The 48,773-nt window shown below is 69.4% G+C and carries 45 protein-coding genes; 31 read left to right on the top strand and 14 right to left on the bottom strand.

The genetic code is table 11. The features are described 5' to 3' along the window. The 3 genes from dcp to lepB form a co-directional block, all read left to right on the top strand. The coding region (gene dcp, locus CEK66_RS01550; RefSeq protein ID WP_148830008.1) for a peptidyl-dipeptidase Dcp at positions 1-1,987 on the top strand (1,987 nt) is incomplete at its 5' end. A gap of 188 nt (positions 1,988-2,175) precedes the next feature. Further along, positions 2,176-3,696, top strand: a complete 1,521-nt coding sequence (locus tag CEK66_RS01545) for a glycosyl hydrolase family 28-related protein (protein WP_152235726.1) — start codon at positions 2,176-2,178, stop codon at positions 3,694-3,696. A 401-nt stretch (positions 3,697-4,097) separates the two neighbouring features. Next, the gene (lepB, locus tag CEK66_RS01540; protein ID WP_152235725.1) at positions 4,098-4,727 is read left to right on the top strand and encodes a signal peptidase I; all 630 of its coding nucleotides are present in this window, start codon (positions 4,098-4,100) and stop codon (positions 4,725-4,727) included. A 125-nt stretch (positions 4,728-4,852) separates the two neighbouring features. On the opposite strand, the gene CEK66_RS01535 is transcribed toward lepB, so the two are convergent. From CEK66_RS01535 to CEK66_RS01520, 4 genes are all read right to left on the bottom strand, one after another. Next, the gene (locus CEK66_RS01535) at positions 4,853-5,206 is read right to left on the bottom strand and encodes a VOC family protein (RefSeq protein ID WP_152235724.1); all 354 of its coding nucleotides are present in this window, start codon (positions 5,204-5,206) and stop codon (positions 4,853-4,855) included. Between the two features lie 188 nt (positions 5,207-5,394). Then, a complete protein-coding gene (locus CEK66_RS01530) occupies positions 5,395-5,697 on the bottom strand; it encodes a TfoX/Sxy family protein (protein WP_226978459.1) in 303 nt (100 codons plus the stop codon). Between the two features lie 139 nt (positions 5,698-5,836). Next, on the bottom strand, positions 5,837-6,559 hold the full coding sequence (locus tag CEK66_RS01525) for a helix-turn-helix domain-containing protein (protein ID WP_152235723.1): 723 nt from the start codon (positions 6,557-6,559) through the stop codon (positions 5,837-5,839). Between the two features lie 74 nt (positions 6,560-6,633). Then, positions 6,634-7,602: a LysR family transcriptional regulator gene (locus tag CEK66_RS01520; protein ID WP_152235722.1), complete on the bottom strand. Its 969-nt coding sequence runs from the start codon at positions 7,600-7,602 to the stop codon at positions 6,634-6,636. A 108-nt stretch (positions 7,603-7,710) separates the two neighbouring features. On the opposite strand from CEK66_RS01520, the gene aceB reads away from it, so the two are divergent. From aceB to CEK66_RS01500, 4 genes are all read left to right on the top strand, one after another. Further along, positions 7,711-9,351, top strand: coding sequence for a malate synthase A (gene aceB / locus CEK66_RS01515; protein WP_152235721.1), 1,641 nt, complete (start codon positions 7,711-7,713; stop codon positions 9,349-9,351). Positions 9,352-9,490: 139 nt separating this feature from the next. Further along, the gene (gene aceA, locus CEK66_RS01510) at positions 9,491-10,786 is read left to right on the top strand and encodes an isocitrate lyase (protein WP_152235720.1); all 1,296 of its coding nucleotides are present in this window, start codon (positions 9,491-9,493) and stop codon (positions 10,784-10,786) included. Positions 10,787-11,031: 245 nt separating this feature from the next. Then, positions 11,032-12,075 carry a GGDEF domain-containing protein gene (locus CEK66_RS01505; protein WP_017908068.1) on the top strand — a complete coding sequence of 348 codons (1,044 nt, stop codon included), beginning with the start codon at positions 11,032-11,034 and terminating at the stop codon, positions 12,073-12,075. A 27-nt stretch (positions 12,076-12,102) separates the two neighbouring features. Further along, positions 12,103-14,730, top strand: a complete 2,628-nt coding sequence (locus CEK66_RS01500) for a putative peptide modification system cyclase (protein ID WP_152235719.1) — start codon at positions 12,103-12,105, stop codon at positions 14,728-14,730. On the opposite strand, the gene CEK66_RS01495 is transcribed toward CEK66_RS01500, so the two are convergent. Beyond that, positions 14,682-15,005: an NHLP-related RiPP peptide gene (locus CEK66_RS01495; protein WP_026144210.1), complete on the bottom strand. Its 324-nt coding sequence runs from the start codon at positions 15,003-15,005 to the stop codon at positions 14,682-14,684. The two genes, CEK66_RS01500 and CEK66_RS01495, sit on opposite strands and share 49 nt — an antisense overlap. A 125-nt stretch (positions 15,006-15,130) precedes the next feature. Between CEK66_RS01495 and CEK66_RS01490 the strand changes: the two genes are divergently transcribed. Beyond that, on the top strand, positions 15,131-16,366 hold the full coding sequence (locus CEK66_RS01490; RefSeq protein ID WP_226978458.1) for a putative peptide maturation dehydrogenase: 1,236 nt from the start codon (positions 15,131-15,133) through the stop codon (positions 16,364-16,366). An 18-nt stretch (positions 16,367-16,384) separates the two neighbouring features. On the opposite strand, the gene CEK66_RS01485 is transcribed toward CEK66_RS01490, so the two are convergent. After that, entirely contained in the window at positions 16,385-16,891 is a 507-nt protein-coding gene (locus CEK66_RS01485) for a cupin (protein ID WP_152235717.1), read from the bottom strand. A gap of 132 nt (positions 16,892-17,023) precedes the next feature. Beyond that, positions 17,024-18,646, bottom strand: coding sequence for a SulP family inorganic anion transporter (locus tag CEK66_RS01480; RefSeq protein ID WP_152235716.1), 1,623 nt, complete (start codon positions 18,644-18,646; stop codon positions 17,024-17,026). 299 nt (positions 18,647-18,945) lie between these two features. Between CEK66_RS01480 and CEK66_RS01475 the strand changes: the two genes are divergently transcribed. The 4 genes from CEK66_RS01475 to CEK66_RS01460 all read left to right on the top strand — a co-directional run bounded on the left by CEK66_RS01475 (position 18,946) and on the right by CEK66_RS01460 (position 21,853). Next, the gene (locus CEK66_RS01475) at positions 18,946-19,377 is read left to right on the top strand and encodes a hypothetical protein (protein ID WP_017911874.1); all 432 of its coding nucleotides are present in this window, start codon (positions 18,946-18,948) and stop codon (positions 19,375-19,377) included. A gap of 241 nt (positions 19,378-19,618) precedes the next feature. After that, a complete protein-coding gene (locus CEK66_RS01470; protein ID WP_152182346.1) occupies positions 19,619-19,822 on the top strand; it encodes a hypothetical protein in 204 nt (67 codons plus the stop codon). A gap of 37 nt (positions 19,823-19,859) precedes the next feature. Next, the gene (locus tag CEK66_RS01465; RefSeq protein ID WP_152235715.1) at positions 19,860-20,960 is read left to right on the top strand and encodes a DUF3182 family protein; all 1,101 of its coding nucleotides are present in this window, start codon (positions 19,860-19,862) and stop codon (positions 20,958-20,960) included. A gap of 2 nt (positions 20,961-20,962) precedes the next feature. Beyond that, positions 20,963-21,853 (top strand): alpha/beta fold hydrolase, encoded by an 891-nt coding sequence (locus tag CEK66_RS01460; protein WP_152235714.1) that lies wholly within the window; start codon positions 20,963-20,965, stop codon positions 21,851-21,853. A gap of 252 nt (positions 21,854-22,105) precedes the next feature. Here the strand turns inward: CEK66_RS01460 and CEK66_RS01455 are convergent, their stop codons facing one another. Next, entirely contained in the window at positions 22,106-22,423 is a 318-nt protein-coding gene (locus CEK66_RS01455; protein WP_152235713.1) for a hypothetical protein, read from the bottom strand. A gap of 326 nt (positions 22,424-22,749) precedes the next feature. On the opposite strand from CEK66_RS01455, the gene CEK66_RS01450 reads away from it, so the two are divergent. From CEK66_RS01450 to CEK66_RS01415, 8 genes are all read left to right on the top strand, one after another. Further along, entirely contained in the window at positions 22,750-23,580 is an 831-nt protein-coding gene (locus tag CEK66_RS01450) for a p-hydroxycinnamoyl CoA hydratase/lyase (RefSeq protein ID WP_152235712.1), read from the top strand. A gap of 81 nt (positions 23,581-23,661) precedes the next feature. Further along, positions 23,662-25,527: a feruloyl-CoA synthase gene (locus CEK66_RS01445; RefSeq protein WP_152235711.1), complete on the top strand. Its 1,866-nt coding sequence runs from the start codon at positions 23,662-23,664 to the stop codon at positions 25,525-25,527. Positions 25,528-25,659: 132 nt separating this feature from the next. Beyond that, the gene (locus tag CEK66_RS01440; RefSeq protein WP_152235710.1) at positions 25,660-27,012 is read left to right on the top strand and encodes an alginate export family protein; all 1,353 of its coding nucleotides are present in this window, start codon (positions 25,660-25,662) and stop codon (positions 27,010-27,012) included. A gap of 14 nt (positions 27,013-27,026) precedes the next feature. Then, on the top strand, positions 27,027-28,349 hold the full coding sequence (locus CEK66_RS01435) for an MFS transporter (RefSeq protein WP_152235709.1): 1,323 nt from the start codon (positions 27,027-27,029) through the stop codon (positions 28,347-28,349). Between the two features lie 138 nt (positions 28,350-28,487). Continuing rightward, entirely contained in the window at positions 28,488-28,964 is a 477-nt protein-coding gene (locus tag CEK66_RS01430; protein WP_148828161.1) for a MarR family transcriptional regulator, read from the top strand. A gap of 232 nt (positions 28,965-29,196) precedes the next feature. Next, positions 29,197-30,159, top strand: a complete 963-nt coding sequence (locus tag CEK66_RS01425) for a transporter (RefSeq protein ID WP_152235727.1) — start codon at positions 29,197-29,199, stop codon at positions 30,157-30,159. 27 nt (positions 30,160-30,186) lie between these two features. Next, positions 30,187-30,954: a coniferyl-alcohol dehydrogenase gene (locus CEK66_RS01420; RefSeq protein WP_152235708.1), complete on the top strand. Its 768-nt coding sequence runs from the start codon at positions 30,187-30,189 to the stop codon at positions 30,952-30,954. A 37-nt stretch (positions 30,955-30,991) separates the two neighbouring features. Further along, a complete protein-coding gene (locus CEK66_RS01415) occupies positions 30,992-32,461 on the top strand; it encodes a benzaldehyde dehydrogenase (protein WP_148828155.1) in 1,470 nt (489 codons plus the stop codon). A 303-nt stretch (positions 32,462-32,764) separates the two neighbouring features. On the opposite strand, the gene CEK66_RS01410 is transcribed toward CEK66_RS01415, so the two are convergent. Further along, complete coding sequence (locus CEK66_RS01410) at positions 32,765-33,664, bottom strand: helix-turn-helix domain-containing protein (RefSeq protein ID WP_152235707.1); 900 nt, start codon at positions 33,662-33,664, stop codon at positions 32,765-32,767. 93 nt (positions 33,665-33,757) lie between these two features. Between CEK66_RS01410 and pobA the strand changes: the two genes are divergently transcribed. Both pobA and CEK66_RS01400 read left to right on the top strand, forming a co-directional pair. Continuing rightward, positions 33,758-34,936, top strand: coding sequence for a 4-hydroxybenzoate 3-monooxygenase (pobA, locus tag CEK66_RS01405; protein WP_152235706.1), 1,179 nt, complete (start codon positions 33,758-33,760; stop codon positions 34,934-34,936). 449 nt (positions 34,937-35,385) lie between these two features. Next, complete coding sequence (locus CEK66_RS01400) at positions 35,386-35,874, top strand: nuclear transport factor 2 family protein (protein WP_152235705.1); 489 nt, start codon at positions 35,386-35,388, stop codon at positions 35,872-35,874. 87 nt (positions 35,875-35,961) lie between these two features. On the opposite strand, the gene CEK66_RS01395 is transcribed toward CEK66_RS01400, so the two are convergent. From CEK66_RS01395 to CEK66_RS01385, 3 genes are read right to left on the bottom strand one after another with little or no spacing between them, the layout of a single operon-like run. Continuing rightward, positions 35,962-36,945 carry a PDR/VanB family oxidoreductase gene (locus tag CEK66_RS01395; RefSeq protein WP_152235704.1) on the bottom strand — a complete coding sequence of 328 codons (984 nt, stop codon included), beginning with the start codon at positions 36,943-36,945 and terminating at the stop codon, positions 35,962-35,964. A gap of 49 nt (positions 36,946-36,994) precedes the next feature. Further along, positions 36,995-37,744, bottom strand: a complete 750-nt coding sequence (locus CEK66_RS01390) for a GntR family transcriptional regulator (protein ID WP_152235703.1) — start codon at positions 37,742-37,744, stop codon at positions 36,995-36,997. A 29-nt stretch (positions 37,745-37,773) separates the two neighbouring features. Continuing rightward, on the bottom strand, positions 37,774-38,850 hold the full coding sequence (locus CEK66_RS01385; protein ID WP_152235702.1) for an aromatic ring-hydroxylating dioxygenase subunit alpha: 1,077 nt from the start codon (positions 38,848-38,850) through the stop codon (positions 37,774-37,776). Positions 38,851-39,177: 327 nt separating this feature from the next. Here CEK66_RS01385 and CEK66_RS01380 point away from each other — a divergent pair, with 327 nt between their 5' ends. The 8 genes from CEK66_RS01380 to pcaC all read left to right on the top strand — a co-directional run bounded on the left by CEK66_RS01380 (position 39,178) and on the right by pcaC (position 45,842). Continuing rightward, a complete protein-coding gene (locus tag CEK66_RS01380; protein ID WP_017908144.1) occupies positions 39,178-39,867 on the top strand; it encodes a 3-oxoacid CoA-transferase subunit A in 690 nt (229 codons plus the stop codon). Next, complete coding sequence (locus CEK66_RS01375; protein WP_017908145.1) at positions 39,855-40,526, top strand: 3-oxoacid CoA-transferase subunit B; 672 nt, start codon at positions 39,855-39,857, stop codon at positions 40,524-40,526. Before CEK66_RS01380 ends, CEK66_RS01375 begins: the two co-directional genes overlap by 13 nt. Beyond that, on the top strand, positions 40,523-41,731 hold the full coding sequence (gene pcaF, locus CEK66_RS01370) for a 3-oxoadipyl-CoA thiolase (protein WP_152235701.1): 1,209 nt from the start codon (positions 40,523-40,525) through the stop codon (positions 41,729-41,731). Before CEK66_RS01375 ends, pcaF begins: the two co-directional genes overlap by 4 nt. Positions 41,732-41,817: 86 nt before the next feature. Beyond that, a complete protein-coding gene (pcaH, locus tag CEK66_RS01365) occupies positions 41,818-42,537 on the top strand; it encodes a protocatechuate 3,4-dioxygenase subunit beta (protein WP_017908147.1) in 720 nt (239 codons plus the stop codon). A gap of 4 nt (positions 42,538-42,541) precedes the next feature. Then, complete coding sequence (gene pcaG / locus CEK66_RS01360; protein ID WP_152235700.1) at positions 42,542-43,099, top strand: protocatechuate 3,4-dioxygenase subunit alpha; 558 nt, start codon at positions 42,542-42,544, stop codon at positions 43,097-43,099. 66 nt (positions 43,100-43,165) lie between these two features. Continuing rightward, a complete protein-coding gene (locus CEK66_RS01355) occupies positions 43,166-44,518 on the top strand; it encodes a 3-carboxy-cis,cis-muconate cycloisomerase (protein ID WP_152235699.1) in 1,353 nt (450 codons plus the stop codon). A gap of 112 nt (positions 44,519-44,630) precedes the next feature. Further along, positions 44,631-45,410: a 3-oxoadipate enol-lactonase gene (gene pcaD / locus CEK66_RS01350; protein WP_152235698.1), complete on the top strand. Its 780-nt coding sequence runs from the start codon at positions 44,631-44,633 to the stop codon at positions 45,408-45,410. Positions 45,411-45,449: 39 nt separating this feature from the next. Next, complete coding sequence (gene pcaC, locus CEK66_RS01345) at positions 45,450-45,842, top strand: 4-carboxymuconolactone decarboxylase (protein ID WP_152235697.1); 393 nt, start codon at positions 45,450-45,452, stop codon at positions 45,840-45,842. Positions 45,843-45,858: 16 nt separating this feature from the next. Here pcaC and CEK66_RS01340 read toward each other — a convergent pair whose 3' ends face one another. Continuing rightward, positions 45,859-46,305: a helix-turn-helix domain-containing protein gene (locus CEK66_RS01340; RefSeq protein WP_152235696.1), complete on the bottom strand. Its 447-nt coding sequence runs from the start codon at positions 46,303-46,305 to the stop codon at positions 45,859-45,861. Between the two features lie 105 nt (positions 46,306-46,410). Between CEK66_RS01340 and CEK66_RS01335 the strand changes: the two genes are divergently transcribed. Continuing rightward, positions 46,411-47,715: an MFS transporter gene (locus tag CEK66_RS01335; RefSeq protein ID WP_226978457.1), complete on the top strand. Its 1,305-nt coding sequence runs from the start codon at positions 46,411-46,413 to the stop codon at positions 47,713-47,715. Here CEK66_RS01335 and CEK66_RS01330 read toward each other — a convergent pair. Continuing rightward, positions 47,609-48,478, bottom strand: coding sequence for an IclR family transcriptional regulator C-terminal domain-containing protein (locus CEK66_RS01330; RefSeq protein ID WP_152235694.1), 870 nt, complete (start codon positions 48,476-48,478; stop codon positions 47,609-47,611). The two genes, CEK66_RS01335 and CEK66_RS01330, sit on opposite strands and share 107 nt — an antisense overlap. Between the last annotated feature and the right edge of the window lie 295 nt (positions 48,479-48,773).

Here is a 48,773-nt window from a genome sequence, read left to right as displayed (position 1 = left end):
CGACAAGATCAAGGACAGCGACTACCTGCCGGCGTTCGAAGAAGGCATGAAGCAGCACCTGGCCGAGATCCGCAAGATCGCCGACAACCCGGAACCGGCCACCTTCGCCAACACCCTGGAAGCGATGGAGCGCAGCGGCGAGACCCTGACCCGCGTGTCGCGCATCTTCTTCGGTCTGGTCCAGGCCGACACCAACGATGCCCGCCAGAAGATCCAGGAAGAGATCGCGCCCAAGCTGGCCGCGCACCAGGACGAGATCAGCCTGGACCCGAAGCTGTTCGCGCGCATCAAGAGCCTGTACGACCAGCGCGACACGCTGACCCTCGACCCGGAGCAGAAGCGCCTGGTCGAGTACGAATACCAGGAGTTCGTGCGCGCCGGCGCGCAACTGTCCGACGCCGACAAGGCCACCCTGCGCAAGCTCAACGTCGAAGAGACCACCCTGGCCACGCAGTTCCACACCAAGCTGGTCGCGGCCACCGCCGCCGGTGCGGTGGTGGTGGACGACAAGGCCAAGCTCGACGGCCTGTCCGACGGCGACATCGCCTCGGCCGCGCAGGACGCCACCGCGCGCAAGCTCGACGGCAAGTACCTGCTGGCCCTGCAGAACACCACCCAGCAGCCGGTGCTGGCCTCGCTGAAGGACCGCGACCTGCGTCAGCAGGTGATGGCCGCCTCGCAGTCGCGCGCCGAGAAGGGCGATGCCAACGACACCCGCCAGACCGTGCAGCGCCTGGCGCAGCTGCGCGCGCAGAAGGCCAAGCTGCTCGGCTTCGACAGCTACGCCGCCTACAGCCTCAGCGACCAGATGGCCAAGACCCCGGACGCGGCGCTGAAGCTGCTCACCGACACCGTGCCCGCCGCCACCGCCAAGGCGCGCAGCGAAGCGGCCGAGATGCAGAAGGTGATCGACGCCCAGAAGGGCGGCTTCAAGCTCACCGCCGCCGACTGGGACTTCTACGCCGAGCAGGTGCGCAAGGCCAAGTACGACCTCGACGAAGCGCAGATCAAGCCGTACTTCGAACTGGACAATGTGCTGCAGAACGGCGTCTTCTACGCCGCCAACCAGCTGTACGGCCTCACCTTCAAGGAACGCACCGACATCCCCACCTACCACGACGGGATGAAGGTCTATGAAGTGTTCGACAAGGACGGCAAGTCGCTGGCGCTGTTCTACACCGACTACTTCAAGCGCGACAGCAAGTCCGGCGGCGCCTGGATGGACGAGTTCGTCGGCCAGAACGGCCTGACCGGCACCAAGCCGGTGGTCTACAACGTCTGCAACTTCACCAAGCCCGCCCCGGGCCAGCCGGCGCTGCTGAGCTTCGACGACGTCACCACCATGTTCCACGAGTTCGGCCATGCGTTGCACGGCATGTTCTCCAACGTGAAGTACCCGACCCTGGCCGGCACCGCCACCTCGCGCGACTTCGTCGAGTTCCCCTCGCAGTTCAACGAGCACTGGGCGTCGGATCCGAAGGTGTTCGCGCACTACGCCAAGCACTACCAGACCGGCGAAGCGATGCCGGCCGACCTGGTGGAGAAGATCAAGAAGTCGCGCACCTTCAACCAGGGCTACGCCACCACCGAGTACCTGTCGGCGGCGCTGCTCGACCTGTCCTGGCACACCCTGCCGGCCGACGCGCCGCTGCAGGACGTGGACAAGTACGAGGCCGACTCGCTGAAGAAGTACAAGGTGGACCTGCCGGAAGTGCCGCCGCGCTACCGCACCACCTATTTCGACCACATCTGGGGCGGCGGCTACTCGGCCGGCTACTACGCCTACTTCTGGTCGGAAGTGCTCGACGACGACGCGTTCCAGTGGTTCAAGGAGCATGGCGGCCTGACCCGCGCCAACGGCGACATCTTCCGCGCCAAGATCCTCTCGCGCGGCAACACCGTCGACCTGGCCACCCTGTACCGCGACTTCCGCGGCAAGGACCCCAGCGTCGAGCCGCTGCTGGAAAACCGCGGTCTGAAGAACTGATCGGCGCTGCGCCGATCGAGTGTGTCGAGAACGGGATGGCCTTGCGGCCATCCCGTTTTTTGGTATTGGGTGGCGCCTGTCTGCTGCGGAACCGATGAGCCAACCCGTACAGCGACGAACGTGCCGAAGCATCGGACTTGGCCGGCGAAGAAGAACGCAATGTAACCCACGCGAGACGAGGAGCCGACATGAACCTTCCAGAACACGATCAAGCTCAAACCGCGGAGCAAACGAGTGCGCCTGCAGCGCAACAGGACCCGGCGGGTACCGCGAGTCTTCGCGACTTCTACGAACAAGGCGACGGGCAGGATTGGCTTCCCGCCTTCAATCGTGCCATTGCCCACTTCTCCGATCTTGGCGGCGGCAAGCTGTACGTGCCTAGCGGCAAGTACGATGTCAGCGGTCCCATCGACATCTCCGGTGTCGATAACCTGTGGATCGATGGTTTCGGGCAGGACAACACGCTCGTACGAACGACATCGGCTACGGCAGATCTGTTCTATTCGAATGCCGATCGCAAGTACAGGAAATTCTCCAACTTCACGGTTGGGTCGACGGTGTCCAAGACCGCGGGAGCGATGTTCCGATTTTCGATGGAGCGCCGCTCGATCATCATGGATGTGAAAGTTGCGAACTGGTTCAATGGCCTGAACTTCCTGGGGTTCGAGGAAGTCGAACTGCAACGGGTCAAGATCGTGAACCCCTCCGGCGCTGGTACCGCACTGCTGCTTGGCACGAAGGGGACCTCCGGATCCGGCGCGAACATGCATGTGATCGGGTGCTTCCTCCGTGGCAACGACGACATCGCCCAATCCGCTCCCGTCGCGTTGTGGGGCATACAGGCGCACGACATCGACGCGCTTTACATGCTGGACGCCGATGTGGGCGGGTTCGTCAATGGCGACCTGCTGGTGGATGCCGAGGTGCGGGCGGCGAATTTCTACCTGACCAGTTGCTTCTTCGATGCAACGCGAAACTCCAATTGCGTCACGCTCACCGGCGCTGGCACGAAGCAGCAATGGAGCTTCGTGGGGTGTTGGTTCGCGTCGGCAGGAAAGCTGCAGGGCGGCAGCCAGGATGCGTGCGGCCTGTTCATGGACGACATGGGATCGTATTCGGGCATCCAGTTCACCGGTTGCCGGTTCTTTTCCAATGCGGCCGCTGGTGTCTACCAGGCGTGCACCGGCAGCGTGCAGTTCGTGGGTTGCAGCTTCCAGAGCAACGGCGCGCCAACCGCAAACTACCGCTATGGCTACATGTACTCACCTTCCGCTGCCGCATCTCCAGGCCCGCTGCTGACCGGCTGCCGCTTCGATGGCAATTCCCCCAAGGCAGTTTTTCTGGGTGGACTTGCACGCGAAGTGTCGATGAGCGGAAACGTGATCGACAACGGCATGGATTTCACTTCTGGCACGCTGTCCTACGCACACGGATTCGATGCGACGTCGCATACGGTCGCATCGGCGACGACCATCACGGTCCAACCGTTTCACTGCTACGTGGTGGTGACCGGAACGAGCAATATCGGCGGCATCACCGCGACCTTCGCCGGGCATCAGCTGACACTGAAGTTCAACGACGTCCTTACCGTCATCGATAACAGTCAGAACCTCAGGTTGGCATCCAATTTCACCGTCGCGGCCAATTCTACGTTGACGCTGGTGTGCGACGGCGCGGAATGGCAGGAGGTTTCGCGCTCGAACAATTGACGATGCGGCCTACATGGCAGTTAAAATGCTGCGCAGTGTCAATGCAAACTCCGATCATTTCTTAGCTACTTATACGGAGGTGAATCGGAGGGGGCTGTTCGGCCTGCGATTGCGCTGCGTTTCTGAGTCTCCGTGTAGGGAACTCAGAAAAATGTGAGGGTTTCCTTTCCGCCGAGGCGTCCGTGCCTCACGCAACAATGTCTGGCTCAATGCAGTTGACCGCTTTTTCTCGGGTGGCATGACGCTCACCATTGGGTCTTCGCCTGCACATAGCCTCTCTCGGCGCGCGGCGTCCCCCAGCGCACTATCGCCATACCTTTCGTCACTGGCCCTCCGAGCCGCCAAGCGCGCACTGTCGCGATGGCACGACCCGTGCCACCCTCGCTCATCCCAGGTGCCCCATGACCCACGCCGATCCGCATGCCACCCGCCTGCAGCGCGCCGCGCGCTGGAGCCGCAAGGAACTGCTGCCGATGGTGGTGATGCTGTTGCTGCTCACCGCCGCGCGGTCGTCCTTCGCCAATCACTATGTGGTGCCCTCCGGTTCGATGCAGCCGACCCTGCAGCCCGGCGATCGCGTCGCCGTGGACATGAGCGCTTACGGGCTGCGCGTGCCGTTCACCGAATACCGCGTGCTCGAACGCGGTCGGCCGCAGCGCGGCGATGTGGCGGTGTTCGATTCGCCGCACGACGGCACCCGCCTGATCAAGCGCGTGGTGGCGGTGGCGGGCGACCGTGTGGATGTGCGCGATGGCCATCTCTCCATCAACGGCCAGCCGTTGCAGGTGGGCGCCGCAGACGATGCCGAGCGGTTCGGCGCGCGCACTGCGCGGCTGGACCTCGATGCGGGTGGTGGCCCGGATCTGCACGACGTGGGGGTGCCGCCCGGTAAGCTGCTGGTCATGGGCGATCATCGCGGCGACAGTTTCGATGGCCGCTATTTCGGCTTCGTCGATGCCGACAGCGTCTACGGCAAGGCGCTGGCGGTGTTCTACCGCCGCGGCGAGGGATTCGAGTGGGCGCGGCTGTAGGGCACCGCGCGCAATGACGCGACCTGATCCGTAGGAACGGTTTCAGCCGCGACAGGCGTTACCGGGAGTGCCCGTCACGACTGAAGCCGCTCCTGCGGAGGCAACCTGCTGGTGCCGCGGTGCCGTCAGAAGCCCTCGCACCACACCGCCAGTTCGTAGCCGTCGCGGTCGGCGAAGTGGAAGCGGCGCCCGCCTGGGAAGTCGAACAGCGGGCGCACGATGCGGCCGCCGGCGGCTTCGATGCGCGCCTGGGTGGCGGCGAGGTCGTTGGAGTACAGCACCCACAGGGCGCCGCCGGGTTGCGGTGTGCCGTGGAAGAAGCCGCCGCTCAGGCGGCCGTCGCGGAATTCGCAGTAGTCCGGGCCGTAGTCCTGGAAGGTCCAGTCGAAGGCCTGACCGTAGAAGGCCTTGGCCGCGGCGATCGAGGCGACGGCGAATTCCAGATAGTCGATGCGGTGATGCTGCTCGGCGCGGGACATGGGCGGCTCCTGTGGAAGAGCCGCCAGTATCCATCGCCGGGGCGGCGCCGGCTTGGCGAAAACGGCCAGCATGCGTGCCGCCGTTGGCGAGCGGCGGCGTCCTGCTTCGGTCGAGCGACACGCCGGTTTCCTGCAGCGACGTCGCGCCGACGCCGCGCGCGGCCGGCCTGGGAAGGCCGGCACTGCGCTCACTTCGGCGGCAGCGTGCGCACGAAGGCGGTTGCCTCGCGCAGCAGGCGCGCGGCGAGCGCGTCGTCGGCGAAGGTCTCTGGCGCGACCCTGATCCAGCCCGCCATGGCCCGGCCGCGCGACAGCATCGGCACGATGCCGGGGATCGCCAACGCCCATCCGTCGTTACCCTTGCCGAGCCGCACTAGCACGCCGTCGTCGCGTGCGCCGCACAGCAGGTGGCCGTGCACCAGCCAGGCCCAGCCGCCGAACATCGCTTTCTCGGTCAGGCCCGGCCGCGCTTGGAGCACGTCGCGCAGCATGTGTTCCAAGCCTGGATCTCTGGCCATGTATCACCTCGGGTCCGCGTCTGTCGGCACGGTAACAAATGGTGCCACACGAGGCTTCAGGGACGATGCCGTGGCGGCGCCGTCGCGCTGCGTGGCGACGTCGCAGGCCAAATCAGCGCGCGTGCCGCTGCACCAGCTCGCGCGGGCTCAGGCCGGTCAGTTGCCGGCTGTCGCGCACCAGGTGCGGGGCGTCGCCGTAGCCGGCCTCCAGCGCCGCCGCGGTCAGGCTGGGATGCTGGCGCGCCAGACCCAGGAAGCGCTGCAGGCGCAGGATGCGCTCCAGGGTCTTGGCGCCGTAGCCGAACGCCTCGTGGCTGCGCCGGCGCAGCGTGCGTTCGCTGACGCCCAGCGCGGCTGTCAATGCGGCCAGCCGCGGCGGCGTCGCGCCGGCGAGTTGCGCGAACAGCCAGGCCATCGCGCTGTCGGCCTGCAGCGGGCGGCTGGCGCACAGCGTGTGCAAAGTCGTCAGCGGATCGGCGGTGTCTTCCATCCGTGCCTGCCAGTCGCGGCCGCGGACGCCCCACAGCGCCTCCAGCGGCACACGCTGGTCTGCAATGGCGTGTAGCGGCATGCCGAGCAGGCTGGCGCCGGCACCGGCGGCCAGGCGCACGCCGGTGAGCACGCTGCCTGGCGCCAATCTGGCATCGGTGGCGCGGCGGTCCGGCCCGGCGACGAACAGGGCGCGGCCGTCCCAGATCAGGTCGACGCAGCCATCCGGCAGCACCTGCGTCGCGGCGGTCTCGGCTTCGCCCTGGCGGAATCGCCAACTGCAGCGCAGGCGGTCGCGCAGCGCCGGGGGTGCGTCGGCTTCGGCGTAGCGGGAGGGCAGGGACACGGCGGTCGGTGTGCAGCGGGCGTGCCGCCACGGTAGCAGAGCCCAAGGGCGGCGCTGACGCGCGGCGTGCGCGGCTACCGCTCCGAGGGCCCGCTCTCGTCGTAGCCGCGCGGGGTGAACAGGTCCGGCTGGATCAGCTCGATGAAGGCGCGCGCCTGCGGCGACAGGTACTTGCCCTTGCGCACCACCACGCCGTAGCTGCGCGCCGGGAAGTAATCGCCCAGGGCGCGGGTGGCCAGGCGCGCGCGGTCGGCGTCGGTGAGGCAGATCGAACTGACGATGGACACGCCCATGCCCATCGCCACGTACTGCTTGATCACTTCCCAGCCGCCGACCTCCAGCGCCACGGTGTAGGGCACGCGCGCCTGCTGGAACACCAGGTCGACCAGGCGATAGGTGACCTGGCGCCGCGGCGGCAGGATCAGCGGGTACGGCGACAGGTCCTCCAGGGTCAGCTTCGGCTTGCGTGCCAGCGGATGGTCGTGCGGGGCGATCAGCAACTGCTCGAAGCGGTACACCGGGGCGTAGCTGAGGTCGGCCGGCACGTCGAGCATCGAGCCGACCGCCAGGTCCACCGCGTCCTCGCGCAGCAGGTCGGTGCCGTCGGCGCTGATCGCGTTGTGCAGGGTCAGCCGCACCTGCGGGTGGCGGGCGCGGAAGGCCTCCACGATCTTGGGCAGCAGGTAGAGGATGGTGGAACTGTTGGCGGCGACGTTGAGTTCGCCGGCGTCCAGCCCGCGCGCCTTCTCGCGGAAGTCGGCCTCCAGCCGATCCAGGCTCTCCACCAGCGGCTGCGCCATCTCGTACAGCAACTGGCCCTCGCGGCTGGGCACCAGGCGCCGGCCGCTGCGCTCGAACAACACCACGCCCAGTTCGCGTTCCAGCGCCTGCAACTGCAGGGTCACCGCCGGCTGGCTGACGAACAAGGCCTCCGCGGCCCGCGACACCGCGCCCAGGCGCACCGTCTGGCAGAACGCGCGCAGCGGCTTGAGCCGGTCGGATTTGTAGGGAAATCGAGGGGTTGCGGTGCTTCCCGTGGCCATGGTGTGACAGATATAAGGCTTCCTTATATAAGGCATTGACAAAACTGCTTTGTCAAATACATGTCCTGGAAGCACGGTGGAGCCCCGGAAACATCGAGGAATCCCCACATGTCCGCCCCCGCTTTCGCTGTCGCTCCAGACCCCACGCGTTCCACGCCGGGGATCGCCCTGACCACCTCGCTGGCCGGCCAGGACGCCCTGCTGCCGCCGCCGCTGCTGGCCCTGCTGGTGTCGCTGCACCGGGCGATCGAGCCGGAGCGGCAGGCGCGGCTGGCGGCGCGGCGCGAGCGCCAGGCCTTCTTCGACGCCGGCGGCCTGCCGGACTTCCGCGACGACACCCGCGCGATCCGCGAGGGCGACTGGCAGGTGGCGCCGCTGCCCGAGGCGCTGCAGGACCGCCGGGTCGAGATCACCGGCCCGACCGATCCGAAGATGGTCATCAACGCGCTGAACTCCGGCGCCAAGGTGTACATGGCCGACTTCGAGGACTCGACCGCGCCGACCTGGCGCAACCTGGTCGCCGGCCAGCGCGCGCTGGCCGAGGCGGTCGCCGGGACCCTGACCTTCACCGCGCCGGCCGCGCGCGACGGCAGCCCGGGCAAGCGCTATGCGCTGCGTCCCTACGAGGAACAGGCAGTGCTGATCGTGCGCCCGCGCGGCTGGCACCTGGACGAGAAGCACGTGCTGGTCGATGGCCAGCCGCTGGCCGGCGGTCTGTTCGATGCGGCGCTGTTCGCCTTCCACAACGGCCGCGCGCTGCAGGCCAAGGACCGCGGCCCGTATCTGTACCTGCCCAAGCTGCAGTCGATGGAGGAAGCGGCGCTGTGGGAGACCGCGCTGGCGCACATCGAGGACATGCTCGGCCTGCCGCAGGGCCAGATCAAGGTCACCGTGCTGATCGAGACGCTGCCGGCGGTGTTCGAGATGGACGAGATCCTGCACGCGCTGCGCGGGCGCATCGTCGGCCTGAACTGCGGCCGCTGGGACTACATCTTTTCCTACCTGAAGACCTTCCGCCGGCATCCGGACCGGGTGCTGCCCGAGCGCGGCCAGGTGACCATGACCCAGCCGTTCCTGAAGGCCTATTCGGAACTGCTGATCCGCACCTGTCATCGTCGTGGCGCGCATGCGATGGGCGGCATGGCCGCGCAGATCCCGATCAGCCACGACGAGGCGGCCAACGAACAGGCGATGGCGCGGGTGCGCGCGGACAAGCTGCGCGAGGTCACCGCCGGCCACGACGGCACCTGGGTGGCGCACCCGGCGCTGATCCCGATCGCCCGTGCGGTGTTCGACGAGCACATGCGCACGCCGAACCAGCATGCGGTGCGCCGCGAGGACGTGCAGGCCGACCGCGACACGCTGATCGCCCCGTCCACCGGCACCATCACCCGCGCCGGCTTCGAGGGCAACATCGAAGTGTGCGTGCGCTACCTGGCGGCGTGGCTGGACGGCAACGGCTGCGTGCCGATCCACCACCTGATGGAGGACGCCGCCACCGCCGAGATCAGCCGCAGCCAGTTGTGGCAGTGGCTGCACGTGGGCGGCCTGCACCTGGACGACGGCACCGCCATCGACTTCGCCCTGTTCGACGCCTGCCTGCGGCAGTTGCCGGCACGGCTGGGCGAGCGCGCGCTGCTGCCGGGCGGGGCGCGGGTGGACGAGGCCATCGCGCTGCTGGGCAGCCTGACCCGCGACGAGGAACTGGCCGACTTCCTGACCTTGCCGGCCTATCAGTTGATTGATTGAAGCCGGGAGTGGGGAGTCGGGAATGGGGAATCGTGGAAGCGATGTCCCTGCGTCTGATCCCTGCCGAGCCTTCCAAGCTCTTTATCCGGCACACCCCCACCGTTTCATCGCTGCATCCATTTTTCGAGGAGAACGCCAGATGAGCACCACGTTGCAGACCGCCGAACAGATCCAGCGCGACTGGGACACCGATCCGCGTTGGGCCGGGATCACCCGCAACTACACCGCCGCCGACGTGGTGCGCCTGCGCGGCACGGTGCACGTGGAGCATTCGCTGGCCCGGCTCGGTGCCGAGAAGCTGTGGAAGTACCTGCATGAGAAGGATTTCGTCAACGCGCTGGGCGCGCTGACCGGCAACCAGGCGATGCAGCAGGTCAAGGCCGGGCTCAACGCCATCTACCTGTCCGGCTGGCAGGTGGCCGCCGACGCCAACCTGGCCGGGCAGATGTACCCGGACCAGTCGCTGTACCCGGCCGACTCGGTGCCGGCGGTGGTCAAGCGCATCAACAACACCCTGCTGCGTGCGGACCAGTTGCACCACGCCGAGGGCAAGGACGAGATCGACTTCCTGCAGCCGATCGTGGCCGACGCCGAGGCCGGCTTCGGCGGCGTGCTCAACGCCTTCGAACTGATGAAGGCGATGATCGAGGCCGGCGCGGCCGGCGTGCACTTCGAGGACCAGTTGGCCTCGGTGAAGAAGTGCGGGCACATGGGCGGCAAGGTGCTGGTGCCGACCCGCGAGGCGATCGAGAAGTTGAACGCCGCGCGCCTGGCCGCCGACGTGATGGGCGTGCCGACCCTGCTGGTGGCGCGTACCGACGCCGAGGCCGCCGACCTGGTGACCAGCGACATCGACCCCAACGACCGCCCGTTCACCACCGGCGAGCGCACCGTCGAAGGCTTCTTCCGTACCCGCAAGGGCCTGGACCAGGCGATCAGCCGCGGCCTGGCCTACGCGCCCTTCGCCGACCTGATCTGGTGCGAGACCGGCAAGCCGGACCTGGAGTTCGCGCGCAAGTTCGCCGAGGCCATCCACGCCAAGTTCCCCGGCAAGCTGCTGGCCTACAACTGCTCGCCCAGCTTCAACTGGAAGAAGAACCTGGACGACGCCACCATCGCCAAGTTCCAGCGCGAGATCGCCAGCTACGGCTACAAGTTCCAGTTCATCACCCTGGCCGGCTTCCATGCGCTGAACTACTCGATGTTCAACCTGGCGCACGGCTACGCGCGCCGGCAGATGAGCGCCTTCGTCGAACTGCAGGAGGCCGAGTTCGCCGCCGCCGACCGCGGCTTCACCGCGGTCAAGCACCAGCGCGAGGTCGGCACTGGCTACTTCGATGCGGTGACCCAGGCAATCCAGCAGGGCCAGTCCTCGACCACCGCGCTGAAGGGCTCGACCGAGGAAGAGCAGTTCCATGGCGAGAAAGCGGCCTGACCTGCAGCCAGGCGCGCCGATCGATCGCCCCTCCCTGGCAGGAGGTGGGAAGCCCGGGTTCGCCCGGGCTTTTTTTGCGCTGCCGTCGGCGGAACGGCGCTGTCTACCGCGTGCGACAGATCGTCGCAGCGGCGGCTTGCGATGTCTCTTGCAGGGGCGAGATTGCCTGTGAAACGTATCGTGAGCGCGGCGTGTAGGTGCTATGCTCCGCGGACAGGGCCAGCGACGTCACATTAGGGGGCCGGATGAGCTGCGACAGCGCCGCATCCACCGCACGCGGCACAATTTCCAACGCTGCGGTCGCTCCGAAGCCGAACGAGCTGGCGGTGCTGACCGCTGCAGAATTGCGTCTGTTTTCCGAGTTCGGTCGCGCCCGGACGGTGCGCGCCGGCGATGTGCTGTTCCGCCGTGGCGACGGCGGCAGCGCGATGTTCGTGATCACCAGCGGCGTGATCGATCTGGATTTCGGCGAGGACCTGGTGGTCAAGCACCTCGGCCATGGCGAGTTCTTCGGTGAGCTGGGCCTGCTGATCGGCAACCACATGCGCAGCGCCGACGCGCTCGCCGCCAGCGACGGCGCCCTGGTGGAACTGGACCACGACGACTTCCAGCGCCTGGTCGAGCGCGACCCGGGCGTGGTCGCCTACTTCCTGCGCCGCACGATCATGCGCGTGGTGATGAACGAGCAGACCCTGATCCGTCAGCTGCGCCGGCGCAACCGCGACCTGGAAGCGGCGCTGGACAACCTCTACGCCACCACCCACCAGCTCAGCCAGACCGAGGAACTGGTGCGGACCGACGAACTGACCGGCCTGCACAACCGCCGCGGACTGATCCTGCGCCTGCAGGAGTGTCGCCGCGATGGCCGCTCGCCCGGCCCGGGCCTGCTGCTGATCGACTGCGACCGCTTCAAGCACATCAACGACGCCCACGGTCACCTGGTCGGCGATCGCGTGCTGCAGAACGTCGCCAACATCCTGCGCTCGGTGGCCGGGCCGGACGACACGGCGTGCCGCCTGGGCGGCGACGAGTTCTGCCTGCTGGTGGCCGCCGGCACGGTCGAGGACCTGCGCCGCATCGGCGAGTTCGTGCTCGCCACCGTGCAGAATCTGCTGGGCGTGCCGCACCCGGCGCCGCACATCTGCCCGGTCAGCATCGGCATCAGCCGGGTGGATCCGCATTCGGACTGGAACGACTGGTACGCCAACGCCGACGCGGCGCTGTACGAAGCGAAGCGCCAGGGCGGCAACCGCCTGTACTGGCACGACCTCGCCTCTGCCCCCTGCTGAGTCACCGCGTCCCGCCGAGCCGCCGCCATGACCGATGCCACCGCACCGCAACCCGAGGTCCCGCAGCTTCGTACCCTGCTGCTGACCGACCTGTGCGATTCGGTGGCGCTGGTGGAAAAGCTCGGCGACGCCAATGCGGCCGACCTGTTCAAGCGGCACGACTCGCTGGTGCTGGAGTTGCAGCAGCGTTGGCGCGGCCGTCTGATCGACCGTTCCGACGGGCTGCTGCTGTTGTTCGAACGGCCGATCGACGGCCTCGGCTTCGCCCTGGACTACAGCCGCGGCCTGCGCGAGCTGGGCACGCAGCGCAAGCTCGACCTGAAGGTGCGCGCCGGCCTGCATGTGGGCGAAGTGCTGACCTGGCGCAACAGCGACGCCGCCGTGCAGGTGGGCGCCAAGCCGCTGGAGGTGGAAGGCCTGGCCAAGCCGACCGCGGCGCGGCTGATGACCCTGGCCCGGCCCGGGCAGATCCTGCTGTCGGCGGTGGCCGAGTCCTTGACCCACCGCGCCGCCCGCGAGCTGGGCGAACGCGGCGAGCGCCTGCTGTGGAAATCGCACGGTCGCTGGCGCTTCAAGGGTGTGCCGACCCCGCTGGAGATCTACGAAGTCGGCGAGATCGGCCACACCCCGCTGCGCGCGCCCAAGCCCACGCCCAAGGCCTGGCGCGACATCCCGCTGTGGCGGCGGCCGGCAGCGCTGGCGGCGGAAGCGGCGCTGATCGCCGCGTTCGCCGTCGGCGCCTGGTTCGTCACCCGCCCGCAGCCGGCCATCGCCTTCGCCGAACGCGACTGGGTGGTGGTGGGGGATTTGCGCAATCTGACCGGCGACGTCGCACTGGACGACTCCCTGCAGCAGGCCTTCCGCATCAGCCTGGAGCAGTCGCGCTACGTCAATGTGCTCAGTGATCTGAAGGTGCGCGACACGCTCACGCGGATGCGCCGCGATCCGGAGCACACGCCGCTCGATCGCGCCACAGCATCGGAGATCGCGCAGCGCGACGGCGCGCGCGCCGTGCTGCTGGCCACGGTGTCGGAGGTCGGCGGGCGGGTGCGGGTGAGCGCCGAGGTGGTCGATCCGCGGACGCAGGCGACCGTCTATGCCGAGTCCCGCGACGGCCGTGGCGCCGGCTCGGTGCTGGCGTCGATCGACGCGGTCACCGCATCGCTGCGCGAGCAGCTGGGCGAAGGCGAGGACGTCATCAGGAAGAATTCGCCTCCGCTGCCGAGCGTCACCACCAGCAGCCTGGACGCCCTGAAGGCCTATGCGATCGCGATGAAGTACTTCACCCGGCGCGACTTCCGGACCGCCGATCAGTACTTCGCCAAGGCCGCGGAGATCGACAAGGATTTCGCACTGGCCTACATGGGGTCGATGCGAGTCGAGATCTCCACCGCCAACAATCGCGCGGCGCTGCAGTACCTGGCCAAGGCCATGGCCCTGCGCGACCATCTTTCCGAGCGCGATGCGTTGTACCTGGACGCGTGGGCGAGCGAACTCGGCCCGCACCCATGGCGGCAGGCCAAGCAGAAGTGGAAGATGCTGTCGGAACTGTATCCGGACTACTACGCCGGCGCGGCGCAGTTCGCCTGGGACGAGTTCACCGAGGGCAATTACGCTTCCGCCGAGCATAGCGTGCAGAAGTTCGCGGTGCCGCAGAATCCGCTGCGCGATGTGGCAGTGGAATTGCAGGGTCGCATCTACCTGGCGCAGGGCCGATATGGCGACGCGCTGAACGCCTTCAAGCAGGCCGAGGAACTTGGCGGCTATCCGGCGACCCGGCGCCATGCTGCGGCGTTCGCGGCGATGAAAGACTATCCGGCGGCTGGCAGGATCATGGCGGCGCTGGCGGCATCGGGCTCGGCATTGACCGACCGCTTCGAACAGATTTCCATTCCGCTGGACCAGGGCCGCTTGGGCGATGCCGCCGCCGCCGCGCGGGCCGCCGTAGCGGCGTCGGCGGATGCGGAGCCGGTGATTCGCTATCCCTTGCAGATCGCGCAGCAGGCGGTCGCCTTCGTTACCGATCCGCGGACGGTGGACAGGGCCTTGTTGGCGCGAATTGCCGGCGAAGCGCTGGAGCGCGCGGTCCACGGTGACGCCGGCGATCGCGACGACCTGATCATCGTGGCGATGTCGGCGATCCGCCTGGCGCAGCGCAGCGGCGACCGAACGCTGTACGACGTGCACGCCGCGCAGCTCGCGTCCCTGGTCGCGGAGTCGGGCTTTCCGCCGATGACCAAGCTGCTGTCCTTGCTGCAGGCGCAACAGCTCGTCGACAGCGGAACTCCCGCGCGTGCGGTCGCTCTGTTACGCGAGCAGATCGATGGCAGGGAGCCGTACCAGCTTCACGTCAGCCTGCGCGATGCCTTGCTCGCGGCCGGCGAGAAGAAGCAGGCCATGGCCGAAAACGACTGGTTGGTCGCGCGTCGCGGGCTGGCGTACATCGAACCGATCGGTGGGCTGGTGCTGCAAGCGATGAATGTCGCCGACGCGAACCTGGCGGTGGTGAGTACCACGGAAATCCTGGCCAGCCTTGGCCAGACCGACCAGGCGCGGCAGAAGGCGGAAACCTTCCGACGCGCCTGGGCGGGACAAGCGCTACCGAACTATCTGGCGGTCAGGCTGGCGACGACGGAACCCGCCTCGAAACAGTGAACGACCGTGTGCGTACCCTCGGCGGTGAGGTAGGCCAGCAGCAACTCCAGGGCTTCTTGGATTTCTTCCTTGCTCGCCAGGTCCGACGTGCACAGGCAGGTCGGCTCCTCCAGCGCGGCGGCGACGCGTTGCTCGGAAAGGCCCAAACTACGCAGCGCCGCGCCCGGATCCTGCGCGAACAGCGCGCGGAAGTCGTCGTCGGTGGACAGAAGCGTGAGCAATTGCTGGGCGGTGGCGAGATCGAAGGGCGGATGCCCCTGCGGCTGATCGGTCATGATGTGGTCCCCTGTTGCGATAGCGGTGGACATGCGATGCACGCATGGTGGAGGTGCGGTTGCCACGGGTGCTCGCAGGAACGACCGGGGCCGCGACGGTATCCTAGCAGTCCAGCATCTCTCCAATGTGGCCAATCGATGCAGCGCTCAAACACAGCGGAAACGAGGAATTCATGCGCCTGAGGCGCTGCGCCGTGCTGTTCGTCGAGGCGAGGGAAAGCGTGGCGTTCGACCTGGCCAGCCTGCTGCGGGGCGGTGCGGGCCTGCGTCGCCGGCGGGCCTGGGTCGCCCTGGCGCCGCACCTGGACGGCGAGCTCGAACTGGACGCGGCCGACCTGCCGTTGCTCGGCCAGGTCAGTCCAACGGAATGGGTCGAGCGCGCACAACTGGTTGACCATGCCGATGATGCGATCGAGCGGGCGCTCGAGCGCGGCCTGCTGATCGGCGACGACGCAGGTTCTGCGGCGTTTCGCGAACGCGACGAGGCATTGCGGTCCGCGCATTGGTGGCCGGCCGCCGCAGTGGCGCACTGGGCGAGCCGTTGGCAGGGCATCGATGGGGTGACCGCGATGGAGCGCAACGGCATGGTGTCCGCCCCGGACCTGCGCCGCAAGCTGGGCGCGCCGCCGCCGGAGGTGCAGGAGGTCGGGTCCGGCCTTGCCAGGATTCCATTGCCGCGGCTGGACGATGGCGCCTTTGAGGCCATGCTTGCGCGTCGCGTTACCTGTCGCAATTACGACGATAGCCGCCCGCTGCCGCACGCGCTGTTCCTGCGGATGTTGCAGCGCGTGCTGATGGCGCGGGCGACGCTGAAGGTCCAGGACGACACGGTGTTCCTGAAGAAGAACGTGCCGTCCGCCGGCGGGCTGCACCCGACCGAAGCCTACCTGCTGATACGCCGGGTGGAAGGAATCGAACCCGGCCTGTACCACTACCACCCTGTGGATCACGCGTTAACCCAGCTGCCGTGCCCGGGACCGGACATCGATACTTTCGCGAGGGTGGCGCTGGCCGGGCAGCATTGGTTCGCCGGCGCTCACGTGCTGGTCCTGCTGGCACCGCGATTCAACCGGACGTTCTGGAAGTATCGCCAGCATGCCAAGGCCTATCGCGCGCTGACCCTGGACGTCGGCCACATCTCACAGGCGCTCTACTTCTCGGCCACGGATCTGGGGTTGGGCGCGTTCGTCACCTCTGCCATCAATGATGTCGATCTCGGCAAGGCGCTGGACCTGGATCCGATGCGCCAGAGCGTCATGGCGATCTGCGGCTTCGGCTGGCGCTCCGAGCACGCAGCGACGACCGAGTTCGATCCGGCGTGCGATGTCTGGGCGGCGGGGCCAGCTTCGCGGCAGGCGTGACCATGTTGGACGACGAGGTCAGTCGACGGCGGTAGGCTTCGTCCAATACTGCAGCAATGGTCCACCCGCCCCGAGCAGCGGGTCGCTCTGCGGAACCGGCACCTGCACGATCCGTTGCAGCATCGCGGCGTCGGGCGCCTGACGGCAGATGTCCCAGTCCTGGCCGTCCGGATAGGCGCCGACGACCATGAAGTCGGCGCTGGCCGACAGCCGGCAATGGCCGGTGCCGGCCCGCAGCAGCAGGGCGTCGCCGGCCGCGAGCGTGACCTCGATACCGCCCGGGCCGCCGAGCAGCACACGGGCGTTGCCGCGGGCGACGCCCAGCACCTCGTGCGCGGTGGAGTGGTAGTGGTGGTAGTCGTAGATGCCGTCGCGCCATTGCGGCGGCCAGCCGTGCGCGGCGAAGCGCCGCTCGAAGCCGTCGGCGTCGAGGGTGCCGACGCACTGCCGGTAGTGCAGCACTGGCAGGAACGGGTGGTTGGGCACCCAGTCGTGTGGCGGCAGTTGCCAGTGGTCCAGTGACATCGGCGGATCTCCTGCATGGCCGTTAGCAGTTCGATGCTAATCGGCCGATGTCGTCGCCATGTCGGCACGCGGGACGGGCGCGCGGCGTGACCGCGCGCTGCGCCGTGCCGACACGATCATCCCGGCCGGGCCTCAATGCAGTGAAACGCTTTCCACGTCATCGCGCTGGTGTCTGCCCAGCCGCCCGACCATCGCCGCACTGTCCGGGTTCAGTCCCAGCACCTGGACCTGCGCGCCGTGGCGGCGGAATTTCATCACCACCTGGTCCAGCGCGCCGATCGCGCTGATGTCCCAGACGTGCGCGTCGCTCAGGTCCAGGGTGACCCGTGCCGGCGCGTGGGCGAAGTCGAAGGCACCGGCGAAGCCGCCGGCCGAGGCGAAGAACAGTTGGCCGCGGATGCGGTAGGTGTGGCCGCCATCGGCGTCCTCGCTGCGCGCGATGTGCAGCATGCGCCCGACCTTGCGCGCGAAGAACAGCGCCGACAGCAGCACGCCGGTGAGCACGCCGCGCGCCAGGTCGTGGGTGGCCACGGTCACCGCGACGGTGCCGAGCATCACCACGCTGGAGCTGGTCGGATGGGTGCGCAACTGCGCCAGCGAGCGCCAGCTGAACGTGCCCACCGAGACCATGATCATCACCGCCACCAGTGCGGCCATCGGGATCTGCCGCACCCAGGCGCCGGCGAACACCACCAGCAGCAACAGCACGCTGCCGGCGACCAGCGCGGACAGGCGGCCGCGCCCGCCGGACTTCACGTTGATCACCGATTGCCCGATCATCGCGCAGCCGGCCATGCCGCCGAACAGGCCGCTGACGATGTTGGCCATGCCCTGGCCCACGCATTCGCGGTTCTTGTCGCTGGGCGTGTCGGTCATGTCGTCGACGATCTGTGCGGTCATCATCGACTCGAGCAGGCCGACCACGGCCATCGTCGCCGATACCGGGAACACGATCCACAGCGTTTCCAGCGTCCACGGCACGGCCGGCAGCAGCAGGCTGGGGAGGCGATCGGGCAGTTGTCCCTTGTCGCCGACGGTGGGCACGTGGATGCCGAAGTACAGTGCCAGCCCGGTCAGCAGCACGATCGCCACCAACGGCGGCGGCACGGCCAGGCCGCGCGTCCAGCGGTGCCCGAACAGCAGCGCCGCGGCGCCACCCACGGCGACCGGCAGCAGCATCCACGGCGCCATGCTGCCTGCGGTCAAGGCGGCGCCCAGCACCAGCAACCACAGGCCGATGCCGGGAAAGCTGCGCCGCGACAGCCAGGGCAGGCCGTAGATCAGCAGCAGACCCAGCGCGACCAGCGGGTAGACCGGGACGGGCACGCCGATCAGTTCGGGCAGTTGTGCCATGAAGATCAGGATCGCCAGCGCATTGACGAAGCCGGTGATCACCGAGCGCGAGACGAAGCGCATCAGCGCGCCGAGCTTGAACAGCCCGGCCAGGATCTGCAGCACGCCGGTCAGCAGCGTGGCCGCGAGCAGATAGGGCACGCCGTGCTCTTTGACCAGGCCGATCATCAGCAGCGCCATCGCGCCGGTGGCGGCGGAAATCATGCCGGGGCGCCCGCCGGCGAAGGCGATGGTCACGCAGATGCAGAAGGCGGCATAGAGGCCGATCTTGGGATCGACGCCGGCGATGATCGAGAACGCGATCGCCTCGGGAATCAGCGCCAATGCCACGACCAGGCCGGCGAGCACGTCGCCACGGAGATTGCCGCACCAGGACTGGCGCAGGGAAGAGGAAAACTTCAAGGTAAACGCTCCCGACACCGCCCTGTCGCAGGGCAGCGCTCGCTGTATGCAATGGAAAACCAACAACCTGCGGCCTGCTGTCGAGGCGGGCCGATGCAAGCTGCGGGTGTCAGGGTGGCGTCATGGGAAGCGCGTAGTGAGAGAGCGGCGCGAGCAGGCGCGCGGCCAGTATACGCGATGGCTGCCGCCGCGCCCGCTGTGACCGCCTGTACGCTGCCGCTGCCGCCGCACGACTCACGTTGCGCTCACTTTCGCCGCGCAGAATGTGCGGATCGCAATGCCGTATCGTGGAGTCGGCCATGCAGGATCTTCGCATCGATCATGTCGATGGCGCCTTGTCCGCCCTGGACCAGGCCGACCCGCAGTACAAGGCCGCGCTGTGGCAATGGGCGTGCCTGGAAATGCTGCACGAGACGCTCACTGCCATGCACCAGCTCTCGCACCGCGCCGGCGTGGCCGAACTGGTCGCCGACGCCTGGCTGGCCCCGGTCGACGTCATCGCCCCGGAGCAGCCCTTCCTGGAGCGCGCCGCGCTGGCCGATCCGCGCGTGCAGGCCTTCGCACTGGCGCTGAATGCGGCGGCATCGCGGCAGTCGCGCGCCGACTTGTGGCGCAGCGGCTATGCCAGTGCGGTACAGGCCACCCTGCAGGGCATGCAGGCGCTGGCCGGCAAGCATCGGATCGATGCCCGCTTGCCCGCCCACCATGCCGCGGCGACGGCTGCGGCCTGAGCACGGTGTCGACCATAACGTTCGTGCGCTGCTGCCCCGCCTAGCGACCGTGATGGCGCACTACGCGTTCTGCTCGCACTGACTGTCTGCTCGCACTGCATGGTCTTTGCCGCAAGCGCGGGCGCATTACCGAAGCGACGATGCGGTTGACCGGGCGCAGCGGGCCCTCGTTTGCGCGCGATGACACGCACACCACATCGCGTTCACCACCATGCGACAGCGTGCGCGACAGCCTTGCGCCATGCGTCACGACGACCGCCAGTCTGCGGCCCCTCCTTCCGCGTCCGCGCCACAGCGTCGACGCGCGCGCGATGCCAGCGGCACGTCCGAAGCCGCTGCCTGGTGGCGGCAACTGCGCGCCAGCCGCTGGCTGCGCGTGGTTGCTGCGCTGCTGGCGCTGGCCGCGGCCGCCGTGTTGCTGCTGCAGTGGTACGACCATGGCTGAGGCAGCGCGTCTTTCCAATCCGCACGGAGCGTTCCGCATGGCCCGATCCACCGTGCATGCCAATGTCCGCGCCTGCCAGGTGCGGGAGACCGTGTCCGGGGGCCACGAGGCAGCCACGCATGCCTGGGTGGTTGCCGAAGTGGGGCGGCTGATGCACCTGCCCGTGCACGACGAGCGCTGTGCCGCCGGTGCGGGTGCGTTCTGCGTGCCCGACGACACCCTGACCACCGCGCAGGCCGAGCAGATCGGCGTGCACGCGGCGGCCGATCTGCTGGGCGGTGTGGTGCCGTACGCCTTCGTCGCCACCAAGGCGATCAGCCATCCGCTGATCGAGATCGATGCGCAGTCACCTGACGGGTGGCAGCCCGACCTGGGCGCGGCGCTGGCGTCCGCCACGCTGCCGGGCTACGCCGCCTTCAGCGCTGCCGATGCCCGACGCGCGTACGCGCGCTTGTGCGACGGCGGCCCGGTGCGGCTGAAGCTGCCGCACGGCGTCGGTGGGCTCGGACAGGTGCTGCTCGGCGACGCGCAGGCGCTGGATGCGGCGCTGGCGACACTGCCCGCGCACGCGTTGCGCGAGCATGGGGTGGTGCTGGAACGGCACCTGCAGCAGCCGACCACTTTCAGCGTCGGCGAAACGCACTGCGCCGGCATCACCATCGCCTATTGCGGCACGCAGTCGGTCACCCGCGATGGCAGCGGCCGTGAGGCGTACGGCGGTTCGGAGTTGCACGTGATCCGTGGCACCTTCGACACGCTGCTGGCGCAGCCGTTGCCGCCACGTCAGCGCACCGCGGTGCTGAAGGCACGCGACTACGACCGGCTGGTGGCTGCGGCCTATCCGGGCTTCTATGCGTCGCGCCGCAACTACGACGTGATCGAGGGGCTGCTTGCCGATGGCAGCATCGCCTGTGGCGTCCTCGAGCAGTCCTGGCGCGTCGGCGGCGCCACGCCGGCGGAACTGGCCGCGGTCGCTGCGTTCCAGCAGTCGCCGGCGCTGCAACGCGTGGTCGCCGCCACCGTCGAGCGCTATGGCGCGCATCCGCCGCCGCCGGCCGGGGCGCAGGTGTACTACGTGGGCGAAGAGCCGCGCACCGGTCTGCTGACCAAGTACCGCTACATGCGCAGCGTGACCTGACCATGGAAGCTGAACTTTCCAGCATCGACATCCCGGTCGACGGCGCGGCGCTCAGCGGCACCTTGCTGACCCCGACCAGCCGCCTGCCCGGCGTGCTGTTCGTGCACGGCTGGGGCGGCAACCAGCATCACAATCTGGTGCGCGCGCGCGAGGCGGCTGGCCTGGGTTGCGTGTGCCTAACCTTCGACCTGCGCGGCCACGAAGGCCTGGCCGCGATGCGCGAGACGGTGACGCGCGCGCAGAACCTGGACGACATCAAGGCCGCCTACGATCGCCTGGCGGCGTCGCCGCAGGTGGATCCGGACGCGCTCGCGGTCGTTGGGCTGAGCTACGGGGGTTACCTGGCCGCGTTGCTGACGCTGGAGCGGCCGGTGGAGTGGCTGGCCCTGCGCTCGCCGGCACTGTACAAGGACGCGCACTGGGACGGTCCGAAAGTCGCGCTGAACCGCGATCCCGATCTGATGCCCTACCGCAACCGCGTGGTGACGCCGGCGGACAACCGCGCGCTGGCGGCCTGCCAGCGCTATCGTGGCGATGTGCTGCTGGTGGAGGCCGAGCGCGACGTGATCGTGCCCGGGCAGGTGCTGCGCAACTACGCGGCAGCGTTCTCCAACGCGCGTTCGCTGACCACGCGCACGATCGCCGGCGCCGATCATGCGCTGACCGAAAAAGCGCACCAGGCCGCCTACACGCGCCACCTGATCGACTGGCTGACCGACATGGTGATCGGGCGCCGCGTGGCCCTGGCCAGCCGCGTGGTCGAACAGCGCAAGCAGCGCCTCAAGCGCAGCGAGGGCGAGGCGGCGACGGCGCCGGGCAAGGGATCGAACGCGTTCCATGGGCGCCTGGAGGCGAAAGAGCGCAGCGCTTCGCCGCCCACGTCGTCGCGTTGAACCATGTAGCGTGGGGGAGCGCACGACAGCAAACCCGCGGCGCAGGCCGCGGTGTGCCATGCACGCGATGGTGTGCTGTCCTGTTTGTCGCGCTGCGCCGGCACGCGGCGCCTTGTGGGCGCCTTCAGTAACGACCGAAGCCTCGTCGTAGGAGCGGCTTCAGCCGCGACAGGCATTCTCGGTAACGCCCGTCGCGGCTGAAGCCGATGCTACGCGGGCAACGACGAGATGTCCCGCTGCGCGAGGCGCTCCTCAGTGACAACGCCCCGAATGCGCCAGGTGCTGCCAGGCATGCCGCACCAGCCAGCGCGCCTCGTCCCATGGCACCGACAGCATCGGCGCGCACTGGTGATAAGCGTCCTGCAGCACGCGGTACAGCTGCGCCTCGTTGGCGCGCGGGTAGGCCAGGTACACGTCATAGCCGATCTTCAGCAGTTGCGCGTAGTCGGCGAAGCCCTGGCGGCCGAGACGGCCCTCGGCATGGGCCTGCTGCCAGTACGCCATCTCGGCGTCCAGATCGATGCTGACGCGAGCGAGGGTCGGTTGGTCAAGCGCGGAGACGGTGTGCATCACATCACCCCGGTGTCGACGGAACCCCTGTGGGCTGGATGCTAACCCGGGACTGAACGCCCCCTGTGAGCATTGCGTTTGCTGGGCGTGAAGACTCGCGGCGACGTGGCGGCGGATCCAAGGTCCTGGGATGGCTTGCTCCCTTCGCGAGTCCAAGCAATCCGTATCGCGGTTGCTGTCACCCCGCCCATGGGCGGGCCGCCATGCTCCCGCCACAGCGCCGCCCGCCATGCTGCACTGCAGCTTGCGCCGAAATAATGATGATCTATAACTATTATCAGTCCTAAGTGATCCGCTCTCTCCCCCCTCCCTATGCAGGCCTATCCATGAGCAGCTACCAAGACCGCTGGCAGACCGTCCAGGTCGAGATCGACGCAGGCATCGCCTGGGTCACCCTGAACCGGCCGGACAAGCGCAACGCGATGAGTCCCACCCTCAATCGCGAAATGATCGACGTGCTGGAGACGCTGGAGCTGGACAGCAGCGCCGAGGTGCTGGTGCTGACCGGCGCCGGCGAATCCTGGTCGGCCGGCATGGACCTGAAGGAATACTTCCGCGAGACCGACGGCAAGGAAGAGATCGTGCAGGAGCGCATGCGCCGCGACTGCTCGCAGTGGCAGTGGCGCCTGCTGCGCTTCTACAGCAAGCCGACCATCGCCGCGGTCAATGGCTGGTGCTTCGGTGGTGCGTTCTCGCCGCTGGTCGCCTGCGACCTGGCCATCGCCGCGGACGAGGCGGTGTTCGGGCTGTCGGAGATCAACTGGGGCATTCCTCCGGGCAACCTGGTCAGCAAGGCGGTCGCCGACACCATGGGCCACCGCAACGCCATGCTCTACATCATGACCGGGCGCACCTTCACCGGCACCGAGGCGGCGCAGATGGGCCTGGTCAACACCAGCGTGCCGCGCGCGCAGCTGCGTGAGGAAGTGACCAAGCTGGCGCAGGAACTGCAGCAGAAGAACCCGGTGGTGCTGCGCTTCGCCAAGCACGGCTTCAAGCGCTGCCGCGAGCTGACCTGGGAGCAGAACGAGGACTACCTGTACGCCAAGGTCGACCAGTCCAATCACCGCGATCCCGAAAAGGGCCGGCAACAGGGCCTGAAGCAATTCCTGGACGACAAAACCATCAAGCCCGGTCTGCAGACCTACAAGCGCTGACCCGTCGCGTCGCCTGCGGCCCCGCGGGGCCGCGGCGGCGTTGCCGCACGCCGTGCCGTCTCTCTCCCCCGGATGGTTCCGATGAATGCCGCTGAGTCCGTTGCCACCGCCGCGCGCTACCGTCCTGTCGGACTGAGCCACGCGGATACCGAGGTCCACCGCGATACCGACGGCGTGCTGCGCCTGCGCGCGCGCGAACCGCTGGCGCCGCTGCCCAGGCACCTGCTGCAGCGCCTGCAGCACTGGGCGCTGCACACCCCCGAGGCGACCTTCGTGGCGCAGCGCGACGACGCCGGGCAGTGGCGGCGGCTGAGCTACGCGCAGATGCTCGAGCGCACCCGCCGCATCGCCGCGCACCTGCTGGACATGGGCCTGTCGGCGCAACGGCCGCTGGCGATCCTGTCGGGCAACGATCTGGAACACCTGCAGCTCGCGTTCGCGGCGATGTATGCCGGCATCCCGTACTGCCCGGTGTCGCCGGGCTACGCGTTGCTGTCGCGCGATTTCGCCAAGCTGCGGCATGTGGCCGAGGTGCTGCGCCCGGGCCTGCTGTTCGCCAGCGACGGCGACGCATTCGCCCCGGCGATCGCGGCGGTGTTCCCCACCGATGTACCGGCAGTGTGCGTGCGCGGCACCCTGCGCGATCGTGCTTGCCTGCGCTTCGAGGAACTGCTGGCGCCGCGCGCGCTGGACGCCGCCGATGCCGCTTTCGCCGCCTGCGGCCCGGACAGCATCGCCAAATTCCTGTTCACCTCTGGCTCCACCCTGCTGCCCAAGGCGGTGATCACCACCCAGCGCATGCTGTGCGCGAACCAGCAGATGCTGTTGCAGACCTTTCCGGTGCTTGGCGAGACGCCGGTGCTGGTCGACTGGCTGCCGTGGAACCACACCTTCGGCGGCAGCCACAACATCGGCATCGCCCTATACAACGGCGGCAGCTTCTACCTCGACGACGGCAAGCCGACCCCGGCGCTGTTCGAGCAGACCTTGCGCAACCTGCGCGAGATCGCGCCCACCGTATACCTGAGCGTGCCGCGCGGCTGGGAACAACTGGCGCAGGCGCTGGAACAGGATGCGGCGCTGCGCGAGACGTTCCTGTCGCGCATGCGCATGTTCTTCTTCGCCGCCGCGGCGCTGTCGCAGGAAGTGTGGGACCGCCTGGAGCGCATCGCCGAGGCGCATTGCGGCGAACGCATCCGCATGCTCGCCGGCCTGGGCATGACCGAATGCGCGCCGTCGTGCACCTTCACCCACGGCACCAGCAATACCCCCGGCGATGTCGGCGTGCCGGCACCGGGCTGCGAGGTCAAGCTGGTGCCGGTCGGCGACAAGCTGGAAGCGCGCTTCCGCGGGCCGCACGTGATGCCGGGTTACTGGAACGCGCCGCAGCAGACCGCCGAGGCCTTCGACGAGGAAGGCTTCTACCGCTCCGGCGACGCGCTCAAGCCGATCGATCCGCAGCATCCCGAGCGCGGCCTGTTGTTCGACGGCCGCCTGGCCGAGGATTTCAAGCTGTCTTCCGGCGTGTTCGTCAGCGTCGGCCCGTTGCGCACGCGGGTGCTGATGGAAGGTGCTGCGTACGTGCAGGACGTGGTGGTCACCGGTGCCGACCGCGACGCCATCGGCCTGCTGCTGTTCCCGCGGCTGGACGCGCTGCAGGCGCTGTCCGGGCTGCCGGCGCAGGCCGAGACGGCGCAGGTGCTGCAGGCGCCGCCGGTGCGCGCCTGGCTGCAGCGCCTGCTCGACACGCTCAACCGCAGCGCCACCGGCAGCGCCAGCCATGTCGCGCGCGCGGCGTGGCTGGAGCAGCCGCCGAACCTGGAGGCCGGCGAAATCACCGACAAGGGTTCGATCAACCAGCGCAACGTGCTGCGCGCGCGGGCGGCGCTGGTCGAACAGCTCTACGCCGGCACCGCACCGGGCGCGGTGGCGGCGCCGCCGTCATGACCGCACCACTCGGCCGCGCGACCGGATAGCGGACCGCGCTCCTTCGCATCACTGGCTTCGAGACTTGGGAGGGAATCGATGACTGTGCCTCATGCGCGCGCACGCCGTGCGCCCCGTACCGTGTGCCTGGCAATGTTGTGCAGCGTCGGCTGCGCCCAGGCCGATGCCGAAAACAACGGCCCGCAGGGCAAGCTGCTGGCCGATCAGGAAGACTATTCGGCGCTGGCGGCGCGTCCGCGCCAGGGCTGGGAGAAATGGAAATACATCCCCGTCGGCGATGGCTGGCTCAGCCTCGGCGGCGAGAGCCGCACGCTGTACGACTACCGCGAGCACGCCGGCTTCGGCCGTTTCGCCACCGATCCGCACGGCTATGCACAGCAGCGCCTGCGCTTGTGGGCCGACTACCGGCCCTCGGCGTATGTGCGTCTGTTCGGCGAACTCGCCGATAGCCGCGTGGCTGGCCTGCAGACACGGCCGGTGCAGGCCACCGACCGCAACCCGCTGGACCTGGCGCAGGGCTTCGTCGAACTGTCCGACGGGCAGAAGGAGCCGGCCTGGCGCCTGCGCGCCGGCCGCCAGCAGATCGCCTACGGCTGGCAGCGCCTGCTCGATCCGCGCGACCCGGCCAATTCGCGCATGCCGTTCGACGCGGTGCGCCTGCTGACCCGGCAGCCGCGCTGGAGCGGCGGCCTGCTGTGGGGGCGCCCGGTGCTGACCCGTACCGGCAGTTTCGACGACCGCACCAACCGCGACCAGCGCCTGTGGGGCGCACATGCCGAAGTGCCGCTGTCGCCCAGCCAGCCGAAGGCGGCGTTGCTGGAGACGCTGTACCTGGACACCGTGCAGGACGGGCGTCGCTATGGCGGGGTGGTCGGCGAGGAGCATCGGCACACCTTGTCCACGCGCCTGAGCGGCGCGGTGCAGGGCTGGGACTACGACCTGGAGCTGATCGGCCAGCGCGGCCGGTTCGCCGGCCAGCGCGTGCGCGCCTGGCAGGGCACGCTGTTCGGCGGCTATACCTTCGCCACGACGACGTGGACGCCACGCCTGGGCTGGCGCATGGAGGTCTCGTCCGGCGATCGCGATCCGCGCGATGGCGAACTGAACACCTTCAACGGCCTGTACGCGCGCGCCTCGGTGTTCGACGGCAGCATGATCAGCAGCAACGTGCGCGCCATCGGTCCGGAACTGGTGCTGCGTCCCAGCGAGCGGCTGTGGATCGACATGTACGTGCTCAAGCTGCAGCGGCAGAGCCTGCACGACGGCGTGTACGCGGCCGGCTGGCGGGTGCTGCAGCCGGGCGACGCCAACGATGCGCGCGACATCGGCACGCGCTCGGTGCTGTGGGTGAAGTATCGCTTCAACGCCTTCGCCAGCCTGGACGTGTACGCCCACTACACCCAGGCCGGGCCGTTCCTGCGCGAGGGACCGGTGCGCGGCCGCGACTACTTCTACATCGCCCCCTTCCTGACCCTGCGCTTCTGAGCCGGAGCCTTTCCATGCGCGATCCGCTGCCATCGTCTGCGCCGTACCGCCCGCTGTATGCGTGGTACGTCACCATCGTGCTGTTGCTGGCCTACACGCTGTCCTTCGTCGACCGGCAGATCCTCGGATTGCTGGTGCAGCCGATCAAGCGCGACCTGCAGCTGTCCGACTCGGCCTTCAGCCTGGTCCACGGCTTCGCCTTCGCGGTGTTCTACACGCTGATCGGGGTGATGCTCGGCCGCGTCGCCGACCGCCGCAACCGCCGCAACCTGATCGTGCTCGGCGTGGTGGTATGGATCGCGGCGACCGCCGCCGGCGCCTACGTCACCAGCTTCTTCACCCTGTTCCTGGCGCGGGTGTTCGTCGGTGTCGGCGAGGCCTCGCTGTCGCCGGCGGCGTACTCGATGCTGGCCGACTACTTCCCGCCGGAAAAACGCGCGCGGGCGATGAGCGTGTACACCTCCGGCGTCTACATCGGCTCGGCGGCGGCGTTCATCGTCGGCGGCCTGGTGATCGCGGCCACCAGCAAGGAGAGCACGGTGCTGCTGCCGCTGCTGGGCAGCTTCCGGCCCTGGCAGGCGGCCTTCATCCTGGTCGCGCTGCCCGGGCTGGCGGTGATCGCGCTGATGGCCACGGTGCGCGAGCCGGCGCGGCGCGAGCAGGCCGCCGCGGTGCCGAGCGTGCGCCCGGACCTGAGCCACCTGCGTGACAACGCGCGGGTGTACCTGGCGCTGTTCCTGGCCAACGGCGTGATCGCGATGATCACCTTCGGCATCACCGCCTGGTTGCCGGCCACCTTCATCCGCCGCTGGCAGTGGACCCCGGGCGAGATCGGCCCGGCCTACGGCATCATCATCCTCACCTTCGGCATCGCCGGCATGCTGTTCAGCGGCTTTCTGGCCGACCGTCTGGCCGTACGCGGCAGCCGCGACGCGGCACTGAAGATCTCGCTGGTCGGCGCCGTGCTGCTGGTGATCAGCAGTGCGCTGTTCGCGGTGGCACCAGGGCCGTGGCCGGCGCTGGCGGCGATCGCGCTGACCACGTTCGTGCTGGGTATGCCGGTGGCGCTGGCGCCGGCGATCCTGCAGGCGGTCACCCCCAATCGCCTGCGCGGCCAGGTCACCTCGATCTACCTGCTGCTGGTCAACCTGATCGGGCTGGGCCTGGGGCCGTACCTGGTGGCGCTGGGCACCGACCACGTGCTCGCCGACGAGCGCCAGGTCGGGCTGTCGCTGGGCGTGGTGTGCATGGGTGCGGCGCTGCTCGGCGCGCTGTGCCTATGGACCGCCGCCGCGCCGTACCGGGCGCTGCTGCGGCGCGTGGACGCGGCGTTGTGACCATGCGCGGCCATGCCCCTACAATGCAATGGCGACGGCACCGCCGGCCGGCGCCGACGGATGCGTGCGCAGCCGCCGTGACCTGGCCGCAGGACGCCCCATGCAGGAAGCGCAGTGAGTTCGAAACCGAGTCCCGAGATGTCCAACAGCGCGTTGCCCGCCGATCCGCACACGGCGGACAGCGTGGACCAGCGACGCCTGACCAGCCTGATCGGCTACCGCATCACCCGCACCGAACTGCAGGTGCGGCGCCTGTTCCAGGACTGCGTGCGCGCCTTCGAGCTGAAGCCGGTGGAGTATTCGCTGCTGGTGCTGGTGGACGCCAATCCCGGCATCAACCAGCGGCAGCTGGGCGAGGTGTTGAGCGTGTCGCCGCCGAACCTGGCGATCGTGGTCGCGCGCCTGGTCAAGCGCAAACTGCTGCGGCAGGTGCGCGGGCGCCAGGACCGGCGCATGCAGCATCTGCATCTGACCACCGCCGGCACGGCGCTGCTGGCGCAGGCCGAAGCCGAAGTGGTGCGCATGGAGCAGCAGCTCGGCACCGCCCTCGGCGCGACCTCGGCACGCGCGCTGCTGCAGGCGCTGGACCGGCTGGACGCGCTCGACCGCCTGTAGCGGCCCCCTGCGGCGCGGCTGGTTCTTGCCGTCCGCCCTTCTTTCTCGCTGATTCCCGACTCGCCGCAAGCGTCCCGCTGACGGCGTGCGTCGCCGCGTGGTCGCGCCCTGCGCGCGCTGCGTGTTCGCGTTCCTGTCCCCCCGCACCCCGCCGTTCCCCTTTCGCTTGGAGTGCCTGCCCGTGAAGCGTGTCCGCTACCGTGTCCCCTCGTCGCCGCGTGCCCCTGCGCGCCTGTCTCTGCTCGCCGTGCTGGCCATCGCCTGGGTCGCACCGGCGGCCGCGCAATCGGTGCCGCAGAGCGCCACCTTGCCGACCGGCATCAATACCGGTGGCACCAGCTTCTTCGACGGTTTCAGCAAGCCCAACCCGGGCTGGACCGCGATCCAGTACCTGCGCCGCTACGACTTCGACGCGATCAAGGACGCGCACGGCGACGACGTGCCGGTGTTCCGCGATCCGCACATCGGCTCCTCGGTGTGGGTCACCCAGGTCGCCTACCTCAGCGACCACAAGCTGTTCGGCGGCTCCCTCGGCATCACTGCACTGGCAGCGCTGGTCGATCTGGATACGTCGTTCGCGTACGACAGCCCGGTGGCGCTGCGCGACAACGGCGCCGGCCTGGGCGACCTGACCATCGGCCCCTACCTGCAGATGGCACCGGTGATCCGCAATGGCCGCCCGGTGTTCTCGCAACGCTTCGAACTGGATGTGCTGGCGCCGATCGGCAAGTTCGACCGCAACCGCGACGTCAACCAGGGCGCGGGCTACTGGTCGGTGCTGCCGAGCTGGGCGTTCAGCATCCTGCCGACGCCGCGCTGGGAAATCAGCGGACGGCTTAACTACATTTACAACTTCCGCGCCGACAAGGCCTCCAACGTGCCGCAGGGCGACGGTTTCGTGTTCCGCAACGGCCAGGCCGGCGACGCGGCGTGGCTCAACTTCGCCAGCTCGCTGGAAGTGGTCAAGGACCTGCACCTGGGCATCAACGGCTACTACCTCAAGCAGTTGCGCGACAACCGCACCAATGGCCAGCGCGTCGCCGACAGCAAGCAGACCCAGTTCTACCTGGGCCCCGGCCTGTCCTGGCGGATCGACCAGAAGAACATCTTCAACGCCAACTTCTACATGCCGGTGGAGGTCAAGAACGCGCCCTCCGGCCACAACGTCAACGTCCAGTACATCCACGTCTTCTGACCAACTTCGCAACGGACACGCGCTGCCATGAACCTGCACAACAAGACAATCCTCGTCACCGGCGTGGCCTCCGGCATCGGCGCCGAGGTCGCGCGCCTGGCGCGCTTCCACGGCGCCACCGTGATCGGCATCGACCGCCAGCCGGTCAACATGACCCTGCACGGCTTCCACCAGGCCGATCTGGGCGACCCGGCCTCGATCGACGCGCTGGTGGCGCAGCTGCCCGAGCGCATCGATGCGCTGGCCAACATCGCCGGCGTGCCCGGCACCGCGCCGGTGGACGTGGTGGCGAAGGTCAACTACCTGGGCCTGCGCCACCTCAGCCAGGCGTTGCTGCCGCGCATCGTGCCCGGCGGCAGCATCATCAACATCGCCTCCATCCTCGGCGCCGAGTGGCCGCAGCGGCTGGACCTGCACAAGCAGCTGGCCGCCGCCGACAGCTACGCCGCCGGCAGCGACTGGCTGGCGGCGCATCCGGTGCCGCAGGCGACCTGCTACCAGTACTTCAAGGAAGCGCTGATCGTGTGGACGCTGCTGCGCTCGCGCGACTGGTTCGCCGCGCATTCGGTGCGGGTCAACAGCGTCGCGCCCGGTCCGGTGTTCACGCCGATCCTGGGCGATTTCGTCACCATGCTCGGGCCCGAGCGGGTCCAGGCCGATGCCGGCAAGATGAAGCGCCCGGCCTATGCCGACGAGGTCGCCGAAGCGGTGGTGTTCCTCGCCTCCGATGCGGCGCGCTGGATCAACGGCGTCAACCTGCCGGTGGATGGCGGCCTGGCCGCCACCGCCCTCTGAACCACTCTTTCTTCCTCTTTCCACGAGAGTACACAGCATGCACAGCACCGAACCCCTGGCCGCCGCATCCACCTGGAGCGAGCGCATCTTCAACGGCGAGTGGGTCGCCGCCCAGGGCGGCGTCCTTGAGGTGATCGAACCGGGCAGCGGCACGCCGCTGCACCGCGTAGGCCAGGCCAATGCCGCCGACGTGGCCGCGGCGGTAGCCCAGGCGCGCGACGCGCAACGCGCCTGGGCGGCCACGCCGCCGCGCGAGCGCGCGGCCGTGTTCCATCGCGCCGCGCAGGTATTGCAGCAGCATGCGGCCGCGGCCGCAGCGCTGATCGCCCGCGAGACCGGCGGCATCCTGCCCAAGGGCGAGCACGAGGTGCGCGAGGCGATCGTGCTGCTGCAGCAGGCCGCGGCGATGCCGCTGCAGGCGCAGGGCCAGGTGCTGCCGACCGCGCCGGGCCGGCTGAGCCTGGCGCGACGCCTGCCGCTGGGCGTGGTCGGGGTGATCTCGCCGTTCAACTTCCCGCTGGTGCTGTCGCTGCGTTCGGTGGCGCCGGCGTTGGCGGTGGGCAACGCGGTGGTGCTCAAGCCGGATCCGCGTACGCCGTACGCCGGCGGTTTCGTCATCGCCGAGGTGCTGCAGCAGGCCGGCCTGCCGAAGGGCCTGCTGCACGTGCTGCCAGGCGGCGCGGATGCCGGCCAGGCGCTGGTCGAAGCGCCGGGCGTGCCGATGATCGCGTTCACCGGTTCCACTGCCGCCGGCCGCCGCATCGGCGAGCTGGCCGGCAAGCACCTGAAGAAGACCGCGCTGGAACTGGGCGGCAAGAACTCGTTGATCGTGCTCGACGATGCCGACCTGGACAAGGCGGTGTCGGCGATCGCCTTCGGCGCGTACTTCCACCAGGGCCAGATCTGCATGGCCACCGGCCGCGTGCTGGTCCAGCGCAGCATCGCCGCCGAACTGACCCGGCGCCTGGCGGAGAAGGCACGGCACCTGCCGGTTGGCGACCCGGCCACCGCACACGTGGCACTCGGTCCGATCATCGACCAGCGCCAGCTGCAGCACGTCAAGGACGTGGTCGATGCCTCGGTGGCGGCGGGCGCCGTGGTCGAGGCCGGCGGCACCCACGAGGGGCTGTTCTATGCGGCCACGGTGCTGTCGAACGTGCAGCCGGGCATGCCGGCGTTCGAGGAGGAAGTGTTCGGCCCGGTCGCCAACGTCATCGCCTTCGACAGCGACGACGAGGCGGTGGCGCTGGCCAACCAGACCGAGTACGGCCTGTCGGCCGGCATCCTGTCGGCGTCGGTCGGTCGCGCGATGGCGTTGGGCGAGCGCCTGCACACCGGCCTGCTGCACATCAACGACCAGACCGTGGCCGACGAAGTCACCAATCCCTTCGGCGGCACCGGCGCCTCCGGCAACGGCACCAGCATGGGCGGCCCGGCCGACTGGGGCCAGTACACGCACTGGCAGTGGGTGACGATCCAGGACAGCGCGCCGCAGTATCCGTTCTGAGGACAAGTCGCCGGGCGTCGATGTGGCGCCCGGCTGTGCTCGTGGATGCATTGATTGCGGGAGAGATGATTGTTCCGTTGCGTGCGTGTTGAGCTACGTGCGGCCAATAGGGCCCTGGCACCGGCACCGGCGCCGACACTGCATTGTGGGAGGGACTTCAGTCCCGACGCTTCTGCGGTGACTCGCCATCTCAGCCGCGACGAACGAAGCGGGACTGGTCGATCATCGATCACGCGTCGGGACTGAAGTCCCTCCCACAGTAAAGCGACCGCACCGCGATCTCCGTACTGGCTGCGGGTCGTGTCACCCCTGCGCGCGCTGCCGGAACTGGATCGGCGAACATCCCGCATGCCGGCGGAAGCAGCGGCTGAAATACGCCGCATCGGCATAGCCCAGGACTTCCGCGAGCTGCTGCACGGTCAAGGTGGTGTAGACCAGGCTGCGTCGCGCTTCGAGCATGATCCGCCGCTGCAGCAACTCCAACGCCGAGGCGCCGGCCAGGCGCCGGCACAGCGCGTTGAGATGGCTGCGGCTCAGCCCGAGCCGGTCGGCATAGCGGGCCAGGGGCCAATGTTCCCGGTAATGCGCGTCGATCAGCGCGCTATAGGCGCGCACGTGGCGCGCGCCGCGGTCGGCATCGTGCGGATCGCGATGGGCATCCGCCAGCGCGCCGCGCGCCGCCCACAGCAAGGCCTGCGTGACCAGCGCCTGCAGCATCGGCTCGCGGCCGGGGCGGTGCTGTGTGTGTTCGGCGGCGATGGCGGCGAAGCAGGCGTCCAGCATCGCTTGCTGATCGCCGGCGGGCAGGCACAGCGGCCGCGCCAGCGCTTCGTCCAGATTCGGCCATTGCGCCGCCAGGCGCTGCCGCAGCGGCGCCGACACGGTCACGACATGGCCGCGCACGTTGCGCTGGAAACGGAAGCCGTGCACGCACAGCGGCGGCAACAGCAGCATGCATGGCCCGCGCAGGCGCTGCTGCGTTCCGTCCAAGTGCAGGCCGGCACTGCCGCGTTGCAGATACAGCAGTTGCAGCAGATCGCCGTGGCGGTGCGGGCGGATGTGCCAGTCGTGCAGGCGGCTGCGCGCGGCGATGGATTCCCAGTGCAACAGGTCCGATGTTCCTCTGTCGCCGGTCTCGCCGTACAGGCGGAAGGCCGGGACCACGGCGGGCGATGCGACAGCGGCGGAGGCAGTGCGGGGCATCGGCGAAAAGTACCGGAATCGGTCGCGATGATCCATGTCCTCGGCACGCCGCAACCGGAACACTGTGGGTCTGTCCCATTCTTCGGAGGACGTATGCGTACCCAGGTCGCCATCGTCGGCGCCGGCCCGGCCGGGCTGCTGCTCGGGCAGTTGCTGCACGGCCACGGCATCGACACCGTCATCGTCGAGCGGCAGACGTCGGAACACGTGCTGTCGCGGATCCGTGCCGGTGTGCTGGAGCAGGGCACCGCCGACCTGCTGTGCGCCGCCGGTGCCGGCGCGCGCATGCAGCGCGAAGGCATCGTCCACCATGGCTTCGAGCTGGCGCTGGAGCAGCGCCGCGAACGCATCGAACTGAGCGCGGCGACCGGTGGCCGTGCGGTCACCGTCTACGGCCAGACCGAAGTGACCCGCGACCTGATGGACGCACGCCGCGCCGCCGGCGCCGCCACCCTCTATTCCGTCGAGGATGTGCAGTTGCACGACATCGCCGGGCTGCAGCCGTGGCTGAGCTTCGTGCAGGATGGCGTCACGCAGCGCCTGGATTGCGACTACGTGGTCGGCTGCGACGGCTTCCACGGGGTCAGCCGCCGCGCGATCCCGGCCGAGGTGCTGCGTGTGTACGAGCGGATCTATCCGTTCGGCTGGCTGGGCGTGCTGGCCGACACTCCGCCGGTGGCCGACGAACTGATCTATGCGCGCAATGCGCGTGGTTTCGCGCTGTGCAGCATGCGTTCTCCCACCCGCACCCGCTACTACGTGCAGGTGCCGGCGGACGAGCGGGTGGAGGACTGGTCGGACGATCGCTTCTGGGACGAACTGCGCCGGCGTCTGCCCGACGACGTGGCGCAGGCGATGGTCACCGGTCCGTCGCTGGAGAAGAGCATCGCGCCGCTGCGCAGTTACGTCGCCGAACCGATGCAGTACGGCCGCCTGTTCCTCGCAGGGGATGCCGCGCACATCGTGCCGCCGACCGGCGCCAAGGGGTTGAACCTGGCGGCCGGCGATGTCGGCCTGCTCGCTCACCTGTTCGCGCAGGCGCAGCAGGAGCGCAGCGACGCGCCGCTGCAGCGCTATTCGGAACTGGCCCTGCAGCGCGTGTGGAAGGCCGAGCGCTTTTCCTGGTGGATGACCACGATGCTGCATCGCTTCCCGGACGAGGACGCGTTCAGCCGGCGCCTGCACGATGCAGAACTGGACTACCTGCTCGGCAGTGCCGCCGGACGCGCGACCATTGCCGAGAATTACGCGGGATTGCCGTTGGCGCTTTAGCGGGGGGATTGGGGAGTCGGGATTGGGGATTCGTAAAGCCGCGTCCCGGTTCCCCTGCGCACGTCGATGGTGTCCTTTCTCCGCTTTCTTTCAATCCCGAATTCCGAATTCCCACTCTCGACAGAAGAGCCGTCGGTCATTGCGATCGATGACGGCGATCAGGCGCGCCGATGGATGAGGGTGCAGAGCGCCAACACATCGCGGCGCCATGCACTGCATGCGCACCTTCAGGTGCGTGTTACCGCGCCATTTCTGATATCGAGGTAACTGTGGCGATTCTCCCAGACCAGGAAAAAAGCCGGTAAATCCGCGTGCTTTTCGCGATTTACTGCCTCGCGCAGGCACGGCGCGTTGCTACGCTGCAGCCGCGCCGGTGCCGACGTTGCCGCGCATCGCGGTAGCGCAGCGGCACTGCGCATTCCCCCTGTTCCCCCATCGGAGAGTCTTCCATGAAGATCCGTTTTCAGGCCTGTCTGCTGGCGCTGCTGCTTGCGCTCCCGGTCGCGTCCGCGTTCGCGCAGACCGCGGTCACCGCCAATCCCAACCACGCGCAGCTGCTGCACGGCGAGGACTGGCGCACCACCGCCAACAAGCGCCTGGTCTACGACTTCTGGCGCATCGTGTTCGAAGCCGGGCACACCGAATATGCGCCGATGTACATGGCCAAGGATTACATCCAGCACAACCCGAACGTGGCCAACGGCCGCGATGCGTTCCTGGCGTTCCTGACCTCCTTCGTCAAGCCGACGCCGATCCGGCCGCGCGTGCAGTTGCCGCTGGTGGCGATCCTGGCCGAGGGCGACTACGTGACCCTGGTGTCGGTGCGCACGCTGCCCGATCCCAAGGACGCCAGCAAGACCTACACCACCACCTGGTTCGACATGTTCCGCATCCAGAACGGCAAGATCCAGGAGCATTGGGACGCGGCGACCAAGTGAGGTCGCGTCGCGCGCGTTGATCGCTGGCAGGCGCCGTCCACCCGCGTGGACGGCGCCTGCGCGCTGCGAGGGGAATGCGCGCAGGCGTCAGAACGCGTCGGCGCGGTAGCCGGTGTCGATGCTGACGCTGCCGCCGAGCGCGCGCGAGACGCAGGCGCACAGCTTGCGGTTGCTGTGGCGCTGTTCGTCGCTGAGGAACACGTCGCGGTGGTCCAGCGGCGCGGCCGCGTCCAGCACCTCGACCACGCACAGGCCGCATTCGCCGCGGCGGCAGTCGGCCATGACTTCCACGCCGGCCGCGCTCAGCGCATCCAGCAGCGACTCGTTCTCGGCGACCTGCACGGTCTTGCCCAGCGCCGGTACCTGCACCACGAACGGCTGCGCCGGTGCGTTGCCGCTGTTGCCGAAGGTCTCGAAATGCAGGCGCGCACGCGCGCGGCCGTCGTCGCGCCAGCGCTGCCGCAGTTCGTCCAGCAGCGGCAGCGGGCCGCAGGCGTAGACGTCGGCGTTGCGCGGCCACTGCGCGATCCGCGCGGCCAGCTCGAGCTGGCCCAGATGCTCCGGGCAGAACAACTGCAGGCGCTCGCCCAGCAGATCCTGCAGATGCTCCAGGTAGGCCATGCTGGCGCGGCTGCGGCCGGCGTAGAGCAGTTGGAACGGGATGTGTCCGCGCGCCAGCCGTTGCGCCATGCCCAGGATCGGGGTGATGCCGATGCCGCCGGCGACCAGCACGATGTGCTCGGCGGTCTCGTCCAGCGCGAAGTGGTTGTTGGGAGAGGAAATCTCCAGTTGGTCGCCTGGCGCCAGCGTCCACATCGCGCGCGACCCGCCGCGGCTGCCTGGCACCGCGCGCACCGCGATGCGGTAGTGGCCGTCTGCGGCGGGTTCGCCGACCAGCGAGTAGGAGCGCTCGTGCCAGGCCTCGCCGATGCGCACGCGCACGTCGAGGTGGCTGCCCACGCTAAAGGAGCGGCTGGCGCGACCGGGATCGAGGACGATCTCGCGCACGTCCTGGCACGGCGTGGCGACGGCGACGACGCGGGCGGTGGTCCACTGGGTGTCTTTGCGCATGGCGGGGTCCGGCAGGCGGGAAGGGGAGACGGGCGTCTGTGCGCCGCGATCAGGTGGGTGGGCGGCGCCGCAGCAGGCGGCTGCCGGGGATCTGGCCCAGCGTGTTCTGGTCGTGCAGGGCGTGGTGGGCGTTGCGTTGCGCCAGCCGCGCGTGTTCGCGCATCAGCGCTTCGGCGCGCGCGCCTTCGCGGCGCACGATCGCGTCCAGCACCTGACGGTGCTGGTCCTGCGCGATCGACAGCACGGTGGCGGCCTGGCCGCGTTCGAGCACGAAGCTGCTCGGCGAGGCGAACGGCAACTGCGCGACGCGCGCGAACTCGCGTGAGAGCAGCGCACTGCCGGCCATCTCGAACAACAGGGCATGCCATTGCGCGTTGCAATCGACATAGCGGGCGAAGGCCTCCTCGCTCAGCGGTCGCGCCGCCAGGACGGCGTCGATCTGCGCCAGCAACGCCTGCGCCCGCGCCAGCAAGGCCGGCTCGGCACCGCGCTCGGCCGCGCGGCGCGCGGCCAGCCCTTCCAGGGTGCCGCGCAGTTCGATGGCGTCGTCCACATCGGCCTCGTCGAACGCCTGCACCGCGTAGCCGCCGCCACGCAGCGGCTGCACCAGGCCTTCCTCGGCTAGTCGCTGCAGGGCGGCGCGCACCGGCGTGCGCGAGACGCCCAGGCGCTCCACCAGCGCGACCTCGGACAGGCGCTCGCCGGCGGGCAGGGCGCCGGCCAGGATCAGCTCGCGCACTTCGAGCAGGGCGCGGGTGGTCTGCGCGGCACTGGAGCGGAACGGATGCGCGGCGGACATGGCGGTGGCTCCGGGATCCTGGCGGCGGTTCATCCGACCATGCGCAGCTGCAGGTCCTGGTTGCGCTGCTCGGCGGCGACCATGCGCTCGATCAGCCGCCGCGCCCACATGCCGCCGGCATCGACGTTGAGGTTGTAGAACACGTGGTCCGGATGCGCGTCGATGGCGCGCTGCTGCGCTTCCAGGATCAGCTCGTCCTCGCCGAACACACCGCTGACGCCGTCGCGCAGGCGCGTGGTGATCGACTGCTCGTGCAACGAATGGTTGCGCGCGAATGCCCAGAAGTAGTGGCACGTGCGATCGGTTTCCGGGGTGATGGTGTTGAGCACGTAGCCGTTGACCCCGCGCGAGCGGTCGCCCTGCGGCGCGCCGCTGCCGGCCACCGCCACGCCCACATCGATGGCGATGGTGCAGGGCGCCTCGAAGCGGATGATCTGCCAGCGGTCGACCTTGCCGCGGTAGCCGTGCGCATGTTCGATCTGCCAGGCCCAGAACGGCGGCGGGTCGATGTCCAGCATCCAGCGCGAGACCACCGTGCTGCGTTCGCCATGGACCACGTCGAACGGCGCCTCGGCGACCTCGTCCTGGCCGATGCTGGAGCCGTGCACGAAGGTCTCGTGGGTCAGGTCCATCAGGTTGTCCAGCACCAGCCGGTAGTCGCACTTGACGTGGATGGTGCGGCCATCGCCGGCCCAGGCCGGGTCGTCGTTCCAGTGCAGGTCCGGCACCAGTGCGGGGTCGGCCAGCGCCGCATCGCCCGGCCACACCCAGACGTAGCGGTGCCGTTCCACGGTGGGGAAGCGGCGCACGCAGGCGGACGGGTTGATCGTGTCCTGCGAGGGCATGTGCACGCAGCGCCCGTTCGTGTCGTAGACCAGGCCGTGATAGCCACAGACCACGTCGTCGCCGCGCAGCCGGCCCATCGACAGCGGCACCAGCCGATGCCAGCAGGCGTCCTCGAGCGCGGCGACGCGGCCGCTGCTGGTGCGGTACAGCACGATGTCCAGATTGCACACCTTGCGCGGCAGCAGCGCGTGCTTGACCTCGTGATCCCAGGCGATGGCGTACCAGGCATTGAGCGGAAATGCCGGAGCGGACGACTGCATGGCGGCGACCTCGATTGTGTATACAACAGGCTGGGGAAGATCCTTGCGTGTTGCGGGCCGATGGCGAATGCGCAATGCCATCGCGCCGTCGCCCGATGCGGGGCGACGGCGGAATGTATACAACAGGGCGGGACCGGCACGCCGTTGCCATGGCGTTAAATTGTTCGTTTATCGAACTATGCATCCGATAATCGGATTGACCGCCCGCCGGAGCGGGCCTAACGTGGCCTCCCGAAGCGACCTGGAGGAGGATGTCGTGGCAGACCCCGTAATGCGCCTGCGCCCCTGTGCGCTGTGCCCCTGGCCGGCGACGGCGGAGCGGCGCCGATGATCGACAAGACCCTGGCTTCGTGCGCCGACGCAGTGGCCGACATCCACGATGGCGCCACGGTGATGATCGGCGGCTTCGGTACTGCGGGCATGCCCGATGCGCTGATCGATGCACTGATCGCGCAGGGCGCGCGCGAGCTGACCATCGTCAACAACAACGCCGGCAACGGCGAGACCGGGCTGGCCGCGCTGATCAAGCACAAGCGCGTGCGCAAGATTGTGTGCTCGTTCCCGCGGCAGAGCGACTCGCAGCACTTCGACGCGGCCTACCGCGCCGGCGAGCTGGAACTGGAGCTGGTGCCGCAGGGCAACCTGGCCGCGCGCATCCACGCGGCCGGCAACGGCCTGGGTGCGATCTTCACCCCGACCGGCTACGGCACCGAGCTGGCCGCCGGCAAGGAGACCCGCGAGATCGATGGCCGCCACTACGTGCTGGAGTATCCGATCCGCGCCGATTTCGCGCTGATCAAGGCGCACCACGGCGACCGCTGGGGCAACCTGGTGTACCGCAAGACCGCGCGCAACTTCGGCCCGCTGATGGCGATGGCCGCGACCTGCGCGATCGTGCAGGTGGAGCAAGTGGTGGAACTCGGCGCACTGGACCCGGAAGCGGTGGTGACGCCGGGCATCTTCGTGCAACGCGTGGTGGCGGTGGCCACCGCACAGGAGGGCGCATGCACGCATTGAACGGGCGCGGCATCGACCGCAACGCGCTGGCTGCGCGGGTGGCGCGCGACATCCCCGAGGGCGCCTACGTCAACCTGGGCATCGGCCTGCCGACCGCGGTGGCCAACTTCCTGCCGGCGGACAAGGAGATCTTCCTGCACAGCGAGAACGGCCTGCTCGGCATGGGGCCGGCGCCGCCGCCGGGGCAGGAGGACCTGGACCTGATCAACGCCGGCAAGCAGCCGGTGACGCTGCTGACCGGCGGCTGCTATTTCCACCACGCCGACTCGTTCGCGATGATGCGCAGCGGGCGCTTGGACGTGTGCGTGCTCGGCGCGTTCCAGGTGTCGGTGCATGGCGACCTGGCCAACTGGAGCACCGGCGCGGCCGATGCCATCCCTGCGGTCGGCGGCGCGATGGATCTGGCGATCGGCGCCAAGCAGGTCTACGTGATGATGGAGCTGCTGACCAAGCGCGGCGAGCCCAAGCTGGTGAACGCCTGCAGCTATCCGTTGACCGGACTGCGCTGCGTCTCGCGGGTATACACCGACCTGGGCGTGTTCGCGCTGGGGCCGGACGGCGCGCGCGTGCTCGAACTGGTCGAAGGCGTGAGCCTGGACGACCTGCGCCAGGCCACCGGGCTGGCGCTGACCCTGGCCGATTCCACGGAGGCGGCATGAACGAGGCCTACATCATCGACGGCGTTCGCACGCCGATCGGCCGCTACGGCGGCGCCCTGGCCGGGGTGCGCGCGGACGACCTCGGCGCGGTGCCGCTGCAGGCGCTGCTGGCGCGGCAGCCGCAGCTGGATCCGGCGCAACTCGACGACGTCTACCTGGGCTGCGCCAACCAGGCCGGCGAGGACAACCGCAACGTCGCGCGCATGAGCCTGCTGCTGGCGGGCCTGCCGTTCGGCGTGCCGGGCAGCACGGTCAACCGCCTGTGCGGCTCTGGCCTGGATGCCATCGGCACCGTCGCGCGCGGCATCCGCGCCGGCGAGCTGGGCCTGGCCATCGCCGGCGGCGTCGAGTCGATGTCGCGCGCGCCGTGGGTGATGGGCAAGGCCGACAGCGCCTTCGCCCGCAACCAGCAGCTCGAAGACACCACCATGGGCTGGCGCTTCGTCAATCCGAAGCTGCAGCAACTGTATGGCGTGGAGCTGATGGGCGAGACCGCCGAGAACGTGGCCGCACGCTACGGCATCTCGCGCGAGGACCAGGACGCCTTCGCCCTGCGCAGCCAGCAGCGCACCGCGGCCGCGCAGGCCGCCGGTTTCTTCGACGGCGAGATCGTGCCGGTGACCGCCCCGGGAAGGAAGCGCGGCGAGACCATCGAGGTCGGTGTCGACGAGCATCCGCGCGCCGACACCACACTCGAGGCGCTGGCCAGGCTCAAGCCGATCTTCCGCCAGCCCGGCACGGTCACCGCCGGCAATGCCTCGGGCATCAACGACGGCGCCGCCGCGCTGCTGCTGGCCAGCGCCGCGCAGGTGCAGGCGCTGGGCCTGACCCCGCGTGCACGCGTGCTGGGCTTCGCCAGTGCCGGCGTGGAGCCGGCCTACATGGGCATCGGCCCGGTGCCGGCCACGCGCAAGCTGCTGGCGCGGCTGGGGCTGTCCATCGGCGACTTCGATGCGATCGAACTCAACGAGGCGTTTGCCGCGCAGGGCCTGGCCTGCCTGCGCGAACTCGGCGTCGCCGACGATGCCGCACACGTCAACGCCAACGGCGGCGCGATCGCGCTCGGTCATCCGCTGGGCATGAGCGGCGCGCGCCTCGCCCTGACCCTGCTGCGCCAGCTCGAGGCCAGCGGTGGTCGCCGCGGTCTGGCGACCATGTGCATCGGCGTCGGCCAGGGCGTGGCGCTGGCGATCGAGCGGCTGTAGCCGCTCGCCCCATCGACGCTGCGCCGCATACGCCTGCATCATTCTTCCAGCCAACCGGCTCCGCGCGGAGCCAGCGAGACCGCACGATGCGCGACGACACCCCCATCGATCCCCTGCTCGGCTATCGCCGCCCGTACCCCGGGACGCAGCCGGCCTACCTGCACCCGCCCTACGCCTCCACCGGCGCGCGCGGCCCGACCCGCGATCCGATCGCGATCCCGCTGACCCTGTCCGAAGCGACCGGCCCGACCCTGGACCGCACCACCCTGGGCGAACACGCCGCCGATCTCACCGCCGGCTTCCCCGGCGCGCCGCTGGGTGAGCGCATCATCGTCAGCGGGCGCCTGCTCGACGAGAACGGCAAGCCGGTGCGCAACAGCGTGGTCGAGGTGTGGCAGTGCAACGCCGCCGGCCGCTACCTGCACGCCGGCGACCAGCACGACGCGCCGCTGGATCCCAACTTCACCGGCACCGGCCAGGTGCTGACCGACGACCACGGCCGCTACCGCTTCACCACCATCAAGCCCGGCGCCTATCCGTGGCGCAACCACTACAACGCCTGGCGCCCGGCGCACATCCATTTCTCGCTGCACGGCGACGGCATCGGCCAGCGCCTGGTCACCCAGATGTATTTCCCCGGCGACCCGCTGCTGGCGTTCGACCCGATCTTCAACTGCGTGGAGGACCCCAAGGCACGCGAGCGCATGGTCTCCGCGTTCGACTGGGAGACCACCGCCAACGAGTTCGCGCTGGGCTACCGTTTCGACATCGTCCTGCGCGGACGCAAGCAGACCCCTTGGGAGTGAGGCGATGAGTTTCCAGGCAACCCCTTCGCAGACGGTCGGCCCCTATTACCGGATCGGGCTGGAACCGCTGTACCGCACCGAGATCGCGCCGGCGCAGGCGCAGGGTACCCACGTGGAGATCGTGGGCAGCGTGTTCGACGGCAACGGCGCACCGGTCGGCGATGCGCTGCTGGAGATCTGGCAGGCCGATGCCGCCGGCATCTACGACCATGCCGCCGATCCGCGCCGCGGCGAACACGATCCCGCCTTCCACGGTTGGGGCCGGGTACCGACCGACGCGCAGGGCCGCTTCGCCTTCCGCACGGTCAAGCCCGGGTGCGTCGCCGGGCCCAAGGGTCTGCAGGCACCGCACCTGGTGGTGCTGGTGTTCATGCGCGGCCTGCTGCGCGCCGCGCCGACCCGGCTGTACTTCGGCGACGACAACCTGGATGGCGACGCGATCCTGGCGCAGGTGCCGGCCGAGCGCCGCGCGACCCTGGTCGCGCAACCGCAGGCGCCCAACCGCTACCAGTGGGACGTGCGCATGCAGGGCGAGCACGAGACCGTGTTCTTCCGCTACTGAGCGCAGCGACATCCCGCACAGGCCGCAGCGGTTACGCTGCATGATCTTTCCACCGCCTACGAACCGATGAGCGTCTCCGAGTCCCTGTTGCGTCCGCTGTTCGGCGATCCGGCCGTCGATGCGCTGTTCGACGACCGCGCGCGCCTGCAGGCCATGCTCGACGTGGAAGCGGCGCTGGCGCGCGCGCAGGCACGCTGCGGCGTGATCCCGGCCGACGCAGCGGCGCCGATCGCCGCCGCCTGCGATGCCGCGCGCTACGACCTGCCGGCGCTCGCCGCCGTCACCGCGCTGGCCGGCAATCCGGCGATCCCCTTGGTCAAGGCGCTCACCGCGCAGGTCGCCGCCGTCAATGAAGACGCCGCGCGCTGGGTGCACTGGGGCGCGACCAGTCAGGACATCATCGACAGCGGCACGGTGCTGCAGCTGCGCGCCGCGCTCGACCATGTGGAAGCGCAACTGGACGCGCTGTGCACGGCGCTGGCGGCGTTGGCGCAGCGCGAGCGCGACACCGGGCTGCCCGGGCGCACCCTGTTGCAGCAGGCGGTGCCGGTGACCTTCGGGCTGAAGGCCGCGGGTTGGCTGGACGCGCTGCAGCGCAGCCGCCGACGCCTGCAGGCGCTGCGCGAGGATGCGCTGGTGCTGCAGTTCGGCGGTGCCGCCGGCACCCTGGCTGCGCTGCAGTCGCAGGGCCTGGCCGTGGCCGAGGCGTTGGCCGAGGAATTGCGGCTGCCGCTGCCGGCGCTGCCCTGGCACGCGGCGCGCGACCGGATCGGTGAGATCGGCGCGGCGTTCGCGCTGCTGGCTGGCAGCCTCGGCAAGATTGGCCGCGACGTCGCCTTGCTGATGCAGTCGGAAGTGGCCGAGGCGTTCGAACCGGCGGCGGCGGGCAAGGGCGGCTCCTCGGCGATGCCGCACAAGCGCAATCCGGTCGGCTGCGTGGTCGCGATCGCCGCCGCCACGCGCGCGCCCGGCCTGCTGGCGACCTTGTTCGCGGCGCTGCCGCAGGAACACGAGCGCGCGGTCGGCGGCTGGCATGCCGAATGGGAAACCTTGCCGGAACTGGTGCGCCTGAGCGCCGGCAGCCTGGCGCAGGTGCGGGTGCTGGTCGAGGGCCTGGAACTGGACCGTACGCGCATGGCCGCGCATCTGGACAGCCATGGCGGCCTGCTCTACGCCGAGGCGGTGGCGGTGACCCTGGCCGCGCATCTGGGCAAGGCCGCCGCGCACGCGCTGGTGGAAACCGCGGTGCGCCGCGCGCTGGCCACGCAGCAGCACCTGCGCGCGGTGCTGGCCGAGGAGCCGCAGGTGACCGCGGTGCTGGCGCCGGCGGATCTGGATGCGCTGTTCGCCAGCGACAGCTGGCGCGGCATGGCCGCGGTGTGGATCGAGCGCGTGCTCGCCGCGCAGGTGCGCGCGTGAGCCGTCGCGCCGTGCCTGTCTGCCGCAGCGTCGGCGCCACGTTCTAGACTTGCCGGTGCCGCGCGGTTCCATGCCGCGACGGCCCCTTCCACTTTCCCTGCGAGCGCCGCCCATGCCGATCCTCGACCTGCCCACGCATCGTCTGCATTACCGCATCGACGGCAGCGAAGGCCGTCCGTGGCTGACCCTGTGCAACTCGCTCGGCACCGACCTGCACATGTGGGACGCGCAGATCGCCGCGCTGTCGCCGCACTTCCGCGTGCTGCGCTACGACCGTCGCGGCCATGGCGCCTCCACCACCCCGCCGGCGCCCTATGCCATCGCCGACCTCGGCGGCGACGTGGTGGCGCTTTGGGATGCGCTGTCGATCGAGCGCAGCCATTTCTGCGGCCTGTCGATCGGCGGGCTGACCGGGCAGTGGCTGGGCCTGCACGCGGGCGAGCGCCTGCTCAGCCTCACCCTGTGCGCCACCGCGGCCAAAATCGGCAGCGCCGAGAGCTGGCAGGCGCGCATCGAGCAAGTGCGCGCCGAGGGCCTGGCGCCGCTGTGCGAAGGCACCCGCACGCGCTGGTTCACCCCGGCCTTCGCCGAGGCGCAGCCGGCGACCGTCGAGGCGATCCTGGACAGCTTCCGCGCCACCGATGCGCAGGCCTACATCGGCTGCTGCCAGGCGCTGGCCGAGGCCGACTTCCGCGCGCGCCTGGGCGAGATCCGTGTGCCGGTGCTGGCCGTGGCCGGGCACGACGATCCGGTGTGTCCGCCAGCCGATCTGCAGGCCATCGCCGCGCAGGTGGCGCAGGGCGAGGAGGCCGAGGTGCACGGCCGCCACCTGTGCAACGTCGAGTCGCCGCACGCCTTCAACGATGCGCTGCTGCGCTTCCTGCTGCAGTAGTCAGCGCCCGCTTTTCCCCACGTTTCAGGAGTCGCCCCGATGGACGAGAACGAACGCTACGCCGCCGGCCTGCAGGTGCGCCGCGCGGTGCTCGGCGATGCCCACGTCGATCGCTCGCTGGCCGCGCGCACGCCGTTCACCGAGGAATTCCAGGAATTCATCACCCGCACCGCCTGGGGCACGGTATGGACCCGCGAGGGCCTGCCGCGGCACACGCGCTCGCTGCTGACCCTGGCGATGATGGTGGCGCGCGGCCACGACGAAGAGTTCAAGCTGCACGTGCGCGCCGCGCGCAACAACGGCGTCAGCGCCGACGAGATCAAGGAAGTGCTGCTGCAGGCGGCGATCTATTGCGGCGTGCCCGCGGCCAACCACGCCTTCGCCCTGGCCGCGCCGATCCTGGCCGAGCAGGCCGCCGAGGGCGGCGCATAGCGCGCGCCGCGCGCGCTCAGCGCACCTTGCGCACTTCGGTGACCGCAGGGCTCAGCCGCGTGCCATCGGCGGCGCGCGGCTGCATGCGCGCGACCGGCTTGCCGCTGCGCGTGTCGATCAGCACCGAGTGGCGCTCGCCTTGGTCGAACAGATGCCGTTCGCCCCACTGCCGCAGCGCCAGCACCACCGCGAACAGGTCCTCGCCCTTGGCGCTCAGCGCGTACTCGCGGTAGGCGCTGCCGTCCGACGCCTCGCGCGTCTCCAGGATGCCGGCCTCGACCAGCTTGCGCAGACGGTCGGCCAGGATGTTGCGGGCCATGCCCAGGCTGCGCTGGAAGTCGCCGAAGCGGCGCACGCCATCGAAGGCATCGCGCACGATCAGCAGCGACCAGCGGTCGCCGATCAGGTCGGCGCTGCGCGCCACCGGGCAGGGCGACGCGGGCAGGGCAGGGCGGGACGGCATCGGCGTTTCCGGTCGGCGCTCGGCGGCAGTGGTTGCATTTTAAAACCTATCGGCCTAGCCTGAAACAAGTTTCGTTTTGAAACTGGAATGGGCGAGTCTTCGATCATGCACTCCGTCACCGCGGTGCCCTCCATGCCGCGTCGTCTGGTCTGGCTGTTCGCCATTGCCAGCGGCCTGAGCGTGGCCAACGTCTATTACGCGCAGCCGCTGCTGGATACGCTGGCAGCGGATTTCCGCATCGGCCCGGCAGCGGTGGGCGGCGTGGTCAGCGCCGCCCAGGTCGGCTGCGCGCTGGCCCTGCTGTTGCTGGTGCCGCTGGGCGACCTGGTGGAGCGTCGGCGTCTGATGGCTGCGCAGGCGCTGGGACTGGTCGCGGCGCTGGTCGTGGTGAGCGTGGCGCGGTCGGCGCCGGTGTTGCTGGCCGGCATGCTCGCCGTCGGCATGCTGGGCACGGCGATGACCCAGGGCCTGATCGCCTACGCCGCCAGCGCCGCGGCGCCGCAGGAGCAGGGGCGGGTGGTCGGTGCGGCGCAGGGCGGTGTGTTCATCGGCCTGTTGCTGGCGCGGGTGTTCGCCGGCGGCGTCAGCGACCTAGCCGGCTGGCGCGCGGTCTATGGCGGGGCCGCGGCGCTGATGCTGGCGCTCGCGCTGCCGCTGTGGCGCTGGTTGCCGGCGCTCCCGGTGCCGCCGCAGCCACTGCGCTATCTGCGCCTGATCGCGTCCATGCTGACGCTGCTGCGGCAGGAGCGTGTGTTGCAGGTGCGCGGCGTGCTGGCGCTGTTGATGTTCGCGGCGTTCAACATCTTCTGGAGCGCGTTGGTGCTGCCGTTGCGCGCACCGCCGTACGCGTTCTCGCACACCGCCATCGGCGCCTTCGGTCTGGTCGGCGCGGTCGGTGCGCTGGCGGCCGCACGGGCCGGACACTGGGCCGATCGCGGCCATGCCCAGCGCACCAGCGCCGCGGCGCTGGTGGTGCTGGTGCTGGCCTGGTGGCCGCTGTCGTGGCTGCCGTACTCGCTGGCCGCGCTGCTGCTCGGCATCGTCCTGCTCGACCTGGCCGGGCAGGCGTTGCACGTCACCAGCCAGAGCATGATCCTGCGCGGCCGGCCGCACGCGCACGGCCGGCTGATCGGCCTGTACATGCTGTTCTACGCGGTGGGCAGCGGACTGGGCGCGATCGGCACGACCGCGACCTATGCCCAGGCGGGTTGGACCGGCGTGTGCCGCCTGGGGGCGGCGGTCAGCCTGCTGGCGCTGCTGTTCTGGTGGGCGACGCGGCGGCTCGGCGCGGCGCCCGCGGCGCTCAGTCCAGCACCCGGCTCAAGCGCTGCGCCGCATGCCGCAGCGCCGGCAGCACCGTGCTCTGCAGGCTGCCCAGGGTCATCCGCGCCACCGAGCTGCCGACGTTGAGCGCGGCGACCACGCGGTCCTGGCGGTTGCGCACCGGCACCGCCACCGAGCGCAGGCCGATCTCCAGTTCCTGGTCCACCACCGCGTAGCCGTCGCGCTGCACGCGCTCGAGCAGGGCCTGGAACTGCGCGCGGTCGGTGACGGTGCGTTCGGTGCGCGGGCGCAGCGGATTGCGCTCCAGATAGCTGTTCAAGGTGTCGCCCGGCTGCGCCGCCAGCAGTACCCGGCCCATTGAGGTGCAGTACGCCGGCAGGCGGCTGCCGGCGCGCAGGCCGATCGACATGATCCGCACGGTTTCCGCACGCGCCACGTACAGCAGGTCGTCGCCATCGAGCACGCCCAGCGAGCAGGACTCGTGCAGGGTGTCGCGCAGCGCGTCCAGCACCGGCTGCGCCGCCACCGACAGCGCGGCGGTGGACAGGTAGCCGCTGCCGATGCCCAGCGCGCGCGGCAGCAGCACGTAGCCGCGGCCGTGGGTGCCGGCGTAGCCGAGCTTCTCCAGCGTGTACAGCACGCGCCGCACCGCCGCGCGCGGAATGCCGGTATCGGCGCTGAGCTGGGCCATGCTGACGTCGCGGCTGTGCTGGCCGAAGGCGCTGAGCACGGCCAGACCGCGTGCCAGCGAGGTCATGAAGTTCGGATCGCCTTCGCATTCGCCGATGCGCCGCATCAGCTCCGCGGCCAGGCCGCGCTCCGGCGGGGTGGGGGCGGTGACGGCACGCGCGGTGCGGCGTGCGCGAGGGGGACGCGGGGACTCGGACATGGAAGCGGCGGCGGCGGCGATGCGTCCGATGGTAGTGGCTGCGCCTGCGGGCGTCGATGCCGCGGAAGCAGGTGGGCGCGGCGGCAGCCGCTCCTGCGGTTCTTTTTCGTCCGACACGCAAATCTCAAGCGAAAGCAAAGGCTTTCGCCCTCACGGGCGAGTTACTTTTCTTTGCTCGCGCAAAGAAAAGTAACCAAAAGAAAGCGCGCCCTGCCTCGCGCCCTCCGCGCTGCGCGCTCCGGGTCCGCGTCCATCACGGGGATCCGCGGAAGGGGCATCCTGCCCCTGCCGCGGC

Origin of the sequence: Xanthomonas sp. LMG 12460 (genome assembly GCF_009192895.1) — a bacterium.
GTDB lineage: Bacteria > Pseudomonadota > Gammaproteobacteria > Xanthomonadales > Xanthomonadaceae > Xanthomonas_A > Xanthomonas_A sontii.
Note: the sequence above shows the minus strand (reverse complement) of the source record. Positions and strands in the feature narration are given on the sequence as shown.

Coding starts and splice junctions, on each gene's coding strand:
- CEK66_RS01545 (WP_152235726.1), top strand. CDS start 2,176: ATGAACCTTCCAGAACACGATCAAGCTCAAACCGCGGAGCAAACGAGT.
- lepB (WP_152235725.1), top strand. CDS start 4,098: ATGACCCACGCCGATCCGCATGCCACCCGCCTGCAGCGCGCCGCGCGC.
- CEK66_RS01535 (WP_152235724.1), bottom strand. CDS start 5,206: ATGTCCCGCGCCGAGCAGCATCACCGCATCGACTATCTGGAATTCGCC.
- CEK66_RS01530 (WP_226978459.1), bottom strand. CDS start 5,697: ATGCTGCGCGACGTGCTCCAAGCGCGGCCGGGCCTGACCGAGAAAGCG.
- CEK66_RS01520 (WP_152235722.1), bottom strand. CDS start 7,602: ATGGCCACGGGAAGCACCGCAACCCCTCGATTTCCCTACAAATCCGAC.
- aceB (WP_152235721.1), top strand. CDS start 7,711: ATGTCCGCCCCCGCTTTCGCTGTCGCTCCAGACCCCACGCGTTCCACG.
- aceA (WP_152235720.1), top strand. CDS start 9,491: ATGAGCACCACGTTGCAGACCGCCGAACAGATCCAGCGCGACTGGGAC.
- CEK66_RS01505 (WP_017908068.1), top strand. CDS start 11,032: ATGAGCTGCGACAGCGCCGCATCCACCGCACGCGGCACAATTTCCAAC.
- CEK66_RS01500 (WP_152235719.1), top strand. CDS start 12,103: ATGACCGATGCCACCGCACCGCAACCCGAGGTCCCGCAGCTTCGTACC.
- CEK66_RS01495 (WP_026144210.1), bottom strand. CDS start 15,005: ATGACCGATCAGCCGCAGGGGCATCCGCCCTTCGATCTCGCCACCGCC.
- CEK66_RS01490 (WP_226978458.1), top strand. CDS start 15,131: ATGTGGCCAATCGATGCAGCGCTCAAACACAGCGGAAACGAGGAATTC.
- CEK66_RS01485 (WP_152235717.1), bottom strand. CDS start 16,891: ATGTCACTGGACCACTGGCAACTGCCGCCACACGACTGGGTGCCCAAC.
- CEK66_RS01475 (WP_017911874.1), top strand. CDS start 18,946: ATGCAGGATCTTCGCATCGATCATGTCGATGGCGCCTTGTCCGCCCTG.
- CEK66_RS01470 (WP_152182346.1), top strand. CDS start 19,619: ATGCGTCACGACGACCGCCAGTCTGCGGCCCCTCCTTCCGCGTCCGCG.
- CEK66_RS01465 (WP_152235715.1), top strand. CDS start 19,860: ATGGCCCGATCCACCGTGCATGCCAATGTCCGCGCCTGCCAGGTGCGG.
- CEK66_RS01460 (WP_152235714.1), top strand. CDS start 20,963: ATGGAAGCTGAACTTTCCAGCATCGACATCCCGGTCGACGGCGCGGCG.
- CEK66_RS01455 (WP_152235713.1), bottom strand. CDS start 22,423: ATGCACACCGTCTCCGCGCTTGACCAACCGACCCTCGCTCGCGTCAGC.
- CEK66_RS01450 (WP_152235712.1), top strand. CDS start 22,750: ATGAGCAGCTACCAAGACCGCTGGCAGACCGTCCAGGTCGAGATCGAC.
- CEK66_RS01445 (WP_152235711.1), top strand. CDS start 23,662: ATGAATGCCGCTGAGTCCGTTGCCACCGCCGCGCGCTACCGTCCTGTC.
- CEK66_RS01440 (WP_152235710.1), top strand. CDS start 25,660: ATGTTGTGCAGCGTCGGCTGCGCCCAGGCCGATGCCGAAAACAACGGC.
- CEK66_RS01435 (WP_152235709.1), top strand. CDS start 27,027: ATGCGCGATCCGCTGCCATCGTCTGCGCCGTACCGCCCGCTGTATGCG.
- CEK66_RS01430 (WP_148828161.1), top strand. CDS start 28,488: ATGTCCAACAGCGCGTTGCCCGCCGATCCGCACACGGCGGACAGCGTG.
- CEK66_RS01420 (WP_152235708.1), top strand. CDS start 30,187: ATGAACCTGCACAACAAGACAATCCTCGTCACCGGCGTGGCCTCCGGC.
- CEK66_RS01415 (WP_148828155.1), top strand. CDS start 30,992: ATGCACAGCACCGAACCCCTGGCCGCCGCATCCACCTGGAGCGAGCGC.
- CEK66_RS01410 (WP_152235707.1), bottom strand. CDS start 33,664: ATGCCCCGCACTGCCTCCGCCGCTGTCGCATCGCCCGCCGTGGTCCCG.
- pobA (WP_152235706.1), top strand. CDS start 33,758: ATGCGTACCCAGGTCGCCATCGTCGGCGCCGGCCCGGCCGGGCTGCTG.
- CEK66_RS01400 (WP_152235705.1), top strand. CDS start 35,386: ATGAAGATCCGTTTTCAGGCCTGTCTGCTGGCGCTGCTGCTTGCGCTC.
- CEK66_RS01395 (WP_152235704.1), bottom strand. CDS start 36,945: ATGCGCAAAGACACCCAGTGGACCACCGCCCGCGTCGTCGCCGTCGCC.
- CEK66_RS01390 (WP_152235703.1), bottom strand. CDS start 37,744: ATGTCCGCCGCGCATCCGTTCCGCTCCAGTGCCGCGCAGACCACCCGC.
- CEK66_RS01385 (WP_152235702.1), bottom strand. CDS start 38,850: ATGCAGTCGTCCGCTCCGGCATTTCCGCTCAATGCCTGGTACGCCATC.
- CEK66_RS01380 (WP_017908144.1), top strand. CDS start 39,178: ATGATCGACAAGACCCTGGCTTCGTGCGCCGACGCAGTGGCCGACATC.
- CEK66_RS01375 (WP_017908145.1), top strand. CDS start 39,855: ATGCACGCATTGAACGGGCGCGGCATCGACCGCAACGCGCTGGCTGCG.
- pcaF (WP_152235701.1), top strand. CDS start 40,523: ATGAACGAGGCCTACATCATCGACGGCGTTCGCACGCCGATCGGCCGC.
- pcaH (WP_017908147.1), top strand. CDS start 41,818: ATGCGCGACGACACCCCCATCGATCCCCTGCTCGGCTATCGCCGCCCG.
- pcaG (WP_152235700.1), top strand. CDS start 42,542: ATGAGTTTCCAGGCAACCCCTTCGCAGACGGTCGGCCCCTATTACCGG.
- CEK66_RS01355 (WP_152235699.1), top strand. CDS start 43,166: ATGAGCGTCTCCGAGTCCCTGTTGCGTCCGCTGTTCGGCGATCCGGCC.
- pcaD (WP_152235698.1), top strand. CDS start 44,631: ATGCCGATCCTCGACCTGCCCACGCATCGTCTGCATTACCGCATCGAC.
- pcaC (WP_152235697.1), top strand. CDS start 45,450: ATGGACGAGAACGAACGCTACGCCGCCGGCCTGCAGGTGCGCCGCGCG.
- CEK66_RS01340 (WP_152235696.1), bottom strand. CDS start 46,305: ATGCCGTCCCGCCCTGCCCTGCCCGCGTCGCCCTGCCCGGTGGCGCGC.
- CEK66_RS01335 (WP_226978457.1), top strand. CDS start 46,411: ATGCACTCCGTCACCGCGGTGCCCTCCATGCCGCGTCGTCTGGTCTGG.
- CEK66_RS01330 (WP_152235694.1), bottom strand. CDS start 48,478: ATGTCCGAGTCCCCGCGTCCCCCTCGCGCACGCCGCACCGCGCGTGCC.